This is a genomic window from Nocardia sp. NPDC058480, from assembly GCF_042720495.1.
Classification (GTDB): Bacteria; Actinomycetota; Actinomycetes; order Mycobacteriales; family Mycobacteriaceae; genus Nocardia.
Map to the genome: position 1 here is coordinate 449,768 of NZ_JBHXMN010000004.1, position 56,784 is coordinate 506,551.

Here is a 56,784-nt window from a genome sequence, read left to right on the forward strand (position 1 = left end):
AGGGGATGCGCTCGTTCGCGATGCCGGAGTTCGATCCGTTCTGGAAGCGGGTCGTCGAACTCGACGTGCTCGTCACCATGCACTCCTCCGACAGCGGCTACTCCCGCTTCGATGCCGAGTGGGAGGGCAACAGCCTGGAGATGCTGCCGTTCCAGACCAACACCTTCGCGATGACCAATCAGTGGCGGCCGGTCACCGACGCGGTCGCCTCTTGGGTGTGTCACGGTGCGCTGAATCGGTTCCCCGACTTGAAGATCGCGGTCATCGAGAACGGTTCGGCCTGGCTCGAGCCGCTGCTGGGGCAGCTCTCCGATGTCTACAAGAAGGCGCCGGAGGGCTTCGGCTTCCGCGACCCGATCGAGGCCATCAAGCAGAGCCTCTACGTCAGCCCGTTCTGGGAGGAAGACCTGGTGCGGCTCTCCGATGTGATGGGCGCCGATCATGTGCTGTTCGGTTCGGACTGGCCGCATCCGGAGGGGCTGGCCGAGCCCGCCCGCTATATCCACGAGATCAAGGACATGCCCATGGCCAACCAAGCCAAGATCATGGGCGGCAACCTCGCACGGTTGCTGAAGGTATGAGCTGGGAAACCCTCCCGCAGCTGGTGACGAGCGCCGCCGACCGCTTCGGAGACGCCGAAGCGGTCGTCGACGGCGCACTGCGCCTGAGCTTCACCGAACTCGCGGCCCGGGTACGCCGGGCCGCGGGGGCACTCGCGGCCGCGGGTATCGGCAAGGGCGACCGGGTCGCGCTGTGGGCGCCCAACTCCGCGGAGTGGATGATCGCGGCGTTCGGCGTGCTCACCGCGGGCGCCGTGCTGGTGCCGGTGAATACGCGGTTCAAGGCAGGCGAAGCGGCCGATGTCATCCGGCGCAGCGGGGCGAAGGCAGTCCTGGTGGAGCAGGGGTTCCTCGGAACCGACTACACCGGTGTCACCGAGGTGCCGGTGTTCGATCTGAAATCCGGGTTCCTCGATTCGGGCGAGCCGTTCGAATGTGCCGTCGCGGGAACCGATGTCGCCGACATCATCTTCACCTCGGGGACCACCGGACGGCCCAAGGGCGTCACGATGAACCACCGGCAGACCCTGCGGCTCTACGCGGAGTGGTGCGACCTGGCCGATTTACGCCAGGGCGACCGCTATCTGATCGTCAACCCGTTCTTCCACACCTTCGGCTACAAGGCGGGACTGGTGGCCGCGCTCATCCGCGGCGCGACCGTCCTGCCGGTGCCGGTCTTCGATGTCGAGACCGTCCTGGACTTGGTGGAACGCGAACGGGTGACGATGCTGCCCGGACCGCCCACCCTGTATCACGCACTGCTGGAAGCGAAAGGCTCCCGCGATCTGTCCTCGCTGCGCGCGGCGGTGACCGGTGCCGCCGACATCCCGGTGGAGCTCATCCGCCGGATCGCCCAGGAGTTGCCGTTCCGGTCCATCATGACCGGCTACGGCCTCACCGAAGCGGGCACGGCCACCGCCTCCCGGCCCGGTGACAGCTTCGAGCAGATCGCGACCACCGTCGGGCAACCCTGCGACGGGGTCGAGGTCAGGATCGCCGAGGACAGCGAGGTCCTCGTGCGCGGATACTCGGTCATGCTGGGCTATCTCGACGATCCCGACGCGACGGCCGCGACCATCGATCCGGACGGGTGGCTGCACACCGGCGATCTCGGCGAGCTCGACATCGACGGCAGGCTACGCATCGTCGGACGGAAGAAGGACATGTTCATCGTCGGCGGATTCAACGCCTACCCCGCGGAGATCGAAGGCTTCCTGCTCGAACATCCCGCGGTCACCCAGGCCGCGGTGGTCGGGGTACCCGACGAGCGTCTCGGCCAGGTGGGCCGGGCGTACGTGGTGGCGAAGGCCGAGGTCACCGAGGATGAACTCATCGCCTGGAGCCGCGACCGGATGGCGGGCTACAAGGTGCCGCGTTCGGTGCGATTCCTGGATGCCTTGCCGCTCAACGCGACCGGGAAGGTGATGAAGGACCAGCTGACCTGACCGCCTCCGCGAGACCACCGACTTCGGCCGCGAGCACACCGCCCACCGGAACTGTCAGGGTGCACATCCCGGTCCGACACGCTCTTCAACAAGAAGCTCACCCCGCTGCGCGCCGCCGCCCGGTGAGCCCCGCCATGACCGACGCAATTCATCACGGTCGGTCATGGCGGGCGCGGCACTGCTGACACAGGATCTCGCCGCCGCTGCCGGATTCAGTGCTGACAGAGCCATTCGGTGCCGTAGTGGTCGGCGTTGCCGCCCTCGAGATGGACCCAACGGCCGTCGCCTTCGCAGGGAGCGCCCTCGACTCGCTCGGCGGCGGGCTGGGTGGTGGTGGCGGGCGGGACCGTGGTGGTGGGCTCGACTGGCGGGACGGTGCCGTCGGGGCCCGCCCCGTGGTTGGGGTTGGTGCACACAGTGCCCTCACAGGGCACCCAGGTGCCGTCGCCGTTGGGGCTCGGGATGGCGTTCGGGCCGATGTAGGAGCCCGCCGGGCATCCAGGATCCTGGTTCTTGGCACAGTATTCAGAGGACAGATTGTTGCCGGTGGAGCCGTCGGCGCCACGCCCGCCGGTGGTGGGCTGCACGGGCGCCGTCGTCGAGCCCGCGGGGGCGGTCGTCGAGGTCGTCGTCGCCGGCGTGCTGGTGCTGCTCGTCGCCGGCGCCGGGTCCGAATCGTTCGAACATGCCCCAAGACCGCAAATCATGGCCGCACCCGCGACCGCGATCAGTAAACGCTTCATCTGGTCATACCTTTCGAAGCAGACGTGGAGTTTCCACTACTGCGAGGGTTAGCGCTGCGTTCGCTGGCGCAGCGTATTGTCCGCGACCGGCATCGCACGCTTCGGTCGCGGACAGCAGGGAGTCACGGGCAGACAGCCGCCTGGATGGAATCGGCCAGTGGAAGCAGCGGGCTCGACGTGCCGCCGGTGACCTCGATCAGCACTACCAGCGGCCAAGAGACCAGGGAGCACTGCGGCGAGGGCGGCGCAGGCGTAGCCCCTGCGGCTCCAGCGCCGGTGAGCACGGCTCCCGCGGTCAGAGTGCCGGCGACTGCGACGGTAGCGAGACATTTGCGCATTTCGATTCCCAACTGTCATCGGATGAACGAGCTCACCGTACTGGACAACTCTTGGCAAACTACCGGAATGCGGACAGCGCGTGTTTCCCTCGTCAACCGAGCCGGCATCACGCACCGGCAGCTCGAGCGGCACCGAACCCGCGCCGGACAGATACCGGCGAACGGTCATGCAATCTCCATATGAGAATGCCATTCTTGTCGACCATGTTCCCTATCCGTGCCGCAAAAAGGCCATTACCAACCCTCTGATCCTCCCCACCTTTGAGTCCGACCACCCTTCTTGTGCGGTATGCTTTTCCCGTTGCGAGAATTCCATTCTCGCCAGGTGGGTCGCCTATTTCGATCGTGCGATCCCGGCGCAGCACCTGACAGAGCGAGGAGCCCCGTGAATACCGACGACCTGATACTCGTGAGCATCGACGACCATGTGGTCGAGCCACTCGACATGTTCGACCACCACGTCCCCCGCAAATGGGCCGACTACGCACCCCGGGTGGTCGCCGACGAGAAGGGCATCGACCACTGGATCTACCGGGATCGGCCGACCGGCGTCGCCGGACTCAACGCCGTCGTCACCTGGCCGGCCGAGGAGTGGGGCCGCGACCCGGCCGGTTACGCGGAGATGCGCCCCGCTGTCTACAACGTGCACGATCGCGTGCGCGACATGGACGCCAACGGGGTGCTCACCTCCATGTGTTTCCCCACCTTCACCGGTTTCAGCGCGGGTCATCTGAGCCGCGGCGGCCAGGACGAGATCACCGTCGCGATGATCTCGGCCTACAACGACTGGCACCTCGAGGACTGGGCGGGCGCCTATCCGGGCCGCTTCATCCCGATCGGCATTCTGCCCATGTGGGATCCGCAGCTGGCGGTCGCCGAGATCGAACGCCTCGCCGCCCGCGGCTGCCACTCGGTGACCATGCCCGAGCTGCCGCACATCGACGGTCTGCCCAGCTATCACGACATCGACTACTGGGCGCCGGTGTTCCATGCGCTGCAGGACAACGACACCGTGATGAACCTGCACATCGGCCAGGGCTTCGGCGTGCTGCGCCTTGCCCCGGACGCACCGATCGACAACCTCATGGTGCTGGCGCCGAGCATTTCGCTGATCGCGGCCCAGGATCTGCTGTGGGGACCGGCTTTCCGGCAGTTCCCGAAGCTGAAGGTCGCACTGTCCGAGGGCGGTGTCGGCTGGATCCCGTTCTTCCTGGACCGCTCGGACCGGCACTACACCAACCAGCGCTGGCTGCGCCGCGACTTCGGCGGCAAGATGCCCAGCGACGTCTTCCGCGAGCACGTGCTCGCCTGCTATGTCACCGACCGGACCGCGCTGAAGTTCCGCCACGACATCGGCATCGACAACATCGCGTGGGAATGCGACTACCCGCACTCGGATTCGATCTGGCCCAACGCGCCGGAGTTCGTACTCGAGGAACTCCTGGCCGCGGGTGCCGACGACGACGACATCCACAAGATCACCTGGGAGAACGCCTGCAGGCACTTCAACTGGAATCCGTTCGGGCACATCCCGCGCGAGCGGGCCACCGTGGGCGCGCTGCGCGCCACCGCCACCGACGTGGATGTCTCCACCCGCTCGCGCGCCGACTACGCGGCCGCCTATACCCGCCTGCACGGCTGAGGACGGCCATGACCGCTCGACTGATGGTTTTCGCCACCCCGCACGACGGGATGGACGAGGAGTACAACCGCTGGTACACCGACGTGCACATCCCGGAGATGCTCACCATTCCCGGCGTGGCCTCGTGCGAAAGGCACAAGTTGGCCAGGGGCGGACCGGACGAAGCACGCTACCTGTCGGTGTTCGTGCTCGACGGCGAACCGTCCACTGTGCTCGCCGAACTCGGTGCCCGCGCCGCGGACGGACGGATGACCGTGTCGGCGGCGGCCGACTCCGCCCGCACCCGGCTCACGGTTTGGCACTCCCTCTGACCAGCACGAGAGCCCGGTCCCCGCTGCGGGGACCGGGCTCTCGTGTGTCGCGCCGGACTCAGCGGGCAGGGCCCTCGAGAATCGTCACCGCGGCGACCGCGGTCGGCCCACCCAGGTTGTGCGCCAACCCGAAACGCGCGCCGTCGACCTGGTTCACCGCGCTACCGCGCAATTGCTCGAACAGCTCCACGCACTGGGCGATGCCGGTGGCGCCGGGCGGGTGCCCCTTGGTTTTGAGACCACCGCTGGGATTGACCGGCAGCGCACCACCGACCGAGGTCGCCCCGGTCTCGACGAGCTTGTGGGCCTCGAATTTCTCGGCGAAGCCGAGATCCTCGTAACTCATCAGCTCGATGCCGGTGAAGTAGTCGTGCACCTCGGCCACGTCGATGTCGGCCGGACTGAGACCGGCCATCGTGAACGCGCGACGGGCCGCGCGCAGGGTGGCCGGGAAGGTGGTCAGATCCGGTCTGTGCTGCACCATGATCGAGTCCAGTCCCAGCCCCACCCCGCGCACCCACACCGGCGCGTCGGTGTAGCGGTCGACCACGTCCTCGGCGACGAGCACCAGCGCCGCGGCACCGTCGCTCTGCGGCGCGCAGTCGTAGACGCCGAACGGGTCGGCCACGATCGGTGCCTGCAGCGCCTGCTCCATGGTGATCTCGAAAGGCAAGCGCACCTTGGGATTGCGCGCACCATGCCGGTGGTTCTTCACCGCCACCATGGCCAGGTGCTCGCGGGTGGCCGGCGACTCGTGCAGGTAGCGGCTCACGTGCAGGGCGAAGCCCGCGGGCGCGAACAAGCCCAGCTCGTAGTCCCAGGCGCGATGCCTGGTCATCGATTCCCATTCGCGGAGCATGTCCTTCTCCGCGGTCTCGCGTAGCTTGTCCGCGCCGATCACCAGCGCGACGTCCACCGCACCGGAAGCGATGGCGTACAAGGCATTACGCACCGCGTCGTTGCCGGTGGCGCACGAGTTCTCGATATGGGTCACCGGCAGGTCGGGCAGGCCGAGCGCTTCGGCGAGGATCCCGGACGGGAACCCGTCGGTGGTCCGCAACGCGCCGAACCAGGCGGCCTCGATGTCGCCGATGTGTAGGCCCTTGTCGACGGAGGCGGCGCATTCGGCGAAGGCCATCGGCAGCAGATCGCTCAGGCCGAAGGCGAAGTGTTCGGCGAACGGGGTCATCCCCGCGCCGACGACGGCGACTCTTCTCATACCGTTTCCCTTTCCGGCTCGAACGCGTATCCGTAGTCCGGCACGCCCGAACGTATCGCCACCCGGCGCAACACCATTCGGCCACGCACCCCGATCCCGGCGGTGCCCGCGTCGGCGCCGGTCACCTTCGCCAGTGCGCGCACGCCGATGTCGTCGAGTTCGACGATCACCAGCGTGTACGGGCTCTTCTGGCCGGGCACCGGCATGCGCACGGTGGTGGCGGCGTAGACGGTGCCGGTGCGCGGCAGCGGCACCAGGGTGTAGGTGGTGGCGAGGCTGCCGTCCTCGCCCAGCCGATAGCGCGGGGGGAAGTCCAGTTCGTCGGTGCCCTCGTGCCGGCCCGCCTCCCAGCGCACCTTGGCTTCGAAGGCGCGCTCGTAGGCGGCCAGCGAGAGCGGCAGATCTGTCCCGGGTTCGACGATCCCGTCCAGCGGCGGGCGGGCGGGCGGCTCGAGCCGCCGCAGCGACAGCGGCCCCGGCACCACCGTGACACCGGACAAACTCGCCTGCTCCACCCCCACCAGCAGCCCGGCCGTGTCCCACTCCGCCATCGCGGCCAGCGCGAACAGCGCCGAGGACGCGCCGGTGGTCGGCAGCTGCGGTGGCGTCCCGCACAGCGCGGCCGCCTGTTTGTGCTCCACCCCCGCGACCGCGACCGGAGTGTCGAGCCAGGCCGCCGACAGCGACGCCACCAGACCGCGCTCGCGCAGCAGCCGGGGATCGCCGTAGTCGTGGACACCGTCGGCATGGCGGGTCCGCACCGGCAGACTGCGCGCGACCCGGGCCGTGGTGCGCACCTGCGTACCGTTGCGGTCGGAGATCCACGCGGCGGCCGCACCGGCGGGCTCGAGATCGACGCCGATCACCAACGTGCGCGGCCGGGCCGAACTCAGCGCGTCCAGGGTGGCCGGGGCGCCACCGAGCCGCTCGGTCACCTCGAGCTCGGGGTCGAGACCGAGCCCGGCCAGCAGCACCGCGGTGTTGCTGCTCTCCACCAGTGGCAGATCGCGGCTGACCAGCACTACCCGTTCCACCGGTTCGCCGCCGACGAGCGCGGCCCGGCCTGCCTCCACCGCGAGGGTGACCGCGTCTTCGTCGTCTCCGACGACACGGTGATGCCGGTCCCCCCAACACGGTAGATACGTCCCCATCGACGCAACATGCGGCATGTCGGCTCCTTCCGGACGACTCAGGTGACCGCGCCCGCGGTCTTGAGCGTGATGATGCAATCCCAGTCGAGTCCCAGTTCGAGCAGGATCTCCTCGGTCTGCGCGGCGAACTCCGGCCCGGGCCGCAACTGCGGCGGCGCCACGTCGAACTGCACCGGGCTGGAGACCAGCTCTAGCTCGCCTGCGGGCAGCAGATAGTCGTTCGCCCTGATCTGGGCGTCGGCGAGCAGCTGGACCGAATCCTGTACCGGCGCCCAGGGACCCGCCAGCGTGGCGAACCGTTCGGTCCACTCGGCGAGGGTGCGCGCGCCGATCACCTCGCGCAGGATCGCCACCGCGTCGGCGGTGTGCTCCGCGATCGAGGCAGCATCGGCGAAGCGTGGGTCATCGGCCAGCTCGGGCCGGTCGAGGTGGCGACACACGTCGGCCCAGAACTTGGCGGGCTGCAACATGACGAACGACAGGTAACGATCGTCGGAGGTGGCGTAAAGGCCAGAGAGCGGATTGGTCGGCGCACCGTGGGCACCCGGTCGCGGCGCGCGCATCGGCTGCTGCTGGGAGGCCGACAGCGCGATCGTGTGCCCGAGCGCCCACAGTCCGCTGCCGAGTAGTGACACGTCGACCACCGAGGTCTCGCCGGTGCGTTCGCGTTTGAGCAGCGCGGCGGCGATCCCGCCGGCCAGGTTGGTCCCGGAGATGGTGTCGCCGAAGGCCGGGCCGGGTGGCTGGATCAGCCCTTCGGTGCCCTCCGGGGTGATGGTCGCGGCGATCCCGCCGCGGCACCAGAAGGCGGTCATGTCGTACCCGCCGCGAACGGACTCGGTACCTCGGGGACCGAGCGCACTGCCCCTGGCGTAGACGATGTCCGGGTTGACCGCGCGGATGTCGTCGACGTCGATGCCGAACTTGGTCCGCGCGGACGGCAGGAAGCTGGTGAGGAACACATCGGCGTTCTTCGCCAGTGCCAGGATCACCTCACGACCCTCCGGCACCGACATGTCGACGCCGATACTGCGCTTGCCCCGATTCGCGTGCTCCACATTGGGATTCGGGTCGCCCTCGACGGTGAAGGCGCCCACCCGGCGCAACCCGCGCTGCGGATCGCCACCGCTGGCGTGCTCCACCTTCACCACATCGGCGCCCCAGTCCGACAGCACCGCCCCGGCCGACGGCACGAACCCGTACATCGCGACCTCGAGCACCGTGATGCCCGTCAGCGGCCCGCTCACGCGAGGACTTCCGCGAGGGTCTTGTGCTCGAGGAACTCCTCGAACCCGGCCACGCCCATCTCCCGGCCGATACCGGACTGCTTGTAGCCGCCGAACGGCGCGTCGGGGTGGAAGTAGTTGCCGCCGTTGATGCTGAAGGTGCCGGTGCGTACCCGCCGCGCCACCGCCTTTGCCCGGTCGGCGTCGGCGCTGAAGACCGCGCCGGACAGCCCGTAGATCGAGTTGTTGGCGATGCGGACCGCCTCCTCGTCGTCGGAGTACGGGATCAGCGCCAGCACCGGGCCGAACACCTCCTCCTGGGCGATCTCGCTGTCGGGGTCGACATTCGCCAGCAGGGTCGGTGCGTAGAAGAAGCCGGGATCCAGTTTCTTCCCGCCGGTGACCAGGGTGGCGCCCGCCACGACCGCGCGCTCGACCATCGCGTGCACCTTGTCGCGCTGGGTGGCGCTGATCAGCGGTCCCATATAGGTCGTCGGTTCGTTCGGATCACCATGGCGCACATGGGCGAAGTTGGCCGCGACCAGCTCGGCGACCCGGTCGTGATCGGCGGCGGGCACCAGCAACCGGGTGGTGAGCGCGCAGCCCTGCCCGGCGTGGGTGACGACGCTGAACGCCGCGAACACCGCCGCCTGGGTGTAGTCCGCGTCGTCGAGCAGGATCATCGCCGACTTGCCGCCCAGCTCGAGGAACACCTTCTTGAGGGTGGCGCTCGCGGCCGCCATGATCTGGCGTCCCACCGGCGTCGACCCGGTGAAGGTGACCACGTCCACGTCCGGATGCGTGGTCATCCGCTTGCCCACCTCGATGTCGGAGGACGCGAGGACGTTCACCACGCCGGCCGGGATCTCGGTGTGCTCGGCGATGAGCTCGCCCAGCGCCAGGGTGGTCAGTGGGGTGTCCGGCGCGCCCTTGAGCACCACCGTGCAGCCGGCGGCCAGCGCGGGCGCGAGCTTGGCCAGGGCGAGCTGGTGCGGATAGTTGTAGGCGGCGATCGCGGCGACCACGCCGGCCGCTTCCTTCTCGACCCACCGGTGATGCTGCTGCCCGCGGATCTCGACATTGCCGAGGTCCTCGGTGAAGGCGTAGCTGTCGAGCAGGTCGGTGTAGTAGCGCACGATCTCGAACGGGGTCTCGAGCTGATTGCCCGCGGTCAGTGCGCGCGTCGCGCCGACCTCGGCGATCGTCAGCGCGCGCAGTTCCTCGACGTTGTCGCGCAGCGCGCGGTAGAGCTGGCGCAGGCAGCGCGCACGGAACCGGGGATTGGTCGCCCAGGTGGTCTCGTCGAACGCGCGGCGCGCGGCGGCGACGGCATCGTCCACATCGGCCACCGTCGCTTCGGGCGCGTAGCCGTACACCTCGCCGGTCGCGGGATCGAGCGAAGCGAGCGTCTGCCCGGTTTCGCGCAGCTGCCCGTCGACGAGCAATCGACGTGTCACCGTGCCCGCCACTTCCTGCGTTGACATCCCGCCTCCTAGCTGGGACCCGCGTCCCGTGGAAATCTCATTCTCTCAATCGAGAATGCTACATGCAACAGGCCGGACGGTAGCAGGGATCGGCGACCGAATCGTCGCAATTCGCCGACATCGCCATCGAAAGCGCGAATTCAGGCGCAGCCCTTGCTATTCGAATCCGAGCGAGAGTACGGTTCTCGCATTCGGAAGGGAGATTCTTGTGAAAACAGCGGTGGTCACCGGGGGCGCGTCCGGGATCGGGCTCGGCATCGCCGAACGGTTGCGCGGCGACGGGTTCCACGTCGCCACCCTGGATCTGAACCCGTCGACCGAGGACGACTTCGCCTTCCGGGCCGATGTCACCGATCCCGAACAGATCGCGGCCGCCCTCGACGCGGTCCGCGCGAAGTTCGGCCCGATCGCGGTGCTGGTGAACTCGGCCGGACTGGACGGCTTCAAACGCTTCGGGAAGCTGTCGTTCGCGGAGTGGCAGCGGGTGATCGATGTGAACCTGCACGGCGTCTTCCACACCATCCAGGCCGTGCTGCCGGACATGGTCGAGGCCGGCTGGGGCCGCATCGTGAACATCTCCTCATCGAGCACGCACTCGGGCCAGCCGTTCATGGCGCACTATGTCGCGGCCAAGTCGGCGGTCAACGGCCTCACCAAAGCCCTTGCGCTGGAACTGGGTCCGTCCGGCATCACCGTCAACGCGGTGCCGCCCGGGTTCATCGACACCCCGATGCTGCGCAAGAACGAACAGGCACAGCGCCTCGGCGGCACCGTCGAGGACCACATCCAGCGCACGCCCGTCCGCCGGGTCGGCACGCCGGCCGACATCGCCGCGGCGTGCGCCTTTCTGATCTCCGAGGAAGCCTCCTACATCACCGGGCAGATCTTCGGGGTCAACGGCGGACGCAACACATGAGCATCGAACACCCCGAACGAGAGGAACTCCCATGGGACGCGTAGCAGGCAAAGTCGCCTTCGTCACCGGAGCGGCACGCGGCCAGGGCCGCAGTCACGCGGTCCGGCTGGCCGAAGAGGGCGCCGACATCATCGCCGTGGACATCTGTCACGACATCGACACCATCGGTTACGCGCTCGCGCGGCCCGAGGACCTCGAGGAGACGGCGCGACTGGTGGAGAAGGCCGGGCGCCGGATCCTGACCAGGCAGGTCGACGTCCGCGACGCCACCGCCCTGAAGACGGTCGTCGCCGACGGCGTCGCCGAATTCGGCCACCTCGACATCGTGATCGCCCAGGCGGGCATCGCCGGGATGAAGGGCACGCCGCAGTGGCAGGCCTGGTCCGATGTCATCGACACCAACCTGATCGGCGTCATCAACACCATCCAGGCCGCACTGCCGCATCTGCGCGAAGGTGCCTCCATCATCGCGACCGGCTCGGTCGCGGCGCTGATGGATATCGCCAAGGTCGACCAGCCCGGCCGCGATCCGGGCGGCATCGCCTACGTCGTCGCCAAGCGCGGCCTCTCGGAGTACGTGCACCACCTGGCCCTGCACATCGCGGCACAGCGCATCCGCGCCAACGTGATCCACCCGACCAACTGCGACACCCCGATGTTGCAGAGCGAGCCGATGTACCGCTCGTTCCGCCCCGATCTCGAGCACCCGACCCGCGCGGACGCCGAGCCGGCTTTCGGTGTCCAGCAGGCGATGCCGATTCCCTTCGTCGAGACCCGTGACATCAGCGACGCCGTGCTGTTCCTGGCGTCGGACGAGTCGCGGTTCATCACCGGAACGCAGCTGCGCGTCGACGGCGGCGGCTATCTGAAGTGGTACGAGTACCACATCTGAGAGGAAGATTCATCGTGAAGGTCCAGGTCGATGCGCAGCGCTGCCAGGGGCACACGCTGTGCGCCATGATCGCCCCGCAGGCGTTCGAACTCAGTGATATCGACGGCCATTCCGCACCGGTCGACGAGCAGGTGCCCGCCGATCAGCAGGAACAGGTGCGCGAAGCCGCGCACTCGTGCCCCGAGCGGGCGATCTCGCTGGCCGAACAGTAAAACGTCACCCAGAATCGCGCCAGCGCGCAGATCTGATCGAGGAGGAAACCTGTGGCGGCGGAGAGCACCCCCGCGTCCGGGCGGCCGCTGCCGCAGCTCGGCCCGGACAACGAATTCTTCTGGACCGCGGGCGCCGACGGTGTCCTGCGGGTGCAGGAGTGCCGATCCTGTGCCGCCCTGCTGCACCCGCCGCAGCCGGTGTGCCGCTACTGCCGCGGTCACGAACTCGGGGTCCGTGAGCTCTCCGGTCGCGCGACGCTGATCGCGTTCACGGTGAACCACCGCTTCGCCGTGCCCGGCCTCGACCCGCCCTACGTGGTGGCCACCGTCGCGCCGGTCGAGGACACCCGGGTTCGGCTGACCACCAATATCGTGGCGGCCGAACCGGATTCGCTCGAACTCGGCATGCCGGTCGAGGTGACCTTCCAGCCCGACGGTGACGTGTGGCTGCCGCTGTTCCGCCCGGTCGCGGGCGATCCGGTCGCGCTGCCGGTGGACGAGATCGCTCCCGACGCCTATGCCGCGCGTATCCGTCCGATGGTGCGCAGCGACAAGTTCGAGGACCGGGTCGCGCTCACCGGCATCGGGATGTCGCAGATCGGCCGCAGGCTGATGGTGCCGCCGCTGTCGCTGACCGTGACGGCCTGCGAACGCGCGGTCGCCGACGCCGGACTCACCTTCGACGATATCGACGGGCTGTCGTCCTATCCCGGTGGCGGCAATCTCGGCGGGTTCGGCGAGGGTGGGGTGACCGCGCTCGAAGCCGCGCTCGGCATCCGGCCGACCTGGCACAACGGCGGTATCGAGACCTTTGGCCCCGGTGGTTCGGTGATCGCCGCGATGACCGCGGTGGCCGCCGGGCTGGCACGGCACGTGCTGTGTTTCCGCACGGTCTGGGAGTCCACCTTCGCCGAGCACATGAAGGCGGGCCGGATCACCGCGAGCGCAGGCCGCACCGCCAGCTGGCTGACCCCCTTCGGCGCCACCTCCGCCGCGCACACCCTCGCGCAGAAGGCGCAGCGGCACTTCCACGACTACGGCACCACCCGCGAGACTCTGGGCTGGATCGCGCTCAACCAGCGCGCCAACGCCGAACTCGACCCGACCGCGGTCTACCGCGACCCGATGACCATGGACGACTATCTCGCGGCCCGCCCCGTCACCAGCCCGTTCGGGCTCTACGACTGCGATGTTCCGTGCGACGGCGCGGTCGCGGTGATCGTCTCCGCGGTCGACACCGTCGCCGATCTGGCGAGCACCCCGGTGTTCGTCGAGGCGGTCGGCACCCAGATCGTCGAGCGCATCGAATGGGACCAGAGCACGCTCACCCACGAACCACAGGTCCTCGGCCCGGCCGCGCACCTGTGGACACGCACCGACCTACGGCCGCGCGATGTCGACGTGGCCGAACTCTACGACGGCTTCACCTTCAACTGCCTGTCCTGGATCGAGGCACTCGGGTTCTGCGGAATCGGCGAGGCCGCGGATTTCCTCGACGGCGGCAAGAACATCGCCCGCGACGGGCTGATCCCGGTGAATACCCACGGCGGGCAGCTCTCCCACGGCCGCACCCACGGCATGGGTCTGCTCCATGAGGCCATCGCGCAGTTGCGTGGCGATGCCGGTCCACGACAGGTGCCCGGCGCCCGGGTCGCGGTGGTGTCCAGCGGCGGGCTCACCCCCGGCGGTGCGATGTTGCTGCGCGCCCGGTGACGAGCGCGAAGGAAAGCGAGACGACGTGACCCTCACCCACTCCGAACTCCGTGCCGTCGGCGACGACGACGCGCCCGCGACCGTCGTCACCGAGGTCGACGGCATCGCGGTGTCCGCGCTGTTCGCCGAGTCGCCCACGCCGCGCGCGACACTCATCGCCCTGCACGGCGGATCGACGACCTCGGCCTACTTCGACTGCCCCGGACATCCCGAGCTGTCGCTGATCCGGGCCGCGCACCGGCTCGGCTACACCGTGCTCGCACCGGATCGCCCCGGCTACGGCGCTTCCGCGCCCTTCGCCGACCGGCTGATCCCGGCGGCGGTCCGGGTGGACCTGATGTTCGAGGCAGTGGCGGCCATCCTGGGTGACCGCCCGCGCGGTGCCGGGGTGTTCCTCACCGCTCATTCGGCCGGCGCGGAGCTGGCGATGCGGATGGCGGGCGATTCCCGGTTCAGCGATCTGCTCGGGGTGGAGCTGGCCGGCACCGGCTACCGCTATCACCCCGACGGCGCGGGCATTCTGCGCACTGTCGGCCCCGATTCCCCGCGACCGCCGGGTGTCGGTGACCTGATCTGGAATCCGCCGCGGCTCTATCCCGCCGACGCGCGCCGCGGCGCGTCGATCGCGGTGCCTGCCCCGCCGTCCGAGACCGAAGCCGTCGCCGACTGGGCGACCCAGGTCTTCCCGGCGCTGGCCGCCGGAATCGGGGTGCCGGTGCGGTTCTCCGCGGGCGATCACGAGCGGGTCTGGCGCAATGATGTTGCCGCACTGGCCGAGGTGGGCGCGCTGTTCACCGCCGCGCCGCGGGTCGTGCTCAACCTCCAGCCCAACACCGCGCACAACATCAGCGTGGGCAATACCGCCGCGGCCTATCACCTGGGTCTGCTCGCCTTCGCCGAGGAATGCCTGGTCTCCGCCGAGCACGGCGAGTTCACCGGTCCTACACCACAATTGGACGGCGGCACGGTGCCGCCGGAGAGGTGAATGCGATGGACGCGACCGATACTGCCCTGCTCCTGCTGCGAGTTGTGGTGGGCGCGACCATGATCGCGCACGGGGTCAACCACTGGCTCGGCGGCGGAAAGATCGCCGGTACCGCCGGGTGGTTCACCGGGCTCGGCCTGCGCAACGGTGTGCTGCAGGCATGGGCCAGCGTGGTGACCGAGATCGGCGCGGGCGTGCTGCTGGTGCTCGGGCTCGGCACACCACTGGGCGCGGGCGCGGTAGTCGGCGTCATGCTGGTGGCCGGGCTGCTCGCGCACCGGAAGAACGGGTTCTTCGTGTTCAAGGAGGGGTACGAGTACGTCCTGGTGCTCGCCGTGGCGGCGATCGCGCTGGGCGCGCTCGGGCCCGGCCGTGCCTCCCTCGATCACGCCTTCGACAGCACCGTCACCGGTTGGGCGGGCGGACTGCTCGCACTCGGACTCGGTGTCGCCGCGACCATCGGCTTGCTGGCGGCGTTCTATCGCCCGGCACCGGCGCACGTCGCCGACAGGGAAGTCGACAGAGAGGAGGCGCGCTGATGCGCGTCGGATTCATCGGATTGGGCAGTCAGGGCGGGCCCATGGCGCGGCGCATCGTCGAGGCCGGCTTCCCGACCACGTTGTGGGCGCGCAGGTCTGCCTCGCTCGAGCCCTATGCCGACACCGCGGCGAGTGCCGCCGACTCCCCCGCTGCCCTCGGTGCGGCCGCCGACCTGGTGTGCGTGTGCGTGGTCGGTGACGCCGATGTCCGCGAGGTAGTCACCGGCGAGCACGGCGTGCTGGCGGGCATGGCCGCCGGCTCGGTACTGGCCGTGCACTCCACCGTGCATCCGGACACCTGCCGCCACTTGTCGGAAATCGCCGCGCGCCAGGGTGTCTCGGTCGTCGACGCACCGGTGAGCGGCGGTGGTCCGGCCGCCGCCGATGGCCGGTTGCTGGTGATGGTGGGTGGGCCCGGCGACGCGGTCGAGGCCGCCCGGCCGGTGTTCGCGACCTACGCGAACCCGATCGTGCACCTGGGCGACGTGGGCGCCGGACAGTTCGCCAAGCTGCTCAACAACCTGCTTTTCACCGCGAATCTCGCCACCGCACAGGGCACGCTGCGCCTCGGCGCCGACCTCGGCCTCGATATCGCGCGGCTCGGGGAGGTCATCACCCACGGAACCGCCGACAGCTTCGCGCTCGGCCGCGTCGTGGCCTCGGGCGGCACCCTCGACGGCTTGGCCGAACGCGCGGGCGACCTCCTGCGCAAGGATGTCGGCCTGCTCGCCGCCCTCGCCGCCGCCGCGGACGCGGAACCGGGAATCGAACTCGACGCAGCCGATGCCGCCCTGACAGTGATGAAACGGGAACGCACCGCACTGCCGCGCTGACGACCCGGTGGTCAACTGACTCCCCTGACCGGCTGCCCACCTGCTCGCGCACCGACGATTCGATGATCGACCGCGTCGTCTGTCCGGCTACCCCACCTGCTGGCGCACCGACGGTTCGGTGATCGACCGGGCCGCCTGTCCGGCTACCCACCTCAGGCGTCGGGGCGACCGATACACCCGTCCAGCCGATCACCGCGCTGTCTCACCAATTGCGCGGTGATCGATGGGCCGACCAGCCCGGCCTGCCATGGGCGGAGGACACCGGAACTCCTATTGCCCGATCGACTCTCAACCGACCGAGAAGGAGAACAGGATGCGTGTGGGATTCGTGGGCGCGGGACGGATGGGCCTACCGATGATCGCCCGGCTCGTCGGCGCTGGGCACACCGTACTGGCTGTTGCGAGGACTGCCGAGGCGCACGCGGGGGTGGCTGCTGTCGGCGCTTCTCCTGTCTCGTCCGTCGCCGAGGCGGCCCGCGATGCCGAAGTGCTGATCGTCTGTGTGTTCAGCGACGACCAGGTGCGCGAGATCTGTTTGGGCGCAACCCTTCTCACTGATCTGCCCGCCGGCGCACTCGTCGTCGTGCACACCACCGGCAGCCCGGAGACCGCCGCGGCCATTGCGACCGCGGCCGCCGACCTGGTTATCGGCGTGGTCGACGCCCCGGTGAGCGGCGGCCCGCACGATATCGCCGCCGGCACACTCACCGTCTTCCTCGGTGGGTCCGGCGCCGATGCCCACCGCGCGACCGAAGTTCTCGGCGCCTATGCCGATCCGGTCCTGCACGTCGGTGGGATCGGCGACGGTCAGCGCGTGAAGCTCGTCAACAATGTCCTGTTCGCGGCGCAGATCGGCCTCGTCGCCGACGCGGTGCGGCTGGGCACCGTCCTCGGCCTGTCCGAGCCTGCCCTCCTGGCCGCGCTGCCCCACGCGAGCAGCAGCGGCAACGCGATCACCCGGATCGCCGGCCGGGGCTCGGTGGACCAGTTCCGCACCACCGCAGGCGAATTCCTGCGCAAGGACATCGCGGTCGCCACCGAGGTCGCCACAGCACTCGGCGCGGACCTCGGCCTCCTCGAAGCCGCGATCCGCGCCGGTCTGACACCCTCCGCGCCGGTCTGACACCGTCGGCGCCGATCACCCCGTCCTGAGCCCGGGTCACACCTGGAGAGGGGCTCCGCTGCACCGCAACGGAACCCCTCACCTCACTCCACGACGATGGCCTGCTCCGGGCAGGCCGACACCGCTTCCTCCACCGCACCGACCAGATGGTCCGGCACCGCACCCGCGGCCGTCTCGGCATAGCCGTCCACGTTCAGCGTGAAGACCTCAGGGCACAACCCCAGACACGCGCCGTGGCCACGGCAGCGGTCCGCGTCGACGGTCACCTTCATCAGGCCTCCTCGGTGTCGAATTCCAGGTGCAGCGAGGTGAGCCCACGCAGGATGAAGGTCGGCAGGTAGTTGTACCGCCGCTCCTCCACGGGCCCGTGCACCGTCTCGTCGATCCGCAGATCGGTGGTGCGGTCCAGCAAGCGCTCGATGGCGATCCTGGCCTCCGCGCGCGCCAGCGGCGCACCGGGGCAGGTGTGCGTGCCACGTCCGAAGGCGATGTGCTGGCGGGCATTCGAGCGCGCCGGATCGAAAGTGGTCGGATCGTCGAAGCGGCGCGGGTCGCGATTGGCCGCACCGTTGACGACCATCAGCACGGTCCCCACCGGCACCTCGGTCCCACCCACCGTCGAGGTCGTCTTGGCGAGCCGGAAGTCGCCCTTCACCGGGCTCTCCATCCGCAGCGACTCCTCGATGAAGTTCTGGATGTGGCTCTTGTCCGCGCGCAGGTACTCCTGGATGTCGGGCCGTTCGGCGATCAGTTTCAGTGCCGAGCTCAGCAGCCGGACCGTGGTCTCCTGACCGGCCGAGAAGACGTTCGCGGCCACCCGCACGACATCGAGGACCTCCGGCTGCGACCCGTCCGGGAACGTCGCGGTGGCCAGGCTGGTGAGCACGTCGTTGCGCGGGTTGCGGCGGCGGTCCTCGATGTAGGCCGAGAACTTGCTGTACAGGAACTCGATCGGGTTGTGCGACATGCCTTCACCCTGTGTGGAGCCCACGCTGGCACCTTCGCGGTGCGGGTCGCGCTGCAGGGTGTGCAGGAACTCGTCCTGGTCGTCCCTCGGCACGCCGAGCAGGTCGGCGATCACGTACAGCGTGAAGGGACCGGCGAATTCGCGCATGCAGTCGCCGCCGGTGACCAGGTAGTGGTCGAGCATGCGGTCGGCGATCGACCACATCGCCTCCTCGTTCTCCTTCAACCGCTTCGGCGTGATCAGCCGCATGAGCAGCGCACGGTGGTCGGTGTGGGTCGGTGGATCCAGCGTCGGCAGCTGATCGCTCATCGGCAGGCTGTCGCGATGCTCGGCGATCACCGCGTCGACATCGCTGTTCTCGTCCAGCGGAACCGGGAATCCGGGGAACGGACCGGTGACGGCGATGCACGAGGAGAACCGGTCGACATCGTTGTAGACCTCGAGTGCCTCGTCGTAGCCGGTCACCATCATCACGTCGTGATGGCGCTCGCGGGTCACCGGGCATTGCTCGCGCAGCGAATCGAAGTAGGGGTACGGATCTGCGACCAGCTCCTGTCCTAGGAAGAAGTCCAGATCCTGGAAGTTGTTCACCACGCGACGGGTCCCTTCGAGATTCCGGTCGACGCCACCCAGCGAATGTTGGTGCCAGTCGACTTCCGTGATTGAGAATAAGCCTCTCACATGTGAGTATGAGATTTCCACACTGCTCGCTGCGCGTCAACCGGAGGACCGACCTCATGCCCCACGATCCCACCGCGGACCAGCGGTTTTTTCAGATGACCACCCGCGAATTCCTCGCGGGCACCGTCCCGACCGAGACCGTGCGCGCGCTCGCCGACGCCGGAACCGGCTTCGATCGGGACTGGTGGCGACGCGGCGCCGAACTCGGCTGGACGGCGATGCTGGTACCCGAAAGTCTCGGCGGCGGTTCGGTTTCCGGGCATCCGATGACCGAGCTGGCCCTGGTCGCCGAGGAACTCGGCCGGGCCGCCGCGCCCGGCCCGTTCGTCACCACCACCGCGGCGCTGGCAGGCCTGCGGGCCACCGCCGATCACCTCGCCGAGACGGTCGCCGCGATCGTGGCCGGGACGCTCCTGGTGACCTGGGCGGTGTACGAGCCCGGTGCGGGTTTCGGTGTGCTCACCGGCGAGGCCGGCGGCACCCGGGCGGTGCCCGCCGGTTCCGGCTACCGGCTGACCGGGGTCAAGGATCGGGTGGAGGCGGCCGATCAGGCCGACCTGTTCCTGGTCACCGCGACCGGTCCCGACGGCCCGATCCAGCTGCTGGTGCCCGCCGAAACGCCGGGCGTGACCGTCAGCCCGACCTGGACCATCGATCTCAGCCGGCGCACCGGCAAGGTCGTGTTCGACGACGTCGTCGTCGGCACCGACGCGGTGACCCACTCCGGCGCCGCGGCAGTGGCCGCGGTGCGCGCGCAGGCGGGCGCCGCCGCGCTCGTCACGGCAGCGGAGTCCGCCGGTGCGGCCGAGCACGCCCTCACTCGCACGCTGACCTGGCTGTTCGAGCGCTACACCTTCGGGCGACCGCTGGCCTCGTACCAGTCGCTCAAGCACCGCATGGCCGACAACAAGACCTGGCTGGAGGCCTGCCGCGCCACCGTGTTCGCCGCGGCCGCCGCCTGGGACGCCGAGGCGCCGGAGACCGACGAGTACATCAGCATCGCGAAATCGTATGTGGGCGCGAAGGCTCCGGTGATCGCCCAGGACTGCGTGCAGTTGCACGGCGGGATCGGCGTCACCTGGGAGCACGATCTGCACCTGTTCCTCCGCCGGATCACCCTCGGTCGCGCGCTGTACGGCACGCCAGAGGAACACCGCCGCCACATCACCGATCTGCTCGACTCCGCGGCATGACCGCGTCACCTCAGGAAGGCATCGTCGTATGACCACCGACATCGAGACCGTCGAGGAATTCCGGCTCCGGGCACGGAACTGGCTGCAAGCGAACATGTCCGCGGCACCGCCGACGACCGCCCCCGCCGATACCGAGGAGGCGTGGCAGCGGGCTCGCCGGTTGCAGCGCCTGCTCCACGACGGCGGGTTCGCGGGGATCTGCTTCCCCACCGAATACGGCGGTCTCGGCCTGAGTCCCGAGCATCAGGAGGCCTTCACCGAGGAGTCACTCCCCTACGAGATGCCGCTGCTGCTGAACGTGCCGACGCTGGCCATCTGCGCGGCCAGCCTGCTCGATCTCGGCACCGACGAGCAGAAGCGAGCTCATCTGCCCGCTGTGCTGCGTGGTGACGAGATCATGGTGCAGTTCCTGTCCGAGCCGCGAGGTGGCTCGGATCTGGCGGGGCTCACCTCCCGCGCCGACCGCGACGGCGACCAGTGGATTCTCAACGGCTCCAAGATCTGGAGTTCGGGCGCCTACGCCGCCGACTACGGCCTGTGCCTGGCCCGCACCGACTGGTCGGTGCCCAAACATCAAGGGCTGACCCTGTTCCTGGTGCCGGTACACGCCGCGGGCGTCACGGTGCAGCGGATCAAGCAGGTCACCGGTTCCACCGAGTTCTGCCAGGAGTTCTTCGACGACGTGGTGCTGCCCGCGGACGCGGTGGTCGGGCGGGTCGACGGCGGCTGGGAAGCGGCCTCGCGCTTGCTCTTCCACGAACGGGCGGCCCTCGGCGGCACCTCGCCCTACACCAGCGGCGCCCGCCCGCACCTCGGCGGCGAGGCCGACCAGCTGCTGCGCTTGGCGAAGGCGACCGGCCAGTCGGCGGACGCGCGCGTGCGCGAGGACATCGGTGCGGCACGCGCCATGAACGTGGTCCGCGACCAGCTCATCGCCCATGTCACCCGCGCCATCACCACCGGCACCCTGCCACCCACCGCAGGCGCGATCCCCCGCCTGTTCTCCGCCGAGAACGCCTGGCTACAAACCGACACCGCCCTGCGCATCGCGGGATCCGACGGCGCGACCTACACCGCGGGCGCCGAGGCCGACACCGAAACCGTCGGCTTGGACTACCTGTTCCGCGCCGCGTGGAGCCTGGCGGGCGGCAGCACCGAGATGGCGCGCAATGTCATCAGCGAACGGGTTCTCGGCATGCCACGCGAGGACAGCGCCGACCGTGATGTGCCCTTCGATCAGGTGCCCCACGGTCGATGAGGTCCGGGTGAGCGGCTGCGCGTTTCCGATGCGGAGCCGCTCACGGGCGCTGGGTCAGTGGCCGGTCCAGCGCGGAGTTCGCTTCTCCGCGAAGGCAAGTGGCCCTTCCTGTGCGTCAGCGCTCTGGTAGCAGGGCACCGAGGCGTGCCGGGCCGCCTGGAGCGCGGCCGCGCGGCCCATCTCGGTGGCGAGCATGACCGTGTCGCGGGCCGCGCGCACCGACAGTGGTGCCGCCTCGGCGATCTCGCGGGCCAGTTCCAGTGCGACGGGGAGCAGGTCGGCCGGTTCGGTGAGGCGGTTCACCAGGCCGATCTCGTAGGCGCGGCGGGCGTCGATCGGCTTGCCGGTCAGCAGGATCTCCATCATGATCCGCTGCGGAATCATGTGGATCAGCGGTGCGGCCCATGGCGAGCTGCGGCCCACCTTCACCTCGGTGACGGCGAAGCTCGCCTCGGTCGAGGCGACGCACAGATCGCAGGCCTGAGCGATCATCCAGCCGCCGGCAAAGGCGGCGCCGTTGACCGCGGCGATCGTCGGTTTGCTCAGTTCCACGGTGTCGTAGGGCACCGGGAACATGTCGCGGGGCGGGACCGTCATACCCGTGGCGACCATCTCCTTGAGGTCCCCACCGGCGCAGAAGGCGCGGCCCACACCCGTGAGCACCGCGACCCGCAGTGCCGGGTCCGCCTCGAAACGGTCCCACGCCGCGAACAATCCGGCTCGTACGTCACGGGCCAGGCAGTTGCGGGTCTCGGGACGGTTCAGGGTGATGACCGCGATCCCGTCCGGCCTGGCCTCGAACAGCACCGCGTCCTCGGACATCAGAATCCTCTCCGCTGGATCTCGTGGGCCGCACGGTCCAGCTCGTCGCGAAAGTCGGGGTGCGCCACCGCGATCAGCGCGCGGGCGCGTTCGGACAGTGTCCGCCCGGCCAGCGCGGCAGCACCGTATTCGGTGACGATCACGTCGACGTCACTGCGCGCGGTGGTGACCGGCCCCGACAGCGCCGCGCAGATCCGGCTCACCGTCCCGCGCCGGGCGGTGGACTGCAACGCGATCACCGACCGCCCACCCGGCGACCGCAGACCCGCGCGCACGAAGTCCACCTGCCCGCCGGTACCACCGAAATACGCCGTGCCGCTCTGCTCGGCATTGACCTGCCCGGTGAGGTCCACCTCCACGGCCGAGTTCACCGTGACCAGGCGGCTGAGTTGCCCGAGCACCGCCGGGTCGTGGGTATAGGCGCTGGTGCACATGCGGATCAGCGGATTGCGATCGGCGAACCGGTAGAGCCGCTCGGTGCCGATCAGCGCGCCGGTCACCGAGACCCCGCGATCGATCTCCTTGCGCGCGTTGGTCACCACTCCGGTCTGCACCAGATCGACCAGGGCGTCGCCGATCATGCCGGAGTGCACACCGAGATCGGTACGGTCGCGCAGCAGCCGCAGCACCGCGTCCGGCACGGCGCCGATCCCGACCTGCAGCACCGTGCCGTCTTCGACGAACTCGGCGACGTTGCGGGCGATCGCCTCGTCCACCGGCCCGATCGCGGCGGCGGTGACCCGCACCGGATCCAGCGAGGCCCGGATCGCGTAGTCGATGTCGGTCGCGTGGATCCGCTCACCCGCGGTGCGCGGCACCCGGTCGTTGACCTCTGCGACTACCACCCGCGCCGCGCGGATCGCCGACTGCACATGGTCACTGATGAGGCCCAGGCTGTGCGTGCCGTCCGCGTCGGCAGGCGCTACCTGAACGAACGCGACATCACAGCGCAACTCACCGGCCTCGATCATCGGCCCGACCCGGCTGACATGGCACGGCACCACACTGAGCAGATGCTCCGCCGTGAGCCCCCGCAGCGCACCGATCGCCCCCATGCTCACCGGCTCGAACACCGCCGCCGCGGCCGGCGTCAGCAAGCCGGAGAAGCTGGTCGCGATGAACAGCGACAGGTCCGCGATCTCGCCACCCTGTGCGATGAGCGCCTCGATCAAAGTGGTCGGCTCACCACACGCCTGCCCGGCAACGATCCGGTCGCCGGGCCGCAGAATCCTCCGCAGGTCGATTTCGGCGGCCGACAGCAAGGCGGTCATTCGGCCACCCGCGCGAGAACGCCGAATCGCACCGGGGACGCGCCCCAGAGATCAGCAGTGCCTGCACCTGGAAAGCTGAACCGGGGCAGCACCGATGCCACACCCCGGCCAATCGGACCCACCTGCCAGGGACAGCCGAGCCTGCCCGCAGGAACACCGTCGGTGCGGCGGGCGGTCATCGGGCCCACCCGCCCGGAACGGCCGAGTCGGAACGCGTGCGCGACTCGGTGGTTGATATCCGCGCTGTCCCCGGGACGGCCGAGCGGAGCTGGTCGAGGACCGCTTCGGTGTCGGCGCCGAGTCGTGGTGCGGGACCGGCGATTCGGCCCGGGGTGCGGGAGAAGCGGGCGGGTGGGCCGGGGAATCGGACGGGGCCGTCGGCGGTGTCGACGGTCTGGAAGAAGCCGACGGCCGCGAGGTGTTCGTTGTCGAAGAGGTCGTCGAGGGAGCGCACCGGTGCGGCCGGGATCTCGAGGGAGCGCAGGATCGTCAGCCACTCCTCGGTGGTGCGTTCGGCGAAGGTCTCGGCGAGGCGGGCGTAGACCACATCGATCCGGGCCGCGCGCTGGGCCAGGGTGGCGAATTCCGGTCCGGCCCAGGGCGGTTGGACGGCCGCCACGAACGCGGTCCATTGTTTGTCGTTGTAGACCAGGGCCGCCAGATAACCGTCGGCGGTCCGGTAGGGCCTGCGGTCCGGGGTCACCGCTCGCGGGTAGGCCGCGGGGCCGAGCGGCGGGGTGAACATGGCACCGTTACCGTGTTCGACCAGCATGAACGCCGCCATCGTTTCGAACATGGCGACCTCGACCTCCTGGCCATCGCCGGTTCGCTCCCGATACAGCAACGCCATCGTGGTGGCGTACACCGCGGTCAGCCCGGCGACCTTGTCGGCGATGATGCTGCCCACGTATCCCGGTGTGCCGGTGAGCATTTCCTGCACGTAGGGCAGCCCGCACGCGGCCTGAACGGTGTCGTCGTAGGCGGGCAGCCCGGAGTCCGGCCCGCCGCGGCCGTAGCCGTAGCAGTTCGTGTAGACGATGGCCGGATTCAGCGCGGCCACCTCGGCGTACCCGAAACCGAGCCGCTCGATCGCCGCCGCCCGCATGGAGTGCACGAAAACGTCGGCCCCGGCGATCAGTTCGCGCAGGGCCGCCGCGCCGTCCTCGGTCCGCAGGTCGAGGACCACACTGCGTTTACCCCGGTTGACATTGACGAAGACCCCGCTCATTCCCGGCTCCGGACCCACGGAGATGTAGCGGGTGTCGTCACCGCGCGGCGGTTCGATCTTGATCACCTCGGCGCCCATGTCGGCCATGATCTGCGTGCAGTACGGGCCCATCACCATCGCGGTCAGGTCGACGACCCGAATCCCTGCGAGCGGACCTGTGTGTTCCATCGCGTCCCCTTTCGACCACCACCCGATCGGGCTATCTGGTGAATCTTTGCAAGGATAGTGCTATCAAGGAAGTCGTGGACAGCTTCACCGGCAATATCCGTGCCCCGCGCCCCATCGCGACCGTGCTCGACGATCCGCTGCGGGAGCGCCCCGGCGCGCCCGCGATCATCGCCGCCTCGGGGACGTGGAGTTACGCCGACCTCGACGAACAGGCCGCTCGCGCTGCGGGAGCGCTGTGGTCGCTCGGTGTCCGGCCCGGCGACCGGGTCGCCGCCTGCCTGCCCAACGACCTCGCCGTCGTCGCCGCGTTCCACGGCGCGCAGCGCATCGGAGCGATCTGGACCGGCATCGGAGAAGCGAATTCTCCTGCTGAGCAACAGTACCTCCACGACCTGTGCGATCCCGCTGTCGTGCTGGCCGGTCCCCGCTGGGGCGCGAGCTCACCGCACGCCGTACACCCCGACCACTGGGCAGACCTGGTCCCGAAAGCCGACCCCGCACCCACCCGCACCCACGACATCGACGCGCCCGCGGGCATCGCCTTCACCAGTGGCACCTCCGGGCGACCGAAGGCCGTGGTCCACAGTCAGCGCAATCTGCTACTGCCCGGCGCGGTCGTGTCGGCCACCCGCGGCTGGGGCCCTGACCTGCGCCGCGGCGACAGTTTCCCGCTCACCATCTTGAACATGATGGTGCTGTCCACCCTGACCACGGCTCAGGTCGGCGGGTGCGCGGTGATCATGGACCGCCGGGATGTCGACGGAGTCGCCGAGTGGATCGCCGCTCATCGGGTGACGGTGTGGAACGGCGCCCCCGCCCAGCTCTACGACCTGGCCCGCAAGCCCGACGCGAATCTCGCTTCACTGCAAGAGGTCTGGAGTGGCGGCAGCGATACCCCAGACACGGTCCGCACCACCTTCGCCGCCGCCCACCACGGCCTCGTCCCGCGCACCACCTACGGCCTCACCGAGGCACCAACGGTCGTCGCCATCGATCCGCCGGGCACCGACTGGACGCCGGGCAGCAGCGGCCGGGTCCTCCCCCACCTCGATGTCGCCGCCTACGACGACGAGAACCGGCGACTGCCACCGGGTTCCCTCGGCGAACTCCGCCTGGCCGCCGCCACGCACGGACCCTGGGCAGGACTCTGGCGCCCCACCCTCGGGTACTGGTCCGACGGCGCCGTACATCCACCGGAACCGGGCCCGTTCGCCACCGGCGACATCGGCACCGTCGACGATGAGGGCCGCCTGTCGGTGCTGGACCGCAAGAAGATGGTCATCATCCGCGGCGGCGCGAACGTGTACCCCCTCGAGGTCGAACGGGTGCTCGCCACCCACCCCCGGGTCACCAAGGTCGCGGTCTGCCCTGTCCCGGACGAAAGGCTCGGCCAGAAGGTCGCCGCTGTCGTCGAAAGCGACAGCGGCACCGTGGATTTCGATGAGCTGGCCAGGCTGTGCCGACGCGAGCTGGCCGGGTACAAGGTCCCCGAGATCTGGGCCAGGGTGGACGCACTACCGGTGAACGCCATGGGCAAGGTGGAGCGGACCGGGCTCACCGCACTCGTCACCGCCCAGCAGGAGAACCGATGAGCGACAAGCGCGACAAGGCACTCGAACTGTTCGATCTCACCGGCCGCGTCGCCGTGGTCACCGGCGCGTCCTCGGGACTCGGCGCCGCCGTGGCCGAGACCCTCGCAGGCCTGGGCGCCCGGGTCGCGGTGGTGGCCCGGCGCGCCGATCGGCTCACCGAACTCGCCGACCGCGTCGACGGACTCGCCGTCGTCTGCGATCTGGCCGACCCGGCGCAGATCGCCACCGTGGCACCGCGGGTCGCCGACCGGCTCGGCGCGCCGACGATCCTGGTGAACGCGGCAGGCAACCGCTTCACGACGGCACGCGCCGAGGACGAACCACTCGATGCCGTGCAGCACACCCTCGGCCTGAACCTCGTTGCGCCGTTCCTGTTGGCGAAGGCGCTGTTTCCGCATATGCGCGACGCGGGCGGCGGGTCGGTGGTCAATGTCTCCTCGATCAGCGGCCGGGTCGGCGTCCCCGGCATTCCGCAGGCGTCCTACGCGGCGAGCAAGGCCGGATTGTCCGGGCTCACCACCGAACTCGCGGTCCAGTGGGCCCGGCATTCCATCCGGGTGAATACCGTCGCGCCCGGCTTCTTTCGCAGCGAGATCACCGACAGCCTCTACGACAGCGAGCGCGGCGCGGAGTACCTGCGCCGCAACACCCCCCTCCCCCAGGAGGGCACCGCCCAGGACATGCTCGGCGCCATCACCTGGCTGGCCGGTGACGCCGCCCGCTACGTCACGGGGCAGACGATTGTGGTCGACGGCGGCTGGACCGCCCGCTGACGACACCGCCCGTTCCGGGCGATTGACACCGAACACTCCCGATGAAAACATATCCATACCAACGCGAGAATTATATTCTCGCAGGAGAGAGGGGTAATCCCCATGTTCTCGGCCATCCTTATCGAGAAGAGCGGAACGCCACCCGAAGTCAGCGCGACCACCGTGTCCGACGACGCGCTACCCGAGGGCGACGTCACCGTCGACATCGCGTACTCCACGCTCAATTACAAAGACGCACTGGCCATTACCGGAACATCACCGGTGGTCCGTTCGTTCCCGATGGTGCCGGGCATCGACCTGGCCGGGGTCGTGGCCGAGAGCAGTCATCCGGACTGGTCGGCCGGTGACAAGGTCGTGCTCAACGGCTGGGGCGTCGGCGAGACCCACTGGGGTGGCCTCGCCCAGCGCGCCCGCGTCCGCGGCGACTGGCTGATCGCCCAGCCTGCGGCTTTCACCGCCCGCCAGGCGATGGCGATCGGCACCGCCGGGTACACCGCGAGCCTGTGCGTCGAGGCACTGGCGGGTCACGGGCTGCTCCCGGCCGACGGTGAGATCCTGGTGACCGGCGCGACCGGCGGCGTCGGCAGTGTCGCGATCGCCCTGCTCGCCGCCGCCGGGTACACGGTGGCCGCGGCCACCGGAAAGCCCGCCGAGGCAGGCTATCTGAAGGATCTCGGTGCGAGCACGGTGATCGACCGGGCCGAACTGGCCGAGCGCGGCAAGCCGCTGCAGAAGGAACGCTGGGCGGGTGTGGTCGACGCCGCGGGCAGCCACACGCTGGTGAACGCGAGCGCGCAGGTCCGCTACGGCGGCGCTGTCGCCGCGTGCGGTCTGGCCCAGGGCATGGACCTGCCGGGCACCGTCGCCCCGTTCATCCTGCGCGGGGTCACCCTCTACGGCGTCGACAGCGTCATGGCGCCGGCACCGCGCCGGATCCGGGCCTGGGAGCGGCTGGCCCGCGACCTCGATCCCGCCACCCTGGACACCATCGCCACCGAGGTCCCGCTGAGCGAGGCGATCGCCGCCGCGAACCGGTTCATCGACGGCACCGTGCGTGGCCGTCTCGTCGTCGACGTCAACCGCTGAACAGGAGTATCCGTGCCAACGAAAAAGCGCAGCGCCGCAGTCGAACTCGACCTCAGCGATGTCGAGCACCGAGTCGGGCAACCGATCGGCGGCGGGCAGCTGTGGGATCCGTGCAGCACCTCCGACATCCGCCGCTGGGTGATGGCGATGGACTATCCCAATCCGCTGCACTGGGATCAGGAACTCGCCGGGGAGTCCCGCTACGGCGGGTTGATCGCACCCCAATCCATTGCGGTCGCACTGGATTACGGGCACGGCGCGGCACCGGCGTGCGTCGGCCGCATCCCCGGCAGTCACCTGATCTTCGGTGGCGAGGAGTGGTGGTTCTACGGAACGCCGGTGCGTCCCGGCGACACCCTGTTCCAGGAGCGCCGTTTCCACGACTACAAGGTCGCGGAGACGAAATTCGCGGGGCCGACCATGTTCTCGCGCGGGGACACCACCCATCGCAATCAGCATGGCGCGCTCGTCGCGCGCGAGCGTTCGACCGCTATTCGCTACCTCGCCGAGGAGGCGACCAAGCGCGGTATGTACGACAACCAGGTCGGTGAGATCAAGCGCTGGACGGCCGCCGAACTGGCCGAAGTCGACACACTACGCACCGAGTGGCTGCATTCCAATCGCCTCGGCGTCTCCCCGCATTTCGACGAGGTGAAAGTCGGCGACAAATTGCCGCGCCGGGTGATCGGCCCGCATTCCATCGCGAGTTTCACCACCGAATACCGCGCCTTCCTCTTCAATATCTGGGGCACGTTCGGCTGGGTCGCGCCCGAGGGGATCGCGGATCCGTGGGTGTATCAGGATCCGGGCTGGACCGAGGGTTTCGGATTCGACGAAGAGGGCGCCAAGATCGATCCGCGGTTGCGTGACGGGCTCTATGTCGGCCCCTCCCGCGGTCATATCGATGCCGACAAGGCCGGCGAGGTCGGCATGGCGCGCGCCTACGGCTACGGCGCGACGATGGGCGCCTGGTGCACCGATTATCTGGCGTACTGGGCGGGCAACGACGGCATGGTGCGCCACACCAAGGCCGATTTCCGGCTACCCGCCTTCGAGGGCGACGTCACCTATTTCGATGCCGAGATCATCGGCAAACAAGCCCATTCGACCTGGGGTGCCCCGCTGGTCGAGGTGGAACTGAAGCTCACCGACCAGAACTTCGGCACGCTCGTGAAATGCGTGGCCGAGGTCGAACTGCCGTTCTGAGAAAGGTCGACGATGACCGAGGAAGTTTCGGACCGGGCCGTCGCGTCCGGTCCACCACTGGCCGAGGAATCCGGGCTCGGCGCACTCACCCTGCCCGGTTTCCTGCGGGAGGTGACTCGGCTCTACAGCGAGCGGGAAGCGCTCGTCTTCCACGACGGCACCGATGTCACCCGCTGGACCTATGACGAGCTGTGGGAACAGTCCGTCGCGGTGGCGCGCGCGCTGCGCGCCACCGGGGTCGGCAAGGACAGCCGGGTCGGCGTGCTCATGACGAATCGACCGGAATGGCTGGCTGCCGTTTTCGGGACCGCACTGGCCGGTGGCGTGGCGGTGGCGCTGAGCACGTTCTCCACGCCCGCGGAACTGGAGCACCTGCTGGGGTTGTCCGGTGTTTCGGTGCTGCTGTTCGAACGTGCCGTCGCCGGTAAGGATTTCGCGGCAGTTCTCACCGGACTGGAACCGGAGATCGGTACGGCGGCTCCCGGGGCGGTGCGGTCGTCGGCCTACCCGTTCCTGCGCCGCCTCGCCGCGGTCGGCGCACCGGTGGACGGTGGCGCGATCGAGACCTGGGACGCGTTCGTGGCCGCCGGGAATTCCGAACCGGTCGAACTCGTCGAGGCCGCCGCGGCCACCGTGTCACCCAGCGATACCGCCGTGCTGTTCTTCTCCTCCGGAACCACGAGCAAGCCCAAGGGAGTTCGGAGCGCGCATCGCGGTGTCACGATCCAGATGTGGCGGTTCCGGCGGATGTTCGGTTTCGGACCCGACGACCACGTCCGCTGCTGGACCGCCAACGGCTTCTTCTGGTCCGGCAATTTCGGGCAGGCACTGGGTTCGACCCTGGCCGCGGGCGGGTCGCTGATCCTCCAATCGACCTTCGACGGCGCGGCGGCACTGGAACTGATGCAGTCCGAACGGGTGAACTTCCCGGTCGCCTGGCCCCATCAGTGGGCCCAGCTCGAAGGCGCGCACAACTGGGCGACCGTGGATCTGAGCACCCTGCGGTTCGTCGACGTCGACTATCCGGCCGCCCGTCATCCCACGGTGACCACCACCTGGACCGAGCCGGGACACGCCTACGGCAATACCGAAACCTTCACCATCACCACGTGTTTCCCCGCCAACACCCCCGAAGACACGATCGCGGGCAGCAGCGGCGAACCGCTACCCGGCAATACGATCAAGATCGTCGACCCGCTCACCGGGGCCGTCCTGGCGCGCGGTGAACGCGGTGAGATCTGCGTCAAGGGCCCCACCCTGATGCTCGGCTACGTCGGCATCCCCCTCGACGAAACCCTCGACGCCGACGGCTATTTCCACACCGGCGACGGCGGATACCTCGACGAAGTCGGCAGGCTGTACTGGGAGGGCAGGCTCACCGACATCATCAAGACCGGCGGCGCGAATGTCTCCCCACTCGAGGTCGACGAGGAGCTCAACCGCTATCCGGGTGTGAAAGTCGGCCGCACCGTGGGCATTCCGCACGACACCCTCGGCGAGGTCGTGGTGGCCTGCGTCGTTCCGCACGCCGACACCACCCTCGACGGCGAGGCGATCCGGGCGTTCCTGCGGGAACGGCTGGCCAGCTACAAGGTGCCCCGGCACGTGCTGCTCTACAGCGAGGACGATCTCACCCTCACCGGCAGCGCCAAGATCAAGTCCGCCGAGCTGCGCGAACTGGCCGCGGCCCGGCTCGCGACCTAGGCCGCGTTGATCAACCGGTTTCGCTGTCGGCTGGGTGAGCCTTGAACCGTGACGCGACAGGAGATCTCTGACGAGGTGTCCAACACGGCCTAGCGAGCAGTCGTCTTCAGAGTCATCGATACGTACGCGGAGAACCCGGCACGGGCGGCGAACCTCACCGGACGAGTGCTCGATTCGCTGAAACCGAGTTTCCGATAGAGGCCGAGCGCGGGTGCGTTCCTGTCCTTTATGTCGCGAAGCACGAATTCGTCGTACGGCAGCTGCAGCAGGTGCCCCATCAGCGCCGTCGCGACGCCCTTCCCCTGGCGCTGCGGTGCGGTGGTGACGAAGCCGATCTCGGCCAGACCGGGACACGCACCGTCGTACGCTCCGAGGAACTGACTCCGCACGATGAAGTAGCTGATCAGGCCGTGCAGCCCGCCGAGTCCGCGCTGCATCTCTCGACGGTTGGGCTCGAAGCACTCCTGACTGCCTTCCGTGACGGATGCGATCGCGGCGGGTTCCCCGTCGACCAGCGCCACGTAGAAGCGCTCGAGGATGATCATGTGCTCGAATGCGTCCGCGAGGGCCCGTGGGTCCTTCGAAAAATACTCGAAGTCCTCGGCGAATCCCTGAACGAGGACCTCGGTGATACGCCGGCGGTATCCCTCGCCCAGCGCGTCGCCGCGCTCGAGCTCGATGGTCACGAGGCTCCTTTTCGTATCAGCAGGCGAAGCACGAGGTCGACGCCTGTCTCGGTCATCACGCCCGGGATGACCGTTCGCATGCCGGCGATGCCGGACAACATCGCGAAGTAGTAGGCCGTCAGCTGAGCAGGCTCGCCGTCCTCGAATTGACCGGCCGCTTGACCGCGACGCACGAGAGCTGCGAAGGCGTCCCACAGTGGGCGCTGGGCGGTCGCCAGCCGCTCCGCGGTTCCGACCGGGGTATCCGTCAGAAACCCCTGGTTGATAACCAGGAAGAACTCGGCCTCGCCGTTCCCGTTCGCGAGGTCGGTCAGGAAAACGCACGTGAAGTCGCGCACCAGGGTGAGCGGATCCGCGTCACTCAAGAGCGCAGCAGACGCTGCGACCAGACCGGACGCGGCCTGCTCGAGCAGCGCGTCGAACAGCGCTTCCTTGCTCGCATAGTGGCGGTAGATCGACCCCGTGCTGAGACTGGCCTCTTCCGCGATGTGCCTGATGCTCGACGCGGTGAATCCGCGATTCGCGAAGACACGGACGGCCGCGCCCTCGATGGACTCGCGCGTCGCGTCGCGCATCGCCGCGTTCTGCTCTGGTGTTCTCGTCAACCCTGCTCCGATAGAATGAACTCTTGTTCATTATACGGGTGCGGGTGGGCACTGGATCTGGATCAAGGCCGACTTGATCAACACGGCCAAGCGCACGGAGGTTCCGGCGGTGCCGATACCGCCGGAACCTTCGCCCTAGCGCGCAGGCGCCATCGCACCGGCGAGGTGGCCGACGGTGGACGCGAGGTCACCGCAGGCCTGCTCGTACTGTCCGCGCAGGGTCGCGACGAGTTCGGCGGTGGTTCCGGCTTCGGTGATGGCGCCGATGCCCTGGCCCGCGCCCCAGACATCACGCCAGGCCTTGGCGTCGGTGCCGGAGGAGCCGAAGTTCATCCTCGAAGGGTCCGACTCGGGCAGGTTGTCCGGGTCGAGGCCCGCGGCGACGATGCTGCCGCGCAGGTAATTGCCGTGCACGCCGGTGAACAGGTTGCTGTAGACGATGTCGGACGCGGACGAGTCGACCACCATCTGCCGGTAGTCGGGCGCCACATTGGCCTCCGCGGTGGACAGGAACGCCGAGCCTACATAGGCCAGGTCGGCGCCGGCGGCCTGCGCGGCCAGGATCGACCGGCCGTGCGCGATCGAACCCGACAGCAGCAGCGGACCGTCGAACCAGGTGCGGATCTCCTGGATCAGCGCGAACGGCGACTGGGTTCCGGCGTGCCCGCCCGCCCCCGCGGCGACCGCGATGAGCCCGTCGGCGCCCTTCTCGATCGCCTTGCGCGCGAAGTGGTTGTTGACCACATCGTGCAGCACGAGACCGCCGTAGGAGTGCACGGCGTCGTTGATCTCGGTCCGCGCGCCCAGCGAGCTGATCACGATCGGCACCTTGTGCTCGACGATGACCGCCATGTCCTGCTCGAGCCGGTCGTTGGAGCGGTGCACGATCTGATTCACCGCGAACGGCGCCACCACCGCCTCCGGATTCGCGGCCGCGTACGCCACGTTCTCCTCGACGATGCGATCGAGCCAGTCACCGAGCAGCGAGGCGGGCCGCGCGTTCAGCGCCGGAAACGATCCGACGATTCCGGCCTGACACTGGGCGAGGACGAGCTCGGGGCCCGACGCGATGAACATCGGCGAGGCGACCACGGGCAGGGACAGGCGGCTGGAGAGCCACTGGGGCAGTGCCATTGAATCCTCCGAAACAGGACGGACCAGCGGCTGAGCCGCCGGGCGGTTACGTCAGTACCAGCACGGTAGGACGCAGGCAGGGCCCTATGCAACCAGTTGCATAGGGATCGTGGCGTGGATCACCGCGCCTGACGCCATTCGCGCGGCGGGGTGATCCGCGGGTGTGCGGTTCTGGTGTCGCGGGATCGCGACGGACTCAGCGATACCGGGCAGCCAGCATTCGCCGATGCTCGGACGGCGTGCCGAAGAGCGCGCGGTTCAAGGTCGCCCGTTTGAGGTGGACGTGGATGCCGCTGTCCCAGGTGTAGCCGAATCCGCCGTGTAGTTGGAGTGCGGCGCCGACCACCCGCACCGCGGCGGTGGTCGTGTACGACTTCGCTCGCGCGGCGGCGAACGTCGCCTCGGCCGAACCCTCGGCGATCGCCTGGACGGCGGCGGCGACGAGGTGCCGTGCGACGGTGACCTGCACCAGCATGTCGGCACAGGAGTGCTTGACCGCTTGGAACGAGCCGACCGGTCGCCCGAATTGTTCGCGCACGCGCACATAGGCGACGGTCGCCGCCAGCATGGCCTCGGCGGAACCCAGCGAGTCACAGGCCACCGCGACGGCGGCTCGTGCGCGGAGCGTTTCCGGTGCCTTGTGGTCGGGGAAGCGCCACACGGCATGAACGGCTACTCGATCGGCGGTCACCGCGGCGGCCGAGCGAGTGGCGTCGACCAGCGGTGTCGGGGTGATGGTCAATCCGGTGGTGCCGGGGACCACCGCGACGAGCGCGTCGCTCGCCCGGACCGGGACGAGCAGCAGGTCTGCGACCGGTGCGTCCAGAACGAAGGCCGCCGATCCGGTCAGCACGGATCCGGCGGGACCGGATTCCAGGACGAAGGCCGGGTCCGTATCGCCCGTGTCGAGGACCAGCACCGGCACCGCGCGGCCGGCGACCGTCTCGCGGAAAATAGTGTCGCGCAGGTCGTCCGCGGCGACCTCGGCGAGTGCCGGGACCGACAGTGCCAGCACCGTGGGCAGCGCCGTGACGGCGGCGGCACGGCCCACCTCGCCGAGCAACACCGCCACCTCGGCGAAAGTGGCTCCCGCACCGTCGAATTCGGACGGCGCGGCCAGCCCCGGCCAGCCGGCTTCGGTGATGGTGGCCCACGGCACCGGCTCGCCCGCCGATTTCGCCAGCAGGTCCCGGGCGAGGGCGCGTAGTTCGTCGTGGAATTCGGCGAAGTCGGTCATCTCTTGTCTCCCGACGGTTCGCGGGGCAGCCCGAGGCCGCGTTCGGCGATGATGGTTCGCTGGATCTCGCTGGTGCCGCCGGGAATGGTCCACTCCCAGGAGCCGAGGAAATCCAGTACCCAGGCGCCGGACTCCCAACCGCCCGACATCGGTTTGCGCAGCACCGTGTGCGCGGCCACCCCACCCAGTTCGGCGCCGAAATCGGTCATCCGCTGGAGGAGTTCGCTGTAGTACAGCTTCACCACCGAGGCGTCTGCCGGACCGACCGTGCCCGCGACGTGTCGTTCGACCAGGTCGCGGCACAGCGCGCGCAGGCCGGTGATCTCGATCTCCAGTTCGGCGAGGCGATCGGCCACCACCGGGTCGTCCAGTGCGCGTCCGCTGGGATCGGGGCGCGCGGCATCGGCCAGCAGCATCCGGAACCCCGCATTGCCGAGCCGCTCGGCCAGTTCGAGCATGGTCAGGCCGCGTTCGGCCCCGAGCGTGCGCTGGGCGACCTGCCAGCCGCCGTGCTCCGCGCCGATCAGCGCGCTCGCGGGCACCCGCACATGATCGAGGAAGATCTCGCAGAAGTGGGATTCGCCGGTGGCCTGCCGGATGGGCCGCACCTCTATGCCGGGGCTGCGCATGTCCAGCAGGAAGAACGAAATCCCCTGTCGCGCAGGCACGGACGGATCGGACCGCGCAAGCAACAGGCACCAGTCCGCATACTGGGCGCCGCTGGCCCACACCTTCTGGCCGGTGATGACCCAGTCGTCGCCGTCGCGGTGGGCGGCGGTCCGCAGAGCGGCCAGGTCGGAACCAGCGTCGGGTTCGGAGAAGCCCTGCACCCAGATCTCGCCGTCGAGAATGGCGGGCAGATGCCGGGCGCGTTGTTCGGGGGTACCCGCCGCAAGCAGGGTGGCGGCCGCGTGATGGATGGCGACGAACGCGAGCACGAGCCGGGGCGCATCATGGGCGGCGAGTTCCTGATACAGCACGATCTGATGCCCGACCGGCATCCCACCGCCGTACTCGACGGGCCAGTGCGGCACCGCGAAACCGGCGGCACGCAACCGCTGGAACCAATCCTGCTGGAACCGCGCGAATTCCGCGTCGGAGGCACCCAACTGGGTCTGCCGCCAATCGCCGGGGATCTGCGTGCGACACCAGTGGCGGACATGCGCACGGAACGCGGAAAGGTCAGCGGGCCAACGCTCCCCCACGCCCACCCCATCGGTCGACGCCATCGAGCGAGCTTCCGCCGAATCCGCCAGGCCCGTCGACTGGGCGCCCAGCACATCCGCCGGAGTTATCGGGTTGTCGTGCATGGCATCTGCCGGTGCCGTCGGGCCCGAGCGCGCCTCATCCGCCGGTGTCATCGGGCGCTTCGGCGGAGGGCGAGCAGGCGGTCGCGGTGCTCGGTGGTTTGCATGGAGACGATCTCGGCGGCGAAGCCGGCCTGCATCGGGCCGGCCAGTGCCTGGCTGAGGTACATGTTCACGACACGCTTGGTGCCGCGAACCGCTTCGGGTGGCTGAGCAGCGATTCGGTGGGCGAGGGCGAGTGCCTCGGTCAGGAGCTGGTCCGGGGCGACTACGCGGCTGGCCAGGCCGACGTCGACAGCGGTGGCGGCGTCGATGCGGTCGCCGGTGTAGAGGTATTCGCGGGTGCGCAGGATCGGGGTGAGCAGCGGCCAGAAGGCGGCGCCGCCGTCTCCGGCCACCAGTCCGACCGCGACGTGTGGATCGGCCAGGTAGGCCCGCTCCGACATCAGCACCACATCGCACAGCACGGCGATGCTCGCGCCGAGGCCGACCGCGGCACCGTTGACGGCGGCGATCACCGGTAGCGGGAAGCGCAGCATCTCCTCGATGATCTGCGCGCCTTCCCGGATGCTCTCGTCGCGGGCGACCGGGTCGTCGAGGAAGGAGGTGATCCAGTCAAGGTCGCCGCCTGCGCTGAAAGTCCTTCCGGCACCGGTGAGTACGACCACCCTGGCCGCGGTGTCGGCGGCCAGGTGCCGCCAGACCTCGGCCAGCGCGCGGTGCAGGTCGGCGTTCACGGCATTGAGCGCGTCGGGCCGGTCGATCAGCACGGTCCGCACGGGGCCGTCGGCGGTCACGGTGAGTCCGGGTGGCAGCGGGTTCACGCCTGTCACGCTCCTCGTGGATCGGAGAACGGACCGGCCAGCCCGCGGGCACCGATCCGACGGGTGAGCAGGTCCTCGGTGCCGGTGATGCCCAGCGGCAGCCGCCGCAGCGGCAGACTGTGCCGCGACAGCCACGACAGCGTCGTCTCGTCACAGAACCCGACCGCGCCGTGCACCTGATGCGCGACCCGGAAGACGATCTCGGCGGCTTCCAGCACGGCCAGCCGCAAGGCGAGCGCGTCGGCGACCGCGTCGGGCTGTCCGGTCTGGATGCTCCACAGCGCGTATCGGGCCAGCATCTCTACCCCCTTGCGCTCCACTTCGGCATCGGTCAGCTGGAACTGCACCGACTGGAAATCCGCCAGCCGCCGCCCGAACTGCTCCCGCACCAGCACGTGATCCCCGGCCAGTTCCATCGCACGGTCCAACATTCCCAGCAACGTCCAACACGGCAGTACCAACGCCAAGGCCAGATCATCCGCACCGCGAGTATCCAAGGGCCGCACAGCAATCGGCGTCACGAATACGGTCTCCCGCGCGGTCCTCCCGTCCGCCGGGACAACGGTCCCCTCCACCGTTCCCCCACCGGCTCGTCCGACGGACTCCCCACCGACTCCCCCGCCGAGCCGCACAGCGAACTCCCCGCCAGACCCCCCACCCAGGCAGACAGCGAACTCCCCACCCGTTCCGGCGCCAGGCCGTGCGACGGTACCCCGACCGGCCCCCGCACCGGCTTCGACCGTGATCCCGCCATCCGACGCCCCGCCGGTCCATTCGTCAGGCTCAATAGCGGTGCCGCCGTTGGCTTCCACATCAGGCCGGACGACAGACTCGCGATCGACCCCATGTCCGAGACGCGCAGCGGGCTCCCCGCCCATCCGTGTGTCAGGCCGGGTAGCGGTTTCCTCATCGACTTCCGCGTCGAGCCCGGTGAGCCTTCCGGCGCGACGAGCGGTGACCGTGCCCCGCCGACCATCGGGATCGACAGCGACGACCCGCAGGTCGAGGCCGTCGATCGCGGCGGCGGGCTCGGGCCCGGCCACCACGACGATGGCGTCGACATCGAGGTCGTCCGGCCGGGACAGGCGCTCCGCCACCGGATACGGGATGGCCCAGTAGCCCGCGCTGCGGCACAGTGCCGCAGCTGCTTCCAATTCGATGGGGTCGCGCCGCGGGCTCAGGTCCCACGCGCCGAGGCGCTCCAGGACGGCCGCGATCGTCGTGCGCCGGATCGTCGGGTCGGCCTCGGCCAGCTGGACCAGGTCGTCACCGCCCGCGGCACGCAGGGCGCGCAAGGCTTGGAGACCGAATTCGGCGGCCTCGCTGGATAATTCGAGAAACATGTGGCCCCCTGGTGGTATCGCGGCCGAACTCACGCCGCCGCCCCTGATCGTCGGGTTCCGGACAGCAGCGACCTGGCCAGCAGGATCTGCTGTATCTCGACGCTGCCCGAGGCCACGGTCGCGGCGTTCGCGTAGCGCCAGTGGTCCTCGACGGCGCGGCGGAACTGCCGACGGGTGCCCTTTTCGTCGGCCACGTGGGCGGCCAATTCGGTGAGCAGCGCGGCGCTCTCCTGATCCAGCCGGGTGACCGCGATCCGGTAGGCGGCGGCGTCGCCGGGTGCCACCCGACCCGTGTTCTGCATGGCGACAACCTGATACGCCAGCAGCCGGGCCCGCCGAGCCCGGGTCAGCGCCCGTGCCCATCGGCCGCGCAGGGCCGACGGCAAGGTATCCCAGCGTTCGCCGAGTGCGGTCGGCGCGAGCTGCAGCAGCCGTTCGCAGCGGGCGTAGCGGGCGATGCCGACCCGTTCGAAGGCCAGCACCTCCTGGACCACGGCCCAGCCCTCGTCCACGGTGCCGAGCACATCGGCCGGTCCGACGGGCACGTCGTCGAAGAAGACCTCGTTGAGGTGGTGCGGCCCGAGCATGGAGCGGATCGGGCGGACCTCGATGCCGGGTGCCGTCATGGGCAGCAGGAACACCGTGAGCCCCTGCTGTTTACGGCCACCGGACGAGGTACGGGCGAGCAGGAAGCACCACTGCGCCATGGTGGCGTAGGAGGTCCAGATCTTCTGCCCGGAGATCCGCCAGCCGTCGCCGTCGGGGCGGGCCGTGGTGCGCAGCGAGGCCAGGTCCGACCCGGCGTCGGGCTCGGAGAACCCCTGGCACCAGATCACCTCGCCCGCCGCGATGGGCGGCAGGTGCAGGCGCTGCTGCTCGGTGGTGCCGTGCCGCATCAGAGTGGGCCCGACCCAGTTGACACCCATGTACTGCGCGCCGCGCGGTTCATGGTGTGCCCACATCTCCTCGCGCACCACAGTCTGCTCCCACACCGAAGCGCCCTGTCCGCCGAAACGCTCCGGCCATGCCGCACAGAGCAATCCACGCTCGGCGAGCACGCCACAGAATTTCTGAGCCGTCGCCAGATCGGCGGGGTCGTCGGTAAACGCACCGAGAAAATCGTCCGGAACCTCCGCGGCGATCAACCGCCGGAGCTCGCTGCGAAGACCCGCTGCGGCTTCGCCCATGGTGAAGTCCATACGACGCACCGTACGTCAATCCTCATAAGGATAGCAATATTTGTGGGGTCAACGGCGCCACGACTAGACTCCCGCCCATGGCGGAGACGACGACCCGGGATGCAGTGCGCGACAGGCGAGCCGCATGACCGGCCCACGCCGGGGGCGGGTGCCGCAACGCCGGATCGCCGAGACCGTCGCCGCCGAACTGCGCGCCCGGATCCTGACCGGCGACGCGGACTACCGGCTGCCCACCCAGGACCAGCTGGTCCAGGACTTCGGTGTCAGTTACCCGTCGATCCGCGAGGCGCTGCGCATCCTGGAGACCGAGGGCCTGGTCACCGTCCGCCGCGGCAATGTCGGCGGCGCCGAGGTGCACCGGCCCGACGAGTCCTCGGCCGCTTACCATCTCGGCCTCGCCCTGCAGGGCGCCCGGGTGACGCTCGGCGATCTGGCCGTCGGCCTGCGCATGTTCGAGCCACTGTGCGCGGCCGCCTGCGCGGGCCGGCCCGACCGGGCCACGACGGTGGTGCCCGCCCTGCTGGAGAACGTCGAGAAGTCCGCGGAGCTGCTCGATGACGGCGCCGAATTCACCCACACCGCAAGAGAATTCCACGATCTGATCGTGGCCCACACCCCCAATCTCACCGTGCGCTACATGGTGAGTTCGCTGGTGACACTGTGGTCCGCACAGGAGCAGGCATGGGCGGTGGAACTCACCCAGGAGGGCAAGTACCCCTCCCGCGAGCAGGCCGACGCCGCCGTGCGCACGCACCGCCGGATCGCGGGCGAGATCGAGGCAGGTCGCGCCGCCGAGGCCGAGCGGCTCTACCGCAGCCACCTCGCGGCCACCCAGAGCCTGGTGCTCGAACGGTACGACGCCGACATGATCAGCGCGTCACCCCAGGGCGCCCGGCCGACGACGCGGATGCGGCCGAGCACCCGGATCTGAGCCCGGATATCCATCTGCACCAGCGGATTCACGGATACCGGCCCATCAATACCCGGTCTTGGATAATCTGATTCTCACGTTCTTGCATATCTAGTTCCCTTGCCTTTTCGACGAGTCGCCCGACCTCGATCGCCGCTCTCGCGGCCCCGCATCACCCCTCGGAGCGCCTCGTCATACAGCCATGCCCGCACTCGCAGAATGCGCGCTGACCAGGGGTTCCCCTCGGGATAATCCAGTATTGCAATCATTGTGAGGATTGACGTACCGTGACCCGCAACACCCACTGATCCGACCGTAGGGGAGGGCCCCACAGTGACCCGAGGGGCGCGCTACCGCAGCGAGACACCATTCACCGTCGCCGAGGGCTGGAGCCTGCGCCGACTCACACCACCGAGCCGCCTCTTCGGCGCCAACGGCCTACGCACCGGGGCGGACAACCGCGTCTACGTCGCGCAGGTGGCAGGCAGCCAGATCAGCGCTCTCGACGTCACCACCGGCGAACTCGAGACCGTCAGCGCCAAAGGCGGCGACATCGTCGCCCCCGACGATCTCGCCTTCGACACCGAGGGCAATCTCATCGCCACCGAGTACATGGACGCCCGTGTCAGCGTGCGCAGCCCCGACGGCACCTCGCGCGTACTGCGTGCCGACCTGCCCGGCGCGAACGGCATCACCTTCCACAACGGCAGGCTGTTCGTCAACGAGTGCCGGGTCGGCGGCCGCCTGCTGGAACTGCCGCTCGACGGCAGCGCCCCGCGCGTCCTGCAGGACAACCTGCCGATGCCCAATGCCATGGAGTTCGGTCCCGACGGGCTTCTCTACTACCCGGTCATGGGCACCAACGACATCTGGCGCATCGATCCCGACGGCGGCGAACCCGAACGGGTCGTCGGCGATCTCGGCGTGCCCGACTCGGTCAAGTTCGATGCCCAGGGTTACCTCGTCTCGACCCAGGTCGGCACCGGCGAGGTGCTGCGGATCGATCCGCGCACCGGCGAGCGGCAGGTACTGGCCGCGCTCGCGCCCGGTCTGGACAACTGCGCCTTCGTCGGCGACCGGCTGTTCGTGTCGAGCTTCACCGGCGAGATCACCGAGATCCTCACCGGCGGCGCCACGAAAGCCGTTCTGGAAGGCGGTCTGATGTGGCCGCTGGATCTCACCGTGACTCCCGACGGCACCCTCTACGTCGCCGACGGCACCTACCTCTACGCATTCGGTGACACCGGGCTCACCCAGGTCGCCTCATTGTTCAGCCTCAACACTCCCGGCTATGTCCGCGGCGTCACGGCCGTCGGCCCCGGCGAGCTCGTGGTCGCGACCTCCTCGGGCGAGATCGCCTCCTACCGACCGGGACCCGAGCCCGTCACCGAGGTGCTGGCGGAGGGCTACGACCAGCTCTATGGCGTCGCCGCCACCGCGGATCGCACCGTTGTGGTCGCCGAATTCGGTGCGGGCCGGGTGCTTTCGCTGCGCGGCGGCTCGGTCGAGGTGCTGGCGAGCGGTCTGGACCGCCCACTCGGTGTGGCCGTCGGCCCCGACGACACCGTGCTGGTCTCGGAGTCCGGCAGCGGGCGGATCGTCTCGATCGGCAGCGGCGGGGTGGACACCGTCGTCGACGGTCTGGACACGCCGCACGGAATCCTGGTGCGTGGCAATCAACTTCTCATCGTCGATGTCGGGCTCAAGGCACTGATCGAGTTCGACCTCGCGACCAAGGTCCGCGGCGTGGTCGCGGCGAACCTGCCGGTGGGTGTGCCCGAGGGTGTGGTCGCCAAGCCACTGCTGGGCACGCCGCCGTTCTCCGGTCCGATGGGCCCGTTCGCGGGCATCACCGCCGGGCCCGACGGCACCGTCTACGTCTCCGCCGACGCCGAGGGCAGTGTGCTCGCACTGCAGGTGCAGGCATGAGCGCGGCGGCAGGCTTCGCGGGCCTGGGGCTGGGCGGGCGGATCGTCATCGTCTCGGGCGCGGGCGGCGGTGGCATCGGTACGGCGGTCACCCGCCTGGTCGCCACCGCCGGGGCAACCGTGGTGGCGGTGAGCCGGTCCAAGGAGAATCTCGACTCCCACATCAATCCCCTGGCAGCCGAAGGACTTTCGGTGATCCCGGTCGCCGCCGACGCCGGCACCGACGAGGGGATCGCGAAGGTACTGGAGCGGGTCGCCGACCTGCCGGGCAGCCTGCACGGACTGGTGAACGTGGCAGGCGGCGCCGACCCCGCCACCTGGATGCCCGCCACCCGCGTCACCCGGGAGGACTGGCGTGCGCTGTTCGCCCAGAACCTGGAAACCATGTTCTTCATGAGCCAGGGCGTGGCCAACGCACTGCGAGAACAGGGCAACCCGGGGTCGATCGTCTCGGTCTCCTCGATCAGCGGGATGAACACCGCGCCCTTCCACATCGCTTACGGCACCGCCAAGGCCGCCCTCGTGGCGGCCACCCGGACACTCGCCGTGGAGCTGGCCCAGGATGGCATCCGTGTGAACGCGGTCGCGCCCGGCGTCACCGAGACCCCGGCCTCGCGCGCCTATGTCGGCGCCGACCCCGACCGCGACCGGCGCGCCATCACCATGGGCAGGCGCGGACAGCCCGGCGAACAGGCCGGGCCGATCCTGTTCCTGCTCTCGGACCTGTCGACCTATCTCACCGGCCAGACGCTGCTCGTCGACGGCGGCCTGAATCTGCGCTGGACCCATCTGGGCGGTGACCACACCTCGCTGTTCCTCGAGAACGAGGACTTCCGCGCCGCCATCACCCACTGACGAACGCATCAGGAGGATGTCTTAACCCTTCCCCACGGCTGAAGCCGGGGGATTTCCAACTCGGACTGCACCATTGACCGCCCCGGAGGGAGGCCCGCAATGTCTTATGTCTTCTGCACTGGCACGGTCGAGTTCTACCGCGGCCGCCAGAATTACGGTGGCGGCGTTCCGGTCACGATCTGCGGTGTGCCCGCAGGTGTCGCAACTGAATATCCTCACCTGCAAGGCAAGCCGCTGCTTGGCTCTCGCTCCACAGCTCGCGCAGGTCATCTTCCGTTGGGCGCGTGCGAGTTCAGCGGCGCAGCGGCGACGATGCCCTGCATACGGCAGGTCATGGGCGGGGCTGGTGGCGGTTGCCGTGGTGGAGACACCCCAGTCGATACCGATGCTGCCCGTCGCGGCGGGAGCGGGTTCGACTTCGCGGCGGACGACGAACGCGGCGTACCAGTGGCCGAGCGAATCCTGGTAGACACGGACCGACGACGGCTCCGACGGCAATTCCCGCGACCACACGACCGGGATGGTGACACCCTTCGGCAAGGCAAGCATGCGGTGGGCGATACCAAACCCGCGTGTGGTGTATTCCAGCGACGGCAGAGAAGTCCTGCGCCGCTTAACGGTCGGTCGGCCGCGTCCCTTCACCGTGAACGAATGGTCCAACGCCCGGGAGTAGGTGCGCAGCATCTGCTGCTGGGCGACCTGCGAACCTGCCCGCAACCACGCGGTGCGGGCGCGTGCTTCGGTGAGCATCTTCGACAGCCGCGCGAAGGTGGGTTTCTCTTCCCCACGTTGCTGGTGGACGGCTTCGTTCCACAGGAACCGGCAGCGATGCCATTCGGATTCCAGTGCGCGCACCGCCTGTCGTCTACCGCTGCACCTACCACGTCGTATGGTGCCCGAAATACCGGCGGCGAGTCATCGGCGGAAGCATCGAAGACCGTCTCGAGCAACTCATCCGGGAAGTCTGCACCGAACGAGACGCACACATCATCGAGCTGGAAACCATGCCCGACCAGGTGCACCTGCTCGTCTCATGCGATCCGCAGTTCGGGATTCACCGCCTGGTCAAACAGATCAAGGGCCGCTCCTCCCGCGTCCTGCGTGCCGAGTTCCCCGCCCTCAAGTCCCGCTTGCCCACCCTGTGGACCAACTCGTACTTCGTCGCCACAGTCGGCGGCGCAACTTTGGAGGTAGTGAAACGCTATGTCGAGAACCAGAAAGACGCTTAGCTCCGATTCCTCCCCACGGCTGAAGCCGAGGGTTTCCTCGGAGCTCTCGAGATGACCGAAACCGCCGAAACCGCCACCGATCCGCTGTCGACCCCCATGACCATCGGCGTCGAGGCCTACATCTCCCCCGAATACGCCAAGGCCGAAGGCGACCGGCTGTGGGCCAAAGTGTGGCAGCAGGTCTGCCGGGTCGAGGAGATTCCCCGGGCCGGCGACTACCTGACCTACGAGATCGGCGCCGACTCGATCATCGTCGTCCGGACCACGCCCGAGACGCTGCGCGCTTACCACAATGTGTGCGCCCACCGCGGCCGCCGCCTCGTCGACACTCCCCCCGGCGCGCACGACGGGCGCGGCCAGGCCCGCCAGTTCACCTGCAGCTTCCACGGCTGGCGCTACGACCTCGACGGCCGCAACACCTTCGTCGCCGAACGCGAGGACTGGCCGTGCGGTCTCACCGAGCGCAACGACGGACTCCAGAAAGTCCAGATCGACACCTGGGGTGGCTGGGTCTGGATCAACATGGACCCCGACTGCGAGCCCCTGCGCGACTACCTCGAACCCGCCGCGAGCCTGCTCGAGCACTTCGAGCTGGAGAAGATGCGCTACCGGTGGCGCAAATGGCTGACCTTCGACTGCAATTGGAAGGTCGCCTTCGAGGCGTTCATGGAGACCTACCACGTCCCCTACACCCATCCGGAGTTCTCGAACTTCGGCTCCTTCCTCGGCTGGGCCCGCGCGCAGGGCAAGCACAGCAATATCGGTTATGACGCACCGAAGGGCATGGAGGAGAACCAGGCCAAGCTGCGGGTCGGCGGCGGCGCCGACGCCAGGATCTCCACCGCCCAGCTGCAGAACTTCACCTGGGAGAACGCCAACACCAACACCACCCGCACGCTGGTGGATGTGGCCAACCGGCTCGTCGACGAACTGCCCGAGGGCACCCCGTCGGACCAGGTGCTGCGCTACTGGCTCGAGACCGCGCGGGCCGAGGACCAGGCGCGCGGGGTCGACTGGCCCAAGGTCGAACCCGACATCGTCGCCCGCAGCGGCACCGCCTGGCAGATCTTCCCGAACTTCCAGATCGGGCACGCGGTCAACAACATGCTCTGCTACCGGTTCCGCCCCTACGGCACCGATCCGGACAAGTGCATCTTCGAGGCCGCGGTCTTCGAGCTGTTCCCGGAAGGGCAAGAGCCGCAGACCGAATGGGAGTACACCCCGGTCGGCGACCCCGGCTGGCGCACCGTGCTGCCGCAGGACTTCGACAATATGGCCGCGGTCCAGCAGGGCATGAAGTCACGCGGCTTCTCCGGTCCCAAGCCCAACCCCTATCGCGAACGCAGCGTGGTCAACCTGCACCACAACCTGGCCCGGTACATGGACACCGGCGCGCCCCGCGATCTCGCCTGAATCACTCTCCAGCAAGGAAATCCGCATGAGCGACTGCGCACCCACGCAGACCCCCGACATCGATGTCGAGGAACTCCGGGCCACCTACCTCGCCGAACGCGACAAGCGCGTGCGCACCGAGGGCCAGGGGCAGTACCTGGTCACCGACGACGACTTCACCGACTTCTACGAGGGCGACCCGTACACGAGAGTGGTGCCACGAGAACCGATCGCCGACGAGATCGGCATCGCGATCCTCGGCGGCGGTTGGGCGGGCCTGCTCGCCGCCGCCCGGCTCGAGGAGGCCGGGGTCACCGATTTCCGGATCATCGAGCTGGCAGGCGATTTCGGTGGCGCGTGGTACTGGAACCGGTATCCCGGCATCCAGTGCGACACCGACAGCTACGCCTATCTGCCGCTGCTCGAGGAAACCGGCTACATGCCGACCGAGAAATACGCGCGCGGCGACGAGTGTTTCGAGCACGCGCAGCGCATCGGCAAGCACTACAACCTCTACGGCCGTTCGATCTTCAGCACGCTGGTGCAGTCGCTGCGCTGGGACGACGAGCTCGACCGCTGGCGCATCGGCACCAACCGCGGCGACGACCTGCGCGCCCGCTTCGTGATCATGGCCCAGGGCCCGTTCAACAAGCCCAAACTGCCTGGCATCCCCGGGATCTCGGAGTTCACCGGTCACACCTTCCACAGCGCGCGCTGGGACTACGAATACACCGGTGGCGGTATGCGCGGCGGACTGGACAAACTCGCGGGCAAGAAGGTCGCGGTGATCGGCACCGGCGCCAGCGGCATCCAGATCGTGCCGCACCTCGCCGAATCCGCCGAACACCTCTCTGTCTTCCAGCGCACCCCCTCCTATGTCTACGAGCGTGGTGACGTGCCGACCGATCCGGAGTGGGCGGCCTCGGTGCAGCCGGGCTGGACCCGTGAGCGCAAGCGCAACTTCCACACCGCCGCGTTCGAGGCGTTCACTCCTGGCCAGGCCGATCTGATCTGTGACGGCTGGACCGAGGTCAGCCGTAATCTCGAGGCACATCTCAGCGCCACCGGTGGGTGGGCGACGCTGACGCCGGAGAAGTTCATGGAGTTGCGTGAACTCGAGGACTACAAGGCGATGGAGCGGGTGCGCGGGCGCGTCGACGAGATCGTCACCGACCCGGCCACCGCGGCCGCGCTCAAGCCGTACTACCGGTTCCTGTGCAAGCGGCCGTGTTTCAACGACCAGTACCTGCCCACTTTCAACCGCGACAACGTGACCCTGGTCGATGTCGCGAAAACCAAAGGTGTGGAACGGATCACGGCCAGGGGAATCGTCGCCGACGGTGTCGAGCACGAGCTGGACTGCATCATCTTCGCCAGCGGTTTCGAGATCACCACCGACCTGGACCGCCGCTTCGGGATCGCGCCGTTCGCCGGCCGCGACGGCGTCTCGCTCTATGAGCACTGGGGCGAGGGGTACCAGACCCTGCACGGCCTCACCACCCGTGGTTTCCCGAATCTGTTCTTCACCGGGTTCCTACAGGGCGGGGTCACGGCGAGCACCACCGACATGTTCGACCAGCAGGCCGAGCACATCGCCTACATCCTGAAGCAGGCCGTCGACACCGGAGTCGCCACGGTCGAGCCCACCGTCGAGGCGGTGCAGGAGTGGGTGACCACAGTGCGCGAGACCGCCGTCGACAACAGCACTTTCCAGCGCGAATGCACGCCGGGCTACTACAACAACGAGGGCGAGAAGAACATCCGCTCGCACCTCGGCGAACCGTACTGGCCCGGCTTCTACGCCTTCGGCGACCTCCTGCGGGCCTGGCGCGACAGCGGCGATCTGCCCGGCCTGGAGATGAGCAGATGACATTGCGATTCGACGATCGCGTCGCCGTCATCACCGGCGCGGGCCGCGGTCTGGGCCGCGCCTACGCGCTGCTGCTGGCCGAGCGGGGCGCCAAGGTCGTGGTCAACGATCTGGGCAGCAGTGTCCGCGGCGACACCGTCGAGGGTGATCCCGCCGCCGCGGTGGTGGCCGAGATCCGCGCGGCGGGTGGCGAAGCCGTCGCGTGCGGTGAGTCGGTCGCGACGCCGGAAGGCGGGCGCGCGATCGTCGATGCCGCGCTGTCGCACTTCGGGCGGCTCGACATCCTGGTGCACAACGCGGGCAATGTCCGCTACGGGTCGCTGAGCGAGCTGAGCTACGAGGATTTCGAGTCGGTGCTAGATGTGCACCTGCGCGGGGCGTTCCACGTTGTGCGCCCGGCCTTTCCGATCATGGCCGAGGCCGGATACGGCCGCGTCGTGCTCACCTCCTCGATCGGTGGGCTCTACGGCAACAAGGGCGTCGCCAACTACGCGGTGGCCAAGGCCGGGATGATCGGGCTGTCCAATGTCGTCGCGCTCGAGGGCGCGGACGCGGGCATCACGAGCAATGTCATCGTGCCCGCCGCGGTGACCCGGCTGGCGGACGGCCTTGACACCTCCGCCTATCCGCCGATGGGGCCCGAACTCACCGCCCCGGCGGTCGGGTGGCTCGCCCACGAATCCTGCTCGATCACCGGCGAGATGCTGGTGGCCGTCGCAGGCCGGGTGGGCCGGGCCTATATCGCCGAAACCCCGGGGGTCCATCGGCCCTCGTGGACGATCGAGCAGGTCGGCGAGCAGATCGACGCGATCCGCGACACCACGGATTCGTGGATCCTGCCGCCGGTTCCGGCCGGTCACACAGATCACCTCAGGAAGAGTTTCGCGCTAGTGACGGAGGCACACCGGCATGTCGGTCAAAGTCTATGAACGGATCCTTCAGCTCTTCGAAGCCGAAGGTATCAACACGATTTTCGGTATTCCCGATCCGAATTTCGTGCACATGTTCCATCTCGCGGAGGAACGCGGCTGGAACGTCATCGCACCGCATCACGAGGAATCGGCCGGTTTCATGGCCGAGGCCGTCTCCCGGATGACGGGCAAGGCGGCGGTCTGCATCGGCACCCTCGGGCCCGGTGTCGCCAATCTCGCCGGCGCGATGATGTGCGCGCTGGTGGAGAACTCGCCGGTGATCTTCCTGGGCGGTCAGCGTGCCAGGATCACCGAGCAGCGGGTGCGGCGCGGGCGCATCCAATTCGTCAAGCAGGCTGCGCTGTTCGAGAATTCGGTGAAGTACAGCGCCAGCATCGAATACGCCGACCAGACCGACGAGATCATCCGCGAGGGCCTGCGCAAGGCACTCACCGGAACCCCCGGCCCGGTCTATATCGAATACCCCTCGCACGTCATCCTGGAAGAACTGGATGTGCCCGCGCCCTTGCCGCCCTCGGCGTATCGCCTGGTCGGCCAGACGGCGGGCGCGGACAAGATCGCCGAGGCGGTCAAGCTGCTGCGGGCGGCGAAGCAGCCGATCCTGCTGGTGGGTCACGGGGCGCATACCGCCCGTGCCGGTGCGTCGGTGCGGGAACTGGCCGAGCTGCTGGCGGTGCCGGTGATCCAGACCTCCGGTGGCACTTCGTATATCGAGGGTCTAGAGGACCGCACGTTCCCCTACGGCTTCTCCCCGTCGGCGGTCGAGGCCGTGGTGCAGTCGGATCTGTGTCTGGCGATCGGCACCGAGCTGGGTGAGCCGGTGCACTACGGGCGCGGCAGGCACTGGGTGGCGAACGAGGCGAACCGGAAATGGATTCTGGTCGAACAGGATCCGACCGCGATCGGGGTCAACCGGTCCATCGACGTGCCGCTGGTCGGCGATCTGCGCGCGATCGTGCCGCAACTCGTCGATGCGCTGCGCGACACCCCGCGCACGGCCACCCCGGAGCTGGCGGGCTGGATCGAACAGGACGCCGCACGGCTGGCCGAACTCGCCGAGACCGCACCGTCGGGGCGCACCCCGGTGCATCCGGCGCGGCTGATCGTGGAGGCCACCAAGGCATTTCCCGCCGACGGCATCATGGTGCGCGACGGCGGCGCCACCACGATCTTCGGCTGGACCTACTCCCAGGCCAAGCCGCACGACGTGATCTGGAACCAGAACTTCGGCCACCTCGGTACCGGCCTGCCCTACGCGGTCGGCGCATCCGTCGCTGAGGGCCGCAAGCGCCCGGTGATGCTGATCTCCGGCGACTCCTCGTTCCAGTTCCAGATCGCTGAGCTGGAAACCGCTGTGCGCCTGAATCTTCCGCTGGTGTCGGTGGTCGCGGTGGACTACGCGTGGGGTCTCGAGGTCGGCGTGTACAAACGCACCTTCGGGCAGGGCTCGCTCGAGACCGGCGTGCACTGGGGTACCGGAACCCGGCTGGACAAGGTGGCCGAGGGCTTCGGCTGCTACGGCGAGTACGTCGAGCGCGAGGAGGACATCGCGCCTGCGATCAAACGGGCCTACGCCAGTGGCAGACCGGGCGTGATCCACGTGGCCGTCGACCCCAAGGCGAACTCCGAGGAGATGCCCTCCTACGACGAGTTCCGCACCTGGTACGCGGAAGGAACCCAGTAGTCATGCCAGATATCTCCACGTTCTATGTCGGCGGCAAGTGGATCGAGCCCGCCGGCACCGCAAGCTTCGAGGTCGTCGACCCGGCCACCGAGGAGGTCTACGGCACCGTCACCGCGGGCACCGCGGCCGATGTCGACCGGGCGGTGGCCGCCGCGCGCGGCGCGTTCGCGAGCTGGTCGGCGAGTTCGGTCGACGAGCGCCTCGCCGTGCTGACCGCGATCGGTGTCGAGTTCGAGCGCCGTCGCGGCGACATCGCGACCGCGCTGACCGCCGAGATGGGCGCACCGGCTGCGCTGGCCAACGGATTCCAGCTGAATCTGGTTGCCGGACATCTCGATACGGCGATCCAGGTGCTGCGGGACTACCCGTTCACCGAGCAACGGGGTGCCACGCTGATCGCGCGCGAGCCGATCGGCGTCGCGGGACTGATCACGCCGTGGAACTGGCCGTTGAGCCTGATCGCGGTAAAGGTGTTCCCGGCGTTGGCCGCAGGCTGCACCGTCGTGCTCAAACCCTCGGAGCAGTCGCCGTTCAGCGCGCAGATCTTCGCCGAGGTACTCGACGCCGCCGCGGTGCCGGCCGGGGTGTTCAACCTGGTCCACGGTGACGGTCCGGGGGTGGGCGCACCACTGGCCGCGCACCCGGATGTCGACGTCATCTCCTTCACCGGCTCCACCCGGGCCGGGATCGAGGTGGCCCGCGCCGCCGCGCCCAGCGTCAAGCGGGTTACCCAGGAACTCGGCGGCAAGAGTCCCAATATCGTGCTCGACGACGAGCAGTTCGCGGCGAATGTCGCGGCGGGCATCGGTCCGCTGATGATGAACTCCGGCCAGACCTGTAGCGCGCTGACCCGGATGCTCGTGCCGCGCGCGCGGATGGACGAGGCGATCGCGGCGGCGAAGTCGGCCGCCGAGCAGCTGACCGTCGGCGATCCGACCACCGAGGTCACCCTGGGCCCGGTGGTGTCGAAGGCGCAGTTCGACAAGGTGCAGGGTCTCATTCAGCGCGGTATCGACGAGGGCGCGACCCTGGTCGTGGGCGGCACCGGCCGCCCGGACGGGCTGACCAAGGGCTACTACGTCAAACCGACGGTGTTCGCGAACGTCACCAACGACATGACGGTCGCGCGCGAGGAGATCTTCGGCCCGGTGCTGACGATCTTGGCCTACGACAGCATCGACCACGCGGTCGAGATCGCCAACGACACCGAGTACGGACTCGCCGGCAATGTCGCCGGCGCCGACCTCGAACAGGCCCGAGCAGTAGCCCACCGCATCCGGGCCGGATTCGTCTCGATCAACGACGGATTCGATTTCCACTGCCCGTTCGGCGGGTTCCGCAAGAGCGGCAACGGCCGCGAATGGGGCGCTTTCGGTTTCGACGACTACCTCGAGATCAAGGGAATCCTCGGCTACACCCCCGGGGCTCCATCATAGTCGGGTTTCAGCAGGTCAATAGCAGATCGTTATCACTTTCGAGGCACGGGGTGACACAACGGATCACACGCATCTACCGAATCAGACCGCTGCACACCATCTTTAGTCGATGTCAGGCGACCAAAGATGTCAGAGTAGGCGCCGGCGTAAGAGCTCACAGCAAAAGGCGAATCGCCATCCTTGACTGTGATATCCACCGCTTGTCCGGAAACAATTGTTCGGAGCACTAGTTCGAATTCGTAGTATCCCAAATGATCAGATTCCGACGGTGCGTATATCTCGAGATCTATTACATACTGTTCGCCAAGTTTTAATTCAACCCGATTCCCGTCGAAGTATGGCTTAGCCGATTCTGCACAGCTTCCACCGTCTTCCCGCTGAATTACCTTCGGCAACTGGCTCGATATGTCGACGCAGCCCCGCAAATTCTGCTCAGAACCCTGACCTTTGGCGACGATCAGGGTCCCAGCATGGGGAGCGGATCGTTTGGTTACACGAAGGACGATATCGGCAATCGTCACGGTGCTGTTCCTCGCACCCTCGACGATCAGTTTTAAACGCAGCGGACTGACCGTAACCCCCCGATGCTGCGAAATAATGTCGCGGAGGTTTGCAAGCGGGACGCTGGCCGGATTGTCGGGAATTATTCCAGGTAGCGCATATGTATGCCCTTTTTCCCCGATTTCATGCTGGACGACAGATTTTAGTGGAGGACCCAGGCGAATCTGATCCCCTAGGTCTGGACCGTAGGTTGTTCCAACAATACCTATTACTCCGGACAGGGCAGCCGTAAGTGCGAGTCCGATCGCAAGTTTGGATGTTCGCCCAAGTCCGGAAATCGCGTCCAGCCAACGCTTGGTAAAGCGTTCTCGTGTACTCGGCTTACGCTGTGGCTTCAGGCGCGATACTCGATTCGGGCGACGTGGCCGAGTCGGTTGATTGGTATTGGGCATGCCCCTCCGTCGTCAAGTGGAGTTTTCTCGGTTTCGGCTGCAATGTCTGAGAATGCGGCTAGTTGATGCGAGGAGAACCATCCGGCCCTCAGGATGATCGTTCTATCGACCATACGGTTATCCGCAGACCCTTGCGCATCGCAAATAGGTCACCTGTGGGGCTGAACAGAACCTCTCCCCATCCAGACTCAACCCGATTGCTGTCTGTGCATTCGCGTGGAAGGGAGTTCGACACGCTCCCGTCATCGATCTTCCAGAATATCGCTGGCATGTTGTATCCGGATCCAACGATCATCCGCCCATCGGGGCTCACGGACAGGTAGTCGATTCGACGGTGCTCGCACAATAGAGGGACGTGCATCGTGCGAATAACTTCGGAGGAAGTCACATCAACTAAACGCACCGAGGAATCATTTCCCCCCGCAACAAGCAGCTCGCCCTCTGGGTGAAATTCTATCTGACGAACATTAGTGAGATCTAGGCCTACAGGGGCATACCCATGCGTGTTCCACAGCATCACCCGGCCGTCATCAAACCCATTTGCAGATTCAACTGCTACGGCAATCGTTTCGCCGCTCGGTGACACCGTGGTGCCCGTGACAATTCCGCTCCGGCCGGTTTTCAGGGTTGTGATCAGGCGAGATTGTTCGATATCCCACACATCCACCCCGGCCGCGGTTGAGGTAACATTTGCACCAACTGTGCCAGATGCGTAGAGGACTTTTCCGTCGGGACTGTATGTCAATTCTAGATAGTGCGCAGAGTGTACTGTTCGTATGGTTTTCACCAGCTCGCGAGATTTGATATCCCAAAACTGAATCGAAGTTCCGCCCGTATAACCTTCCGGGTAGTTGCCGCACGGTCCTGCGACTGCAATGATCTTACCATCTGGACTGGCGGAAATAGCGGTTACAAAGCCCGATTGAAATGGAATATAGTCTCGCTCCAGGTTGTCGCAGACCATATCTCCGGATCTAACTTGTGTTCGCGCACCCCATTCGGCTACATTATTGTAGAAATTACTGCCCGGCGGTGTCGTCGTAGCAAAGATTGTTTCACCGTCCGTGCTGAATGAAAAGTCGCTGTCCCCTCGAAACTCGCCTAGCTGACGCAGGCTGATGGAGTAACCGACATTGTCGCGCTGCAGAGCGACGTACGTGATGGTTATTGCCAAAATTATCGCGACAATGCCGGCGGCCGTCGCCAGCGATCGAAGTGACATGGGTACTTCACCCTGCTTCGTGTAAGTAGGTGCGCAATAATAGCAGCCTGTTGCGTGGATCTTGAACCGTCAGCTTCGGTGCTATGCATGCAATTAGTTGGATCGTTCGCCGATTCGACGAGATTGAAATTCCGGCGACCCCCGTCAAAGCAGCTTGTTTCGACACGTGTTCCGAATCGCACTGTAGCACAGGGCAGTTCAGGCGAAGGCCCGAAAAGCTGCCATGTTGGTGGCGAACCCCCTCTGCGCAACTACGTCCAACGGCGTGGCCGGATAGATCGCTGGTCCCGGCGGCACCGCCGTGGCCGGCCCCAATCCTGGTGCGTGGAGTCCGCAGCGGCGAGGTATGGGCATGATGTCGTAGGGATTTCGATCAGCGCGCCCGGCCCCGCTGCGGGTGTACCAGTCCCGGGTCAGGAAAGGCCGAGGTCTCTGGCGACGATCATCTTCATCACCTCGCTGGTTCCGGCGTAGATGCGGGCCACGCGGGCGTCGGTGTAGAGGCGGGCGATCGGGTATTCCGTCATGTAGCCGTAGCCGCCGAACAGTTGCAGGCATCGGTCGACGGTGCGGGCCTGGACCTCGGTGCAGAACAGTTTCACCCGGGCGGCGTCGGCGCCGGAGAGCACGCCGTCCACCAAGTCCGTGACGGCCCGGTCGATCATGGTCTGCGCGGCCTCGACTTCGGTGGACAGTGCCGCCAGCTCGAACTTGGTGTTCTGGAACGAGGCGACCGGTGTGCCGAAAGCCGTACGCTCCCTGGTGTATTCGACGGTGGCGCCGATCGCCGCGCGCGCCTGGGCGACCGAGCCGACCGCGACGGTGAGCCGTTCCTGGGGCAGGTTGTGGCCGAGATAGCCGAAGGCCGCGCCCTCCTCCCCCAGCCGGTTGGCCACCGGTACCCGCACATCGGTGAACGACAGTTCCATGGTGTCCTGCACCTTGCAGCCCATCTTCTCCAGTTCCCGGCCGCGTTCGAAGCCGGGCATCCCGTCCTCGACGACCAACAGCGTGAGCCCCGCCCTGCGATTGTCCGGGTCGGTGGCGGTGCGCGCCACGACGATCACCAGATCGGCGAGCAGTCCGCCGGTGATGAAGGTCTTGGCGCCGTTGAGGACGTAGTGGTCGCCGTCGCGGACCGCGCTGGTGCGCATGCCTGCCAGGTCGGAGCCGGTGCCGGGTTCGGTCATGGCGATCGCGGTGAGCAGTGATCCGGCGGCGAGGCCGGGGAACCAGCGCTCGCGCTGCGCGGCGTCGGCGTATTCGAGGAAGTACGGCAGGATGACGTCGAGCTGGGTGCGGACGGTCCCGAGCGTCACCAGGGCGCGGGCGGCCTCTTCCTGCAGGACCACGTTGTAGCGGTAGTCGCGCAGACCCGCGCCGCCGAACTCCTCGGGCAGCGCGATGCCGAGCAGGCCGAGTTCGCCCATCTCGGTGAAGATCTCGCGGGGCATCCGCCCGGCGCGTTCCCAGTCCGCGTAGTTCGGTGCGATGCGTTTCTCGACGAAACCGCGCACCAGTTCCCGGAATGCCTCGTGATCGGGCGTGAACAATTCGCGACGCACGTGATCTCCCCGATCTCAGACGAGCTCGACGACGGTGGCGTTGGCGGTGCCGCCGCCTTCGCACATGGTTTGCAGGCCGTAGCGAATCCCGTTGTCGCGCATGTGGTGGAGCATGCGGGTCAACAGGACCGCGCCCGAGCCGCCGAGCGGATGGCCCAGCGCGATCGCCCCGCCCAGCGGGTTGAGCCGGGCCGGGTCGGCGCCGGTCTCGGCCAGCCAGGCCAGCGGCACGGGCGCGAAGGCCTCGTTCACCTCGTACACCCCGATCTCGGACAGTGCGAGCCCGGCGCGGCGCAGCACCTTCTCGGTGGCGGGGATCGGACCGGTGAGCATGAGCACCGGATCCGAACCGGCCACCGCGCCCGCGCGATAGCGAGCCAGCGGGGTGAGCCCGAGTTCGCGCGCCTTCTCCGGCGTGGTGAGCAGCAGGGCGGCCGCGCCGTCGGAGATCTGGGAAGAGTTGCCCGCGTGGATGACTCCGTCGTCGCGGAAGGCAGGCTTCAGCTTCGCCAGCTTCACCACGCTACTCCCCCGCCGGATGCCTTCGTCGACCTCGACCACACCGTCGTCGGTGGTCACGGACACGATCTGCTCGGTGAAGGCGCCCGCGTCCTGGGCTGCGGCGGCGCGTTCGTGGGAGAGCACCGAGAACTCGTCGAGGCGGGTCCGGTTCAGGCCCCACTTCCCGGCGATGAGTTCGGCGGAGACGCCCTGGTTGAAGGAGAAGCCGTCGTAGCGGGCCGATGCCCGCGGACCGTACGGTGCGCCACCGGCTTTGGCGGCGCCGAGCGGCACCCGGCTCATCACCTCGACCCCGCCGGCGACCACGACATCGGCCATGCCCGACATGACGGCCTGGGCGGCGAAGTCGACGGCCTGCTGGCTGGACCCGCAGGCGCGGTTCACGGTCGTGCCGGGCACGCTCTCCGGCCAGCCGGCGGCCAGCACCGCGTACCGGCCGATATTGCTCGACTGGTCGCCCACCTGGGAGACACAGCCCCACACCACGTCGTCGACGACGGCCGGGTCGAGGCCGGTGCGTGCGGCCAGTGCGGTGAGTACCTGGGCGGACAGGTCCGCCGGGTGCACCCCGGCCAGACCGCCGTTGCGTTTGCCGACCGCGGTGCGGACCGCGCCTGCGATGACTACCTCGGGCATGTCTATCTCCCGTTCTCGGAGCTCGTGGGACGGA

At 68.2% G+C, this 56,784-nt stretch carries 53 protein-coding genes (2 of these 53 only partly in view); 28 read left to right on the forward strand and 25 right to left on the reverse strand.

Annotated features, from left to right (window positions below; all coding sequences use genetic code 11):
• Positions 1-581: the end of an amidohydrolase family protein gene (locus tag ACFWO8_RS13790; RefSeq protein ID WP_378949574.1), read on the forward strand. The gene continues 616 nt to the left of window position 1, outside the view; only the last 581 of its 1,197 coding nucleotides appear in the window; its start codon lies off the left edge, out of view; the stop codon is at positions 579-581.
• Positions 578-2,005: a FadD3 family acyl-CoA ligase gene (locus ACFWO8_RS13795; RefSeq protein WP_378949577.1), complete on the forward strand. Its 1,428-nt coding sequence runs from the start codon at positions 578-580 to the stop codon at positions 2,003-2,005. The genes ACFWO8_RS13790 and ACFWO8_RS13795 overlap by 4 nt, the downstream gene beginning before the upstream one ends.
• Before the next feature lie 212 nt (positions 2,006-2,217).
• Here ACFWO8_RS13795 and ACFWO8_RS13800 read toward each other — a convergent pair whose 3' ends face one another.
• The gene (locus ACFWO8_RS13800; protein ID WP_378949580.1) at positions 2,218-2,748 is read right to left on the reverse strand and encodes a hypothetical protein; all 531 of its coding nucleotides are present in this window, start codon (positions 2,746-2,748) and stop codon (positions 2,218-2,220) included.
• Positions 2,749-2,870: 122 nt separating this feature from the next.
• Positions 2,871-3,086 (reverse strand): hypothetical protein, encoded by a 216-nt coding sequence (locus tag ACFWO8_RS13805; RefSeq protein ID WP_378949583.1) that lies wholly within the window; start codon positions 3,084-3,086, stop codon positions 2,871-2,873.
• Between the two features lie 385 nt (positions 3,087-3,471).
• Here ACFWO8_RS13805 and ACFWO8_RS13810 point away from each other — a divergent pair, with 385 nt between their 5' ends.
• Positions 3,472-4,728 (forward strand): amidohydrolase family protein, encoded by a 1,257-nt coding sequence (locus tag ACFWO8_RS13810; protein ID WP_378928231.1) that lies wholly within the window; start codon positions 3,472-3,474, stop codon positions 4,726-4,728.
• An 8-nt stretch (positions 4,729-4,736) separates the two neighbouring features.
• The gene (locus tag ACFWO8_RS13815; RefSeq protein WP_378949586.1) at positions 4,737-5,039 is read left to right on the forward strand and encodes a hypothetical protein; all 303 of its coding nucleotides are present in this window, start codon (positions 4,737-4,739) and stop codon (positions 5,037-5,039) included.
• Between the two features lie 58 nt (positions 5,040-5,097).
• On the opposite strand, the gene ACFWO8_RS13820 is transcribed toward ACFWO8_RS13815, so the two are convergent.
• Genes ACFWO8_RS13820 through ACFWO8_RS13835 form a run of 4 tightly spaced genes read right to left on the reverse strand, consistent with a single transcriptional unit; the run spans position 5,098 to position 10,119 of the window.
• The gene (locus tag ACFWO8_RS13820) at positions 5,098-6,258 is read right to left on the reverse strand and encodes a thiolase family protein (RefSeq protein ID WP_378949591.1); all 1,161 of its coding nucleotides are present in this window, start codon (positions 6,256-6,258) and stop codon (positions 5,098-5,100) included.
• Positions 6,255-7,427 carry an OB-fold domain-containing protein gene (locus ACFWO8_RS13825; RefSeq protein ID WP_378949594.1) on the reverse strand — a complete coding sequence of 391 codons (1,173 nt, stop codon included), beginning with the start codon at positions 7,425-7,427 and terminating at the stop codon, positions 6,255-6,257. The genes ACFWO8_RS13820 and ACFWO8_RS13825 overlap by 4 nt, the downstream gene beginning before the upstream one ends.
• Positions 7,428-7,447: 20 nt before the next feature.
• Positions 7,448-8,656 (reverse strand): CaiB/BaiF CoA transferase family protein, encoded by a 1,209-nt coding sequence (locus tag ACFWO8_RS13830; protein ID WP_378949597.1) that lies wholly within the window; start codon positions 8,654-8,656, stop codon positions 7,448-7,450.
• Entirely contained in the window at positions 8,653-10,119 is a 1,467-nt protein-coding gene (locus tag ACFWO8_RS13835) for an aldehyde dehydrogenase family protein (protein ID WP_378949600.1), read from the reverse strand. Before ACFWO8_RS13835 ends, ACFWO8_RS13830 begins: the two co-directional genes overlap by 4 nt.
• A 208-nt stretch (positions 10,120-10,327) precedes the next feature.
• Between ACFWO8_RS13835 and ACFWO8_RS13840 the strand changes: the two genes are divergently transcribed.
• From ACFWO8_RS13840 to ACFWO8_RS13875, 8 genes are all read left to right on the forward strand, one after another.
• On the forward strand, positions 10,328-11,035 hold the full coding sequence (locus tag ACFWO8_RS13840; protein ID WP_378949603.1) for an SDR family NAD(P)-dependent oxidoreductase: 708 nt from the start codon (positions 10,328-10,330) through the stop codon (positions 11,033-11,035).
• Positions 11,036-11,066: 31 nt separating this feature from the next.
• A complete protein-coding gene (locus ACFWO8_RS13845; RefSeq protein ID WP_378949606.1) occupies positions 11,067-11,927 on the forward strand; it encodes a mycofactocin-coupled SDR family oxidoreductase in 861 nt (286 codons plus the stop codon).
• A 14-nt stretch (positions 11,928-11,941) separates the two neighbouring features.
• A complete protein-coding gene (locus ACFWO8_RS13850; protein ID WP_378949609.1) occupies positions 11,942-12,139 on the forward strand; it encodes a ferredoxin in 198 nt (65 codons plus the stop codon).
• A gap of 51 nt (positions 12,140-12,190) precedes the next feature.
• Positions 12,191-13,852, forward strand: a complete 1,662-nt coding sequence (locus ACFWO8_RS13855) for an OB-fold domain-containing protein (protein ID WP_378949612.1) — start codon at positions 12,191-12,193, stop codon at positions 13,850-13,852.
• 25 nt (positions 13,853-13,877) lie between these two features.
• Positions 13,878-14,837, forward strand: coding sequence for an alpha/beta hydrolase (locus ACFWO8_RS13860; RefSeq protein WP_378949615.1), 960 nt, complete (start codon positions 13,878-13,880; stop codon positions 14,835-14,837).
• Positions 14,838-14,842: 5 nt separating this feature from the next.
• On the forward strand, positions 14,843-15,376 hold the full coding sequence (locus tag ACFWO8_RS13865) for a DoxX family protein (protein WP_378949618.1): 534 nt from the start codon (positions 14,843-14,845) through the stop codon (positions 15,374-15,376).
• On the forward strand, positions 15,376-16,209 hold the full coding sequence (locus ACFWO8_RS13870; protein WP_378949621.1) for an NAD(P)-dependent oxidoreductase: 834 nt from the start codon (positions 15,376-15,378) through the stop codon (positions 16,207-16,209). The genes ACFWO8_RS13865 and ACFWO8_RS13870 overlap by 1 nt, the downstream gene beginning before the upstream one ends.
• 247 nt (positions 16,210-16,456) lie before the next feature.
• Positions 16,457-17,332 (forward strand): NAD(P)-dependent oxidoreductase, encoded by an 876-nt coding sequence (locus ACFWO8_RS13875; protein ID WP_378949780.1) that lies wholly within the window; start codon positions 16,457-16,459, stop codon positions 17,330-17,332.
• 83 nt (positions 17,333-17,415) lie between these two features.
• Here the strand turns inward: ACFWO8_RS13875 and ACFWO8_RS13880 are convergent, their stop codons facing one another.
• Both ACFWO8_RS13880 and ACFWO8_RS13885 read right to left on the reverse strand, forming a co-directional pair.
• Positions 17,416-17,604 (reverse strand): ferredoxin, encoded by a 189-nt coding sequence (locus ACFWO8_RS13880; protein ID WP_378928246.1) that lies wholly within the window; start codon positions 17,602-17,604, stop codon positions 17,416-17,418.
• On the reverse strand, positions 17,604-18,893 hold the full coding sequence (locus ACFWO8_RS13885) for a cytochrome P450 (protein WP_378949624.1): 1,290 nt from the start codon (positions 18,891-18,893) through the stop codon (positions 17,604-17,606). Before ACFWO8_RS13885 ends, ACFWO8_RS13880 begins: the two co-directional genes overlap by 1 nt.
• 143 nt (positions 18,894-19,036) lie before the next feature.
• Between ACFWO8_RS13885 and ACFWO8_RS13890 the strand changes: the two genes are divergently transcribed.
• Complete coding sequence (locus ACFWO8_RS13890) at positions 19,037-20,173, forward strand: acyl-CoA dehydrogenase family protein (RefSeq protein ID WP_378949627.1); 1,137 nt, start codon at positions 19,037-19,039, stop codon at positions 20,171-20,173.
• A gap of 28 nt (positions 20,174-20,201) precedes the next feature.
• Positions 20,202-21,431 carry an acyl-CoA dehydrogenase family protein gene (locus ACFWO8_RS13895; RefSeq protein WP_378949632.1) on the forward strand — a complete coding sequence of 410 codons (1,230 nt, stop codon included), beginning with the start codon at positions 20,202-20,204 and terminating at the stop codon, positions 21,429-21,431.
• 54 nt (positions 21,432-21,485) lie between these two features.
• Here the strand turns inward: ACFWO8_RS13895 and ACFWO8_RS13900 are convergent, their stop codons facing one another.
• The 3 genes from ACFWO8_RS13900 to ACFWO8_RS13910 form a co-directional block, all read right to left on the reverse strand.
• Complete coding sequence (locus ACFWO8_RS13900; protein ID WP_378949635.1) at positions 21,486-22,253, reverse strand: enoyl-CoA hydratase/isomerase family protein; 768 nt, start codon at positions 22,251-22,253, stop codon at positions 21,486-21,488.
• Positions 22,253-23,524 carry an acetyl-CoA hydrolase/transferase family protein gene (locus ACFWO8_RS13905; RefSeq protein ID WP_378949637.1) on the reverse strand — a complete coding sequence of 424 codons (1,272 nt, stop codon included), beginning with the start codon at positions 23,522-23,524 and terminating at the stop codon, positions 22,253-22,255. The genes ACFWO8_RS13900 and ACFWO8_RS13905 overlap by 1 nt, the downstream gene beginning before the upstream one ends.
• Before the next feature lie 175 nt (positions 23,525-23,699).
• The gene (locus tag ACFWO8_RS13910) at positions 23,700-24,920 is read right to left on the reverse strand and encodes a CaiB/BaiF CoA transferase family protein (RefSeq protein ID WP_378949639.1); all 1,221 of its coding nucleotides are present in this window, start codon (positions 24,918-24,920) and stop codon (positions 23,700-23,702) included.
• Between the two features lie 74 nt (positions 24,921-24,994).
• On the opposite strand from ACFWO8_RS13910, the gene ACFWO8_RS13915 reads away from it, so the two are divergent.
• From ACFWO8_RS13915 to ACFWO8_RS13935, 5 genes are all read left to right on the forward strand, one after another.
• Positions 24,995-26,512: a class I adenylate-forming enzyme family protein gene (locus ACFWO8_RS13915; protein WP_378949641.1), complete on the forward strand. Its 1,518-nt coding sequence runs from the start codon at positions 24,995-24,997 to the stop codon at positions 26,510-26,512.
• Positions 26,509-27,285: an SDR family NAD(P)-dependent oxidoreductase gene (locus tag ACFWO8_RS13920; protein WP_378949644.1), complete on the forward strand. Its 777-nt coding sequence runs from the start codon at positions 26,509-26,511 to the stop codon at positions 27,283-27,285. Before ACFWO8_RS13915 ends, ACFWO8_RS13920 begins: the two co-directional genes overlap by 4 nt.
• Positions 27,286-27,387: 102 nt before the next feature.
• Positions 27,388-28,371 carry an MDR family oxidoreductase gene (locus ACFWO8_RS13925; protein ID WP_378949646.1) on the forward strand — a complete coding sequence of 328 codons (984 nt, stop codon included), beginning with the start codon at positions 27,388-27,390 and terminating at the stop codon, positions 28,369-28,371.
• Positions 28,372-28,383: 12 nt separating this feature from the next.
• A complete protein-coding gene (locus tag ACFWO8_RS13930) occupies positions 28,384-29,577 on the forward strand; it encodes a MaoC family dehydratase N-terminal domain-containing protein (RefSeq protein ID WP_378949648.1) in 1,194 nt (397 codons plus the stop codon).
• Positions 29,578-29,589: 12 nt separating this feature from the next.
• Positions 29,590-31,281 carry a class I adenylate-forming enzyme family protein gene (locus ACFWO8_RS13935; protein WP_378949650.1) on the forward strand — a complete coding sequence of 564 codons (1,692 nt, stop codon included), beginning with the start codon at positions 29,590-29,592 and terminating at the stop codon, positions 31,279-31,281.
• 89 nt (positions 31,282-31,370) lie between these two features.
• On the opposite strand, the gene ACFWO8_RS13940 is transcribed toward ACFWO8_RS13935, so the two are convergent.
• The 8 genes from ACFWO8_RS13940 to ACFWO8_RS13975 all read right to left on the reverse strand — a co-directional run bounded on the left by ACFWO8_RS13940 (position 31,371) and on the right by ACFWO8_RS13975 (position 39,616).
• The gene (locus ACFWO8_RS13940) at positions 31,371-31,967 is read right to left on the reverse strand and encodes a GNAT family N-acetyltransferase (RefSeq protein WP_378949652.1); all 597 of its coding nucleotides are present in this window, start codon (positions 31,965-31,967) and stop codon (positions 31,371-31,373) included.
• Complete coding sequence (locus ACFWO8_RS13945) at positions 31,964-32,572, reverse strand: TetR/AcrR family transcriptional regulator (RefSeq protein WP_378949654.1); 609 nt, start codon at positions 32,570-32,572, stop codon at positions 31,964-31,966. The genes ACFWO8_RS13940 and ACFWO8_RS13945 overlap by 4 nt, the downstream gene beginning before the upstream one ends.
• Positions 32,573-32,707: 135 nt before the next feature.
• A complete protein-coding gene (locus tag ACFWO8_RS13950) occupies positions 32,708-33,706 on the reverse strand; it encodes an NAD(P)H-dependent flavin oxidoreductase (RefSeq protein WP_378949656.1) in 999 nt (332 codons plus the stop codon).
• Between the two features lie 196 nt (positions 33,707-33,902).
• The gene (locus ACFWO8_RS13955; protein ID WP_378949658.1) at positions 33,903-34,943 is read right to left on the reverse strand and encodes an acyl-CoA dehydrogenase family protein; all 1,041 of its coding nucleotides are present in this window, start codon (positions 34,941-34,943) and stop codon (positions 33,903-33,905) included.
• Positions 34,940-36,172 carry an acyl-CoA dehydrogenase family protein gene (locus ACFWO8_RS13960; protein WP_378949782.1) on the reverse strand — a complete coding sequence of 411 codons (1,233 nt, stop codon included), beginning with the start codon at positions 36,170-36,172 and terminating at the stop codon, positions 34,940-34,942. Before ACFWO8_RS13960 ends, ACFWO8_RS13955 begins: the two co-directional genes overlap by 4 nt.
• A 128-nt stretch (positions 36,173-36,300) precedes the next feature.
• Complete coding sequence (locus ACFWO8_RS13965) at positions 36,301-37,074, reverse strand: enoyl-CoA hydratase/isomerase family protein (protein WP_378949660.1); 774 nt, start codon at positions 37,072-37,074, stop codon at positions 36,301-36,303.
• A gap of 5 nt (positions 37,075-37,079) precedes the next feature.
• Entirely contained in the window at positions 37,080-37,952 is an 873-nt protein-coding gene (locus ACFWO8_RS13970; RefSeq protein WP_378949784.1) for an acyl-CoA dehydrogenase family protein, read from the reverse strand.
• 494 nt (positions 37,953-38,446) lie between these two features.
• On the reverse strand, positions 38,447-39,616 hold the full coding sequence (locus ACFWO8_RS13975; RefSeq protein ID WP_378949662.1) for an acyl-CoA dehydrogenase family protein: 1,170 nt from the start codon (positions 39,614-39,616) through the stop codon (positions 38,447-38,449).
• A gap of 124 nt (positions 39,617-39,740) precedes the next feature.
• On the opposite strand from ACFWO8_RS13975, the gene ACFWO8_RS13980 reads away from it, so the two are divergent.
• From ACFWO8_RS13980 to ACFWO8_RS13990, 3 genes are all read left to right on the forward strand, one after another.
• The gene (locus tag ACFWO8_RS13980; protein ID WP_378949664.1) at positions 39,741-40,547 is read left to right on the forward strand and encodes a FadR/GntR family transcriptional regulator; all 807 of its coding nucleotides are present in this window, start codon (positions 39,741-39,743) and stop codon (positions 40,545-40,547) included.
• A gap of 312 nt (positions 40,548-40,859) precedes the next feature.
• Positions 40,860-42,455, forward strand: coding sequence for an SMP-30/gluconolactonase/LRE family protein (locus tag ACFWO8_RS13985; protein ID WP_378949666.1), 1,596 nt, complete (start codon positions 40,860-40,862; stop codon positions 42,453-42,455).
• Positions 42,452-43,309 carry an SDR family NAD(P)-dependent oxidoreductase gene (locus ACFWO8_RS13990; protein ID WP_378949668.1) on the forward strand — a complete coding sequence of 286 codons (858 nt, stop codon included), beginning with the start codon at positions 42,452-42,454 and terminating at the stop codon, positions 43,307-43,309. The genes ACFWO8_RS13985 and ACFWO8_RS13990 overlap by 4 nt, the downstream gene beginning before the upstream one ends.
• Before the next feature lie 21 nt (positions 43,310-43,330).
• Here the strand turns inward: ACFWO8_RS13990 and ACFWO8_RS13995 are convergent, their stop codons facing one another.
• Positions 43,331-44,164, reverse strand: a complete 834-nt coding sequence (locus tag ACFWO8_RS13995) for an RNA-guided endonuclease InsQ/TnpB family protein (RefSeq protein ID WP_378949670.1) — start codon at positions 44,162-44,164, stop codon at positions 43,331-43,333.
• On the opposite strand from ACFWO8_RS13995, the gene tnpA reads away from it, so the two are divergent.
• From tnpA to ACFWO8_RS14025, 6 genes are read left to right on the forward strand one after another with little or no spacing between them, the layout of a single operon-like run.
• Positions 44,155-44,538: an IS200/IS605 family transposase gene (gene tnpA, locus ACFWO8_RS14000; RefSeq protein WP_378949672.1), complete on the forward strand. Its 384-nt coding sequence runs from the start codon at positions 44,155-44,157 to the stop codon at positions 44,536-44,538. The two genes, ACFWO8_RS13995 and tnpA, sit on opposite strands and share 10 nt — an antisense overlap.
• 51 nt (positions 44,539-44,589) lie before the next feature.
• Entirely contained in the window at positions 44,590-45,951 is a 1,362-nt protein-coding gene (locus ACFWO8_RS14005) for an aromatic ring-hydroxylating dioxygenase subunit alpha (RefSeq protein WP_378949675.1), read from the forward strand.
• Positions 45,952-45,976: 25 nt separating this feature from the next.
• Positions 45,977-47,800, forward strand: a complete 1,824-nt coding sequence (locus ACFWO8_RS14010) for a flavin-containing monooxygenase (RefSeq protein WP_378949677.1) — start codon at positions 45,977-45,979, stop codon at positions 47,798-47,800.
• Positions 47,797-48,729: an SDR family NAD(P)-dependent oxidoreductase gene (locus ACFWO8_RS14015; protein WP_378949679.1), complete on the forward strand. Its 933-nt coding sequence runs from the start codon at positions 47,797-47,799 to the stop codon at positions 48,727-48,729. The genes ACFWO8_RS14010 and ACFWO8_RS14015 overlap by 4 nt, the downstream gene beginning before the upstream one ends.
• A complete protein-coding gene (locus tag ACFWO8_RS14020; protein ID WP_378949681.1) occupies positions 48,710-50,416 on the forward strand; it encodes a thiamine pyrophosphate-binding protein in 1,707 nt (568 codons plus the stop codon). The genes ACFWO8_RS14015 and ACFWO8_RS14020 overlap by 20 nt, the downstream gene beginning before the upstream one ends.
• Positions 50,417-50,418: 2 nt before the next feature.
• Positions 50,419-51,852, forward strand: coding sequence for an aldehyde dehydrogenase family protein (locus ACFWO8_RS14025; protein ID WP_378949683.1), 1,434 nt, complete (start codon positions 50,419-50,421; stop codon positions 51,850-51,852).
• A 32-nt stretch (positions 51,853-51,884) separates the two neighbouring features.
• On the opposite strand, the gene ACFWO8_RS14030 is transcribed toward ACFWO8_RS14025, so the two are convergent.
• The 5 genes from ACFWO8_RS14030 to ACFWO8_RS14050 all read right to left on the reverse strand — a co-directional run.
• On the reverse strand, positions 51,885-52,805 hold the full coding sequence (locus tag ACFWO8_RS14030) for a hypothetical protein (protein WP_378949685.1): 921 nt from the start codon (positions 52,803-52,805) through the stop codon (positions 51,885-51,887).
• An 88-nt stretch (positions 52,806-52,893) separates the two neighbouring features.
• Positions 52,894-54,027 carry a WD40 repeat domain-containing protein gene (locus ACFWO8_RS14035; RefSeq protein WP_378949687.1) on the reverse strand — a complete coding sequence of 378 codons (1,134 nt, stop codon included), beginning with the start codon at positions 54,025-54,027 and terminating at the stop codon, positions 52,894-52,896.
• Between the two features lie 413 nt (positions 54,028-54,440).
• On the reverse strand, positions 54,441-55,592 hold the full coding sequence (locus ACFWO8_RS14040; protein WP_378949689.1) for an acyl-CoA dehydrogenase family protein: 1,152 nt from the start codon (positions 55,590-55,592) through the stop codon (positions 54,441-54,443).
• A gap of 15 nt (positions 55,593-55,607) precedes the next feature.
• A complete protein-coding gene (locus tag ACFWO8_RS14045; RefSeq protein WP_378949691.1) occupies positions 55,608-56,750 on the reverse strand; it encodes a thiolase family protein in 1,143 nt (380 codons plus the stop codon).
• Between the two features lie 2 nt (positions 56,751-56,752).
• On the reverse strand, positions 56,753-56,784 hold the final stretch of the coding sequence (locus tag ACFWO8_RS14050) for an enoyl-CoA hydratase/isomerase family protein (protein ID WP_378949693.1). It continues 805 nt past the right edge of the window; 32 of the gene's 837 nt are visible here — the last part of the coding sequence; the start codon falls outside the window, past its right edge; the stop codon is at positions 56,753-56,755.

What these genes read in the sequence shown, in the direction of transcription:
- ACFWO8_RS13795 (WP_378949577.1), top strand. Translation starts at nt 578, where the DNA reads ATGAGCTGGGAAACCCTCCCGCAGCTGGTGACGAGCGCCGCCGACCGC.
- ACFWO8_RS13800 (WP_378949580.1), bottom strand. Translation starts at nt 2,748, where the DNA reads ATGAAGCGTTTACTGATCGCGGTCGCGGGTGCGGCCATGATTTGCGGT.
- ACFWO8_RS13805 (WP_378949583.1), bottom strand. Translation starts at nt 3,086, where the DNA reads ATGCGCAAATGTCTCGCTACCGTCGCAGTCGCCGGCACTCTGACCGCG.
- ACFWO8_RS13815 (WP_378949586.1), top strand. Translation starts at nt 4,737, where the DNA reads ATGACCGCTCGACTGATGGTTTTCGCCACCCCGCACGACGGGATGGAC.
- ACFWO8_RS13820 (WP_378949591.1), bottom strand. Translation starts at nt 6,258, where the DNA reads ATGAGAAGAGTCGCCGTCGTCGGCGCGGGGATGACCCCGTTCGCCGAA.
- ACFWO8_RS13825 (WP_378949594.1), bottom strand. Translation starts at nt 7,427, where the DNA reads ATGCCGCATGTTGCGTCGATGGGGACGTATCTACCGTGTTGGGGGGAC.
- ACFWO8_RS13835 (WP_378949600.1), bottom strand. Translation starts at nt 10,119, where the DNA reads ATGTCAACGCAGGAAGTGGCGGGCACGGTGACACGTCGATTGCTCGTC.
- ACFWO8_RS13845 (WP_378949606.1), top strand. Translation starts at nt 11,067, where the DNA reads ATGGGACGCGTAGCAGGCAAAGTCGCCTTCGTCACCGGAGCGGCACGC.
- ACFWO8_RS13865 (WP_378949618.1), top strand. Translation starts at nt 14,843, where the DNA reads ATGGACGCGACCGATACTGCCCTGCTCCTGCTGCGAGTTGTGGTGGGC.
- ACFWO8_RS13870 (WP_378949621.1), top strand. Translation starts at nt 15,376, where the DNA reads ATGCGCGTCGGATTCATCGGATTGGGCAGTCAGGGCGGGCCCATGGCG.
- ACFWO8_RS13875 (WP_378949780.1), top strand. Translation starts at nt 16,457, where the DNA reads ATGGGCGGAGGACACCGGAACTCCTATTGCCCGATCGACTCTCAACCG.
- ACFWO8_RS13880 (WP_378928246.1), bottom strand. Translation starts at nt 17,604, where the DNA reads ATGAAGGTGACCGTCGACGCGGACCGCTGCCGTGGCCACGGCGCGTGT.
- ACFWO8_RS13890 (WP_378949627.1), top strand. Translation starts at nt 19,037, where the DNA reads ATGCCCCACGATCCCACCGCGGACCAGCGGTTTTTTCAGATGACCACC.
- ACFWO8_RS13895 (WP_378949632.1), top strand. Translation starts at nt 20,202, where the DNA reads ATGACCACCGACATCGAGACCGTCGAGGAATTCCGGCTCCGGGCACGG.
- ACFWO8_RS13900 (WP_378949635.1), bottom strand. Translation starts at nt 22,253, where the DNA reads ATGTCCGAGGACGCGGTGCTGTTCGAGGCCAGGCCGGACGGGATCGCG.
- ACFWO8_RS13905 (WP_378949637.1), bottom strand. Translation starts at nt 23,524, where the DNA reads ATGACCGCCTTGCTGTCGGCCGCCGAAATCGACCTGCGGAGGATTCTG.
- ACFWO8_RS13910 (WP_378949639.1), bottom strand. Translation starts at nt 24,920, where the DNA reads ATGGAACACACAGGTCCGCTCGCAGGGATTCGGGTCGTCGACCTGACC.
- ACFWO8_RS13920 (WP_378949644.1), top strand. Translation starts at nt 26,509, where the DNA reads ATGAGCGACAAGCGCGACAAGGCACTCGAACTGTTCGATCTCACCGGC.
- ACFWO8_RS13925 (WP_378949646.1), top strand. Translation starts at nt 27,388, where the DNA reads ATGTTCTCGGCCATCCTTATCGAGAAGAGCGGAACGCCACCCGAAGTC.
- ACFWO8_RS13935 (WP_378949650.1), top strand. Translation starts at nt 29,590, where the DNA reads ATGACCGAGGAAGTTTCGGACCGGGCCGTCGCGTCCGGTCCACCACTG.
- ACFWO8_RS13950 (WP_378949656.1), bottom strand. Translation starts at nt 33,706, where the DNA reads ATGGCACTGCCCCAGTGGCTCTCCAGCCGCCTGTCCCTGCCCGTGGTC.
- ACFWO8_RS13955 (WP_378949658.1), bottom strand. Translation starts at nt 34,943, where the DNA reads ATGACCGACTTCGCCGAATTCCACGACGAACTACGCGCCCTCGCCCGG.
- ACFWO8_RS13960 (WP_378949782.1), bottom strand. Translation starts at nt 36,172, where the DNA reads ATGGCGTCGACCGATGGGGTGGGCGTGGGGGAGCGTTGGCCCGCTGAC.
- ACFWO8_RS13970 (WP_378949784.1), bottom strand. Translation starts at nt 37,952, where the DNA reads ATGGGCGGGGAGCCCGCTGCGCGTCTCGGACATGGGGTCGATCGCGAG.
- ACFWO8_RS13975 (WP_378949662.1), bottom strand. Translation starts at nt 39,616, where the DNA reads ATGGACTTCACCATGGGCGAAGCCGCAGCGGGTCTTCGCAGCGAGCTC.
- ACFWO8_RS13980 (WP_378949664.1), top strand. Translation starts at nt 39,741, where the DNA reads ATGACCGGCCCACGCCGGGGGCGGGTGCCGCAACGCCGGATCGCCGAG.
- ACFWO8_RS13990 (WP_378949668.1), top strand. Translation starts at nt 42,452, where the DNA reads ATGAGCGCGGCGGCAGGCTTCGCGGGCCTGGGGCTGGGCGGGCGGATC.
- ACFWO8_RS14005 (WP_378949675.1), top strand. Translation starts at nt 44,590, where the DNA reads ATGACCGAAACCGCCGAAACCGCCACCGATCCGCTGTCGACCCCCATG.
- ACFWO8_RS14010 (WP_378949677.1), top strand. Translation starts at nt 45,977, where the DNA reads ATGAGCGACTGCGCACCCACGCAGACCCCCGACATCGATGTCGAGGAA.
- ACFWO8_RS14015 (WP_378949679.1), top strand. Translation starts at nt 47,797, where the DNA reads ATGACATTGCGATTCGACGATCGCGTCGCCGTCATCACCGGCGCGGGC.
- ACFWO8_RS14020 (WP_378949681.1), top strand. Translation starts at nt 48,710, where the DNA reads ATGTCGGTCAAAGTCTATGAACGGATCCTTCAGCTCTTCGAAGCCGAA.
- ACFWO8_RS14025 (WP_378949683.1), top strand. Translation starts at nt 50,419, where the DNA reads ATGCCAGATATCTCCACGTTCTATGTCGGCGGCAAGTGGATCGAGCCC.
- ACFWO8_RS14030 (WP_378949685.1), bottom strand. Translation starts at nt 52,805, where the DNA reads ATGCCCAATACCAATCAACCGACTCGGCCACGTCGCCCGAATCGAGTA.
- ACFWO8_RS14035 (WP_378949687.1), bottom strand. Translation starts at nt 54,027, where the DNA reads ATGTCACTTCGATCGCTGGCGACGGCCGCCGGCATTGTCGCGATAATT.
- ACFWO8_RS14045 (WP_378949691.1), bottom strand. Translation starts at nt 56,750, where the DNA reads ATGCCCGAGGTAGTCATCGCAGGCGCGGTCCGCACCGCGGTCGGCAAA.